Origin of the sequence: Micromonospora sp. NPDC049274 (genome assembly GCF_040678875.1) — a bacterium.
GTDB lineage: Bacteria > Actinomycetota > Actinomycetes > Mycobacteriales > Micromonosporaceae > Micromonospora.
Window position 1 is genome coordinate 172,448 of record NZ_JBFAQS010000007.1, and the last position, 57,551, is coordinate 229,998.

General features: G+C 71.0%; 51 protein-coding genes (2 of these 51 running past the window's edge). 32 read left to right on the top strand and 19 right to left on the bottom strand.

The window, feature by feature from the left end:
- Positions 1-931 carry the 5' portion of a Na+/H+ antiporter NhaA gene (gene nhaA, locus AB0K10_RS15800; protein ID WP_363683933.1) on the bottom strand. Its footprint begins 350 nt before the window's first position, so only the first 931 of its 1,281 coding nucleotides appear in the window; the start codon lies at positions 929-931; the stop codon falls past the left edge of the window.
- Positions 932-1,145: 214 nt separating this feature from the next.
- On the opposite strand from nhaA, the gene AB0K10_RS15805 reads away from it, so the two are divergent.
- Positions 1,146-1,529: a hypothetical protein gene (locus AB0K10_RS15805; RefSeq protein ID WP_363684255.1), complete on the top strand. Its 384-nt coding sequence runs from the start codon at positions 1,146-1,148 to the stop codon at positions 1,527-1,529.
- A gap of 108 nt (positions 1,530-1,637) precedes the next feature.
- Positions 1,638-1,784, top strand: coding sequence for a hypothetical protein (locus tag AB0K10_RS15810; RefSeq protein WP_234581098.1), 147 nt, complete (start codon positions 1,638-1,640; stop codon positions 1,782-1,784).
- Positions 1,785-1,865: 81 nt separating this feature from the next.
- Here AB0K10_RS15810 and AB0K10_RS15815 read toward each other — a convergent pair whose 3' ends face one another.
- From AB0K10_RS15815 to AB0K10_RS15825, 3 genes are all read right to left on the bottom strand, one after another.
- A complete protein-coding gene (locus AB0K10_RS15815; RefSeq protein ID WP_363683935.1) occupies positions 1,866-2,264 on the bottom strand; it encodes a hypothetical protein in 399 nt (132 codons plus the stop codon).
- A gap of 120 nt (positions 2,265-2,384) precedes the next feature.
- Positions 2,385-3,884: an FAD-dependent monooxygenase gene (locus AB0K10_RS15820; protein WP_363683937.1), complete on the bottom strand. Its 1,500-nt coding sequence runs from the start codon at positions 3,882-3,884 to the stop codon at positions 2,385-2,387.
- Between the two features lie 125 nt (positions 3,885-4,009).
- Positions 4,010-4,630 (bottom strand): TetR family transcriptional regulator, encoded by a 621-nt coding sequence (locus AB0K10_RS15825; RefSeq protein WP_363683939.1) that lies wholly within the window; start codon positions 4,628-4,630, stop codon positions 4,010-4,012.
- Positions 4,631-4,816: 186 nt separating this feature from the next.
- On the opposite strand from AB0K10_RS15825, the gene AB0K10_RS15830 reads away from it, so the two are divergent.
- Positions 4,817-5,692 carry an endonuclease/exonuclease/phosphatase family protein gene (locus tag AB0K10_RS15830; protein WP_363683941.1) on the top strand — a complete coding sequence of 292 codons (876 nt, stop codon included), beginning with the start codon at positions 4,817-4,819 and terminating at the stop codon, positions 5,690-5,692.
- A gap of 63 nt (positions 5,693-5,755) precedes the next feature.
- Here the strand turns inward: AB0K10_RS15830 and AB0K10_RS15835 are convergent, their stop codons facing one another.
- The 3 genes from AB0K10_RS15835 to AB0K10_RS15845 all read right to left on the bottom strand — a co-directional run bounded on the left by AB0K10_RS15835 (position 5,756) and on the right by AB0K10_RS15845 (position 11,173).
- A complete protein-coding gene (locus tag AB0K10_RS15835) occupies positions 5,756-8,110 on the bottom strand; it encodes an AbfB domain-containing protein (protein WP_363683943.1) in 2,355 nt (784 codons plus the stop codon).
- Between the two features lie 237 nt (positions 8,111-8,347).
- A complete protein-coding gene (locus tag AB0K10_RS15840) occupies positions 8,348-8,806 on the bottom strand; it encodes a peptidoglycan-binding domain-containing protein (RefSeq protein ID WP_363683945.1) in 459 nt (152 codons plus the stop codon).
- 129 nt (positions 8,807-8,935) lie between these two features.
- Positions 8,936-11,173 (bottom strand): tetratricopeptide repeat protein, encoded by a 2,238-nt coding sequence (locus AB0K10_RS15845; protein WP_363683947.1) that lies wholly within the window; start codon positions 11,171-11,173, stop codon positions 8,936-8,938.
- Between the two features lie 214 nt (positions 11,174-11,387).
- On the opposite strand from AB0K10_RS15845, the gene AB0K10_RS15850 reads away from it, so the two are divergent.
- The 4 genes from AB0K10_RS15850 to AB0K10_RS15865 all read left to right on the top strand — a co-directional run bounded on the left by AB0K10_RS15850 (position 11,388) and on the right by AB0K10_RS15865 (position 15,216).
- Positions 11,388-12,098 carry a ThuA domain-containing protein gene (locus AB0K10_RS15850; protein WP_363683949.1) on the top strand — a complete coding sequence of 237 codons (711 nt, stop codon included), beginning with the start codon at positions 11,388-11,390 and terminating at the stop codon, positions 12,096-12,098.
- Positions 12,068-13,168 (top strand): Gfo/Idh/MocA family oxidoreductase, encoded by a 1,101-nt coding sequence (locus AB0K10_RS15855; RefSeq protein WP_363683951.1) that lies wholly within the window; start codon positions 12,068-12,070, stop codon positions 13,166-13,168. The genes AB0K10_RS15850 and AB0K10_RS15855 overlap by 31 nt, the downstream gene beginning before the upstream one ends.
- 154 nt (positions 13,169-13,322) lie before the next feature.
- Entirely contained in the window at positions 13,323-14,777 is a 1,455-nt protein-coding gene (locus AB0K10_RS15860) for an alkaline phosphatase PhoX (protein ID WP_363683953.1), read from the top strand.
- 82 nt (positions 14,778-14,859) lie between these two features.
- Positions 14,860-15,216, top strand: coding sequence for a DNA polymerase ligase N-terminal domain-containing protein (locus tag AB0K10_RS15865; RefSeq protein WP_363683955.1), 357 nt, complete (start codon positions 14,860-14,862; stop codon positions 15,214-15,216).
- A 70-nt stretch (positions 15,217-15,286) separates the two neighbouring features.
- Here the strand turns inward: AB0K10_RS15865 and AB0K10_RS15870 are convergent, their stop codons facing one another.
- Positions 15,287-17,035, bottom strand: coding sequence for an RICIN domain-containing protein (locus AB0K10_RS15870; RefSeq protein WP_363684257.1), 1,749 nt, complete (start codon positions 17,033-17,035; stop codon positions 15,287-15,289).
- Between the two features lie 434 nt (positions 17,036-17,469).
- Here AB0K10_RS15870 and lanKC point away from each other — a divergent pair, with 434 nt between their 5' ends.
- The 4 genes from lanKC (at position 17,470) to AB0K10_RS15890 (ending at position 23,817) form a co-directional block, all read left to right on the top strand.
- Positions 17,470-20,121 (top strand): class III lanthionine synthetase LanKC, encoded by a 2,652-nt coding sequence (gene lanKC / locus AB0K10_RS15875; RefSeq protein WP_363683957.1) that lies wholly within the window; start codon positions 17,470-17,472, stop codon positions 20,119-20,121.
- A 5-nt stretch (positions 20,122-20,126) separates the two neighbouring features.
- Positions 20,127-20,246 carry a SapB/AmfS family lanthipeptide gene (locus AB0K10_RS15880; protein WP_013734295.1) on the top strand — a complete coding sequence of 40 codons (120 nt, stop codon included), beginning with the start codon at positions 20,127-20,129 and terminating at the stop codon, positions 20,244-20,246.
- 68 nt (positions 20,247-20,314) lie between these two features.
- Positions 20,315-22,042: an ABC transporter ATP-binding protein gene (locus AB0K10_RS15885; protein WP_363683959.1), complete on the top strand. Its 1,728-nt coding sequence runs from the start codon at positions 20,315-20,317 to the stop codon at positions 22,040-22,042.
- Positions 22,039-23,817, top strand: a complete 1,779-nt coding sequence (locus AB0K10_RS15890) for an ABC transporter ATP-binding protein (protein ID WP_363683961.1) — start codon at positions 22,039-22,041, stop codon at positions 23,815-23,817. The genes AB0K10_RS15885 and AB0K10_RS15890 overlap by 4 nt, the downstream gene beginning before the upstream one ends.
- A gap of 27 nt (positions 23,818-23,844) precedes the next feature.
- Here AB0K10_RS15890 and AB0K10_RS15895 read toward each other — a convergent pair whose 3' ends face one another.
- The 3 genes from AB0K10_RS15895 to AB0K10_RS15905 form a co-directional block, all read right to left on the bottom strand.
- Positions 23,845-24,429 (bottom strand): response regulator transcription factor, encoded by a 585-nt coding sequence (locus tag AB0K10_RS15895; RefSeq protein ID WP_363683963.1) that lies wholly within the window; start codon positions 24,427-24,429, stop codon positions 23,845-23,847.
- A 124-nt stretch (positions 24,430-24,553) separates the two neighbouring features.
- Entirely contained in the window at positions 24,554-25,159 is a 606-nt protein-coding gene (locus tag AB0K10_RS15900; RefSeq protein ID WP_363683965.1) for a response regulator transcription factor, read from the bottom strand.
- A 202-nt stretch (positions 25,160-25,361) separates the two neighbouring features.
- Complete coding sequence (locus AB0K10_RS15905) at positions 25,362-25,883, bottom strand: hypothetical protein (RefSeq protein WP_363683967.1); 522 nt, start codon at positions 25,881-25,883, stop codon at positions 25,362-25,364.
- Between the two features lie 360 nt (positions 25,884-26,243).
- On the opposite strand from AB0K10_RS15905, the gene AB0K10_RS15910 reads away from it, so the two are divergent.
- The 4 genes from AB0K10_RS15910 (at position 26,244) to AB0K10_RS15925 (ending at position 29,172) form a co-directional block, all read left to right on the top strand.
- Positions 26,244-26,729, top strand: coding sequence for a hypothetical protein (locus AB0K10_RS15910; RefSeq protein ID WP_363683969.1), 486 nt, complete (start codon positions 26,244-26,246; stop codon positions 26,727-26,729).
- Between the two features lie 10 nt (positions 26,730-26,739).
- A complete protein-coding gene (locus tag AB0K10_RS15915) occupies positions 26,740-27,174 on the top strand; it encodes a glutaredoxin domain-containing protein (protein ID WP_363683971.1) in 435 nt (144 codons plus the stop codon).
- A 135-nt stretch (positions 27,175-27,309) separates the two neighbouring features.
- Positions 27,310-27,696 (top strand): DUF302 domain-containing protein, encoded by a 387-nt coding sequence (locus tag AB0K10_RS15920; RefSeq protein ID WP_363683973.1) that lies wholly within the window; start codon positions 27,310-27,312, stop codon positions 27,694-27,696.
- A 78-nt stretch (positions 27,697-27,774) separates the two neighbouring features.
- On the top strand, positions 27,775-29,172 hold the full coding sequence (locus AB0K10_RS15925; protein WP_363683975.1) for an acyl-CoA synthetase: 1,398 nt from the start codon (positions 27,775-27,777) through the stop codon (positions 29,170-29,172).
- A 61-nt stretch (positions 29,173-29,233) separates the two neighbouring features.
- Here the strand turns inward: AB0K10_RS15925 and AB0K10_RS15930 are convergent, their stop codons facing one another.
- Together AB0K10_RS15930 and AB0K10_RS15935 are read right to left on the bottom strand one after the other, a co-directional pair.
- On the bottom strand, positions 29,234-29,872 hold the full coding sequence (locus AB0K10_RS15930; protein ID WP_363683977.1) for a TetR family transcriptional regulator: 639 nt from the start codon (positions 29,870-29,872) through the stop codon (positions 29,234-29,236).
- Positions 29,873-29,913: 41 nt separating this feature from the next.
- The gene (locus AB0K10_RS15935) at positions 29,914-31,473 is read right to left on the bottom strand and encodes an MFS transporter (protein WP_363683979.1); all 1,560 of its coding nucleotides are present in this window, start codon (positions 31,471-31,473) and stop codon (positions 29,914-29,916) included.
- Between the two features lie 245 nt (positions 31,474-31,718).
- Here AB0K10_RS15935 and AB0K10_RS15940 point away from each other — a divergent pair, with 245 nt between their 5' ends.
- Positions 31,719-33,299 (top strand): hypothetical protein, encoded by a 1,581-nt coding sequence (locus tag AB0K10_RS15940; protein WP_363683981.1) that lies wholly within the window; start codon positions 31,719-31,721, stop codon positions 33,297-33,299.
- Between the two features lie 178 nt (positions 33,300-33,477).
- On the opposite strand, the gene AB0K10_RS15945 is transcribed toward AB0K10_RS15940, so the two are convergent.
- Together AB0K10_RS15945 and AB0K10_RS15950 are read right to left on the bottom strand one after the other, a co-directional pair.
- A complete protein-coding gene (locus AB0K10_RS15945) occupies positions 33,478-34,563 on the bottom strand; it encodes a hypothetical protein (protein WP_363683983.1) in 1,086 nt (361 codons plus the stop codon).
- Positions 34,564-34,731: 168 nt separating this feature from the next.
- Entirely contained in the window at positions 34,732-36,198 is a 1,467-nt protein-coding gene (locus tag AB0K10_RS15950; protein ID WP_363683985.1) for a DUF1996 domain-containing protein, read from the bottom strand.
- Positions 36,199-36,455: 257 nt separating this feature from the next.
- Here AB0K10_RS15950 and AB0K10_RS15955 point away from each other — a divergent pair, with 257 nt between their 5' ends.
- The 9 genes from AB0K10_RS15955 to AB0K10_RS15995 all read left to right on the top strand — a co-directional run bounded on the left by AB0K10_RS15955 (position 36,456) and on the right by AB0K10_RS15995 (position 43,880).
- Positions 36,456-37,106, top strand: a complete 651-nt coding sequence (locus AB0K10_RS15955; protein ID WP_363683987.1) for a TMEM175 family protein — start codon at positions 36,456-36,458, stop codon at positions 37,104-37,106.
- A gap of 153 nt (positions 37,107-37,259) precedes the next feature.
- Positions 37,260-37,670 carry a DUF6069 family protein gene (locus tag AB0K10_RS15960; protein WP_363683989.1) on the top strand — a complete coding sequence of 137 codons (411 nt, stop codon included), beginning with the start codon at positions 37,260-37,262 and terminating at the stop codon, positions 37,668-37,670.
- Between the two features lie 40 nt (positions 37,671-37,710).
- A complete protein-coding gene (locus AB0K10_RS15965) occupies positions 37,711-38,064 on the top strand; it encodes a YciI family protein (protein WP_363683991.1) in 354 nt (117 codons plus the stop codon).
- A 19-nt stretch (positions 38,065-38,083) separates the two neighbouring features.
- Positions 38,084-39,283, top strand: coding sequence for an RNA polymerase sigma factor (locus AB0K10_RS15970; RefSeq protein WP_363683993.1), 1,200 nt, complete (start codon positions 38,084-38,086; stop codon positions 39,281-39,283).
- Positions 39,280-39,858, top strand: coding sequence for a dihydrofolate reductase family protein (locus tag AB0K10_RS15975; protein ID WP_363683995.1), 579 nt, complete (start codon positions 39,280-39,282; stop codon positions 39,856-39,858). Before AB0K10_RS15970 ends, AB0K10_RS15975 begins: the two co-directional genes overlap by 4 nt.
- A 220-nt stretch (positions 39,859-40,078) precedes the next feature.
- The gene (locus tag AB0K10_RS15980) at positions 40,079-40,981 is read left to right on the top strand and encodes an NBR1-Ig-like domain-containing protein (RefSeq protein WP_363683997.1); all 903 of its coding nucleotides are present in this window, start codon (positions 40,079-40,081) and stop codon (positions 40,979-40,981) included.
- A gap of 195 nt (positions 40,982-41,176) precedes the next feature.
- Entirely contained in the window at positions 41,177-42,031 is an 855-nt protein-coding gene (locus AB0K10_RS15985; RefSeq protein WP_363683999.1) for a peptidoglycan-binding protein, read from the top strand.
- 34 nt (positions 42,032-42,065) lie between these two features.
- Entirely contained in the window at positions 42,066-42,950 is an 885-nt protein-coding gene (locus AB0K10_RS15990; protein WP_363684001.1) for a peptidase inhibitor family I36 protein, read from the top strand.
- 6 nt (positions 42,951-42,956) lie between these two features.
- Positions 42,957-43,880, top strand: a complete 924-nt coding sequence (locus AB0K10_RS15995) for a SpoIID/LytB domain-containing protein (RefSeq protein WP_363684003.1) — start codon at positions 42,957-42,959, stop codon at positions 43,878-43,880.
- Positions 43,881-43,979: 99 nt separating this feature from the next.
- Here the strand turns inward: AB0K10_RS15995 and AB0K10_RS16000 are convergent, their stop codons facing one another.
- Both AB0K10_RS16000 and AB0K10_RS16005 read right to left on the bottom strand, forming a co-directional pair.
- Positions 43,980-44,261, bottom strand: a complete 282-nt coding sequence (locus AB0K10_RS16000; protein ID WP_363684005.1) for a hypothetical protein — start codon at positions 44,259-44,261, stop codon at positions 43,980-43,982.
- Between the two features lie 13 nt (positions 44,262-44,274).
- Entirely contained in the window at positions 44,275-45,081 is an 807-nt protein-coding gene (locus AB0K10_RS16005) for a hypothetical protein (protein WP_363684007.1), read from the bottom strand.
- A gap of 608 nt (positions 45,082-45,689) precedes the next feature.
- On the opposite strand from AB0K10_RS16005, the gene AB0K10_RS16010 reads away from it, so the two are divergent.
- From AB0K10_RS16010 to AB0K10_RS16020, 3 genes are all read left to right on the top strand, one after another.
- Positions 45,690-47,156, top strand: a complete 1,467-nt coding sequence (locus tag AB0K10_RS16010; protein ID WP_363684009.1) for an endo-1,4-beta-xylanase — start codon at positions 45,690-45,692, stop codon at positions 47,154-47,156.
- A 171-nt stretch (positions 47,157-47,327) separates the two neighbouring features.
- On the top strand, positions 47,328-49,112 hold the full coding sequence (locus AB0K10_RS16015) for a hypothetical protein (RefSeq protein ID WP_363684011.1): 1,785 nt from the start codon (positions 47,328-47,330) through the stop codon (positions 49,110-49,112).
- Positions 49,113-49,169: 57 nt separating this feature from the next.
- A complete protein-coding gene (locus tag AB0K10_RS16020) occupies positions 49,170-50,252 on the top strand; it encodes a glycosyltransferase family 2 protein (RefSeq protein ID WP_363684013.1) in 1,083 nt (360 codons plus the stop codon).
- A gap of 44 nt (positions 50,253-50,296) precedes the next feature.
- Here the strand turns inward: AB0K10_RS16020 and AB0K10_RS16025 are convergent, their stop codons facing one another.
- Positions 50,297-51,226, bottom strand: coding sequence for a hypothetical protein (locus AB0K10_RS16025; RefSeq protein ID WP_363684015.1), 930 nt, complete (start codon positions 51,224-51,226; stop codon positions 50,297-50,299).
- Between the two features lie 168 nt (positions 51,227-51,394).
- Here AB0K10_RS16025 and AB0K10_RS16030 point away from each other — a divergent pair, with 168 nt between their 5' ends.
- On the top strand, positions 51,395-52,351 hold the full coding sequence (locus AB0K10_RS16030; protein ID WP_363684017.1) for a DUF1731 domain-containing protein: 957 nt from the start codon (positions 51,395-51,397) through the stop codon (positions 52,349-52,351).
- A 58-nt stretch (positions 52,352-52,409) separates the two neighbouring features.
- Here AB0K10_RS16030 and AB0K10_RS16035 read toward each other — a convergent pair whose 3' ends face one another.
- Complete coding sequence (locus AB0K10_RS16035; protein ID WP_363684019.1) at positions 52,410-54,158, bottom strand: cellulose binding domain-containing protein; 1,749 nt, start codon at positions 54,156-54,158, stop codon at positions 52,410-52,412.
- 778 nt (positions 54,159-54,936) lie between these two features.
- Here AB0K10_RS16035 and AB0K10_RS16040 point away from each other — a divergent pair.
- The 3 genes from AB0K10_RS16040 to AB0K10_RS16050 all read left to right on the top strand — a co-directional run.
- Positions 54,937-56,475 carry a polysaccharide lyase family 1 protein gene (locus tag AB0K10_RS16040; protein WP_363684020.1) on the top strand — a complete coding sequence of 513 codons (1,539 nt, stop codon included), beginning with the start codon at positions 54,937-54,939 and terminating at the stop codon, positions 56,473-56,475.
- Positions 56,476-56,597: 122 nt separating this feature from the next.
- Positions 56,598-57,287 carry a TMEM175 family protein gene (locus AB0K10_RS16045; RefSeq protein ID WP_363684022.1) on the top strand — a complete coding sequence of 230 codons (690 nt, stop codon included), beginning with the start codon at positions 56,598-56,600 and terminating at the stop codon, positions 57,285-57,287.
- Positions 57,288-57,379: 92 nt separating this feature from the next.
- On the top strand, positions 57,380-57,551 hold the 5' portion of the coding sequence (locus AB0K10_RS16050; protein WP_363684024.1) for a GNAT family N-acetyltransferase. The gene runs 587 nt beyond the window's last position; 172 of the gene's 759 nt are visible here — the first part of the coding sequence; it begins with the start codon at positions 57,380-57,382; its stop codon lies beyond the right edge, outside the window.

The following is a 57,551-nucleotide window of genomic DNA, read 5'->3' on the forward strand; positions in this document are numbered from 1 at the left end:
TGATGCCCACGGCGATCGGGTCCCTGGCGGCCTGCGCCAGGCCGTCGAGGCCGCCGACGGCCACCCCGGCGGCCATCAGCGCGAACACCGGCACCGCGACACCTGCGGAGATCGGCCGGAACCGGTGCTCGAAGTGCTCGGCCAGGCCGGGCCCCGGGCCGGCCCCCGCCGAGCGCAGCACCGGAACGGCGAAGGCGAGCAGCACCCCGGCGACTGTGGCGTGCACGCCGGAGGCGTGCACAAGCGCCCAGGTGGCGAACGCCAACGGCAGAAGCAGCCACCATGAGCGCACCCGGCGCTGCACCAGCAGGGTGAACAAGCCCAGCGGCACCACCGCGGCCAGCAGCGGCAGCACCGACAGGTGGGCGGTGTAGAAGACCGCGATGATGACGATCGCCAGCAGGTCGTCCACCACCGCCAGCGTCAGCAGGAACGTGCGCAGCGCGCTCGGCAGATGTCGGCCGATCACTGCCAGCACGGCGAGGGCGAACGCGATGTCGGTGGCGGTCGGAACCGCCCAGCCCTTCACCGCGCCACCCCAGTTCACCACCGTGTACAGCAGGGCCGGCACGAGGACGCCGCCGACGGCGGCGGCGACCGGGACCGCGGCCCGGCGGGGATCACGCAGATCGCCGGCGACGAACTCGCGCTTGAGCTCGAGACCGGCGACGAAGAAGAAGATCGCCAGCAATCCGTCGGAGGCCCACATCGCCAGCGACAGGTCGAGGTGCAGCGCGTGGGGCCCGACGGTGAGCGTCGTCAGCGCCTGATAGCGGTGCGCCCACGGCGAATTGGCCCAGATCAGCGCCACGACGGCAGCGAGCAGCAGGAGCGCGCCGCCGATCGTCTCCTTGCGCAGCACGTCGGCGACGCGACGTGCCTCAGCCCAGGAGCCACGGCCGAGGACACGAGGAGGGGAATTCGACGTCACAGGCGGGCCAGCTTTCAGAAGACGGGTCGGAGCCAATTGCCGACCAGACTTCCCGGCGCACCGGAACCCATCCTACCGGGCCTTTCGCCACAAAGCCCCGCGGACACCTCCTGCCGGCGGTGCATCGCCGGCCACCAGAACTCGTTTCAACCGCCCGCGTCCGTGGGTACGCTCCCACCGGCTGATCATCCGATCGACGGAGACCCTCGTGATCATGGCTCTGCTGCTCGACCTCGCCAACATCGTTGGTGGTTTTCTGCTCGCTGTCGCCGTGCTGCGGCTGTTGCCGCGTGTCGGTGACGACCTGGGCCGCCTCGCCGGTCGTGCGGCCCCGATCGCGTGGGTGGTCGGCCTCGTGGCGCTCGTGACCGGCGGCTACTACCTCATCGTCCACCTGGTGTCCGGCCCCCGGGTGTTCCACTTCGAGGTGGTGGGGATCGGTGTGGGGCTCGCCCTGTTGTGGGGCCGGCTCACCGGGCGGGCGACGCCACGCGCCGAGCAGTCGGACGGCGCGACCGGACTCCGCCTGTTGCTCGCGATCTTCGGTCTCATCGCGATCGTCGTCGGCATCCAGGGGCTCTTCACCCCAGACGGCTGATCGATTTCACGCGCCCGTCCCGCCCGTGTGGCGTTCGCCCACAGGCGGGGTGTCACCCCCCGGCTCTCATCGCCGGTCGCCAGCAATTCCCTTATTGAGGAGAGCGTCATGTCGGCTCAGGCATTTCTCTACATCATCGCGGTCATCCTGATCGTGCTCGCCGCCCTGCCCCTGCCCACCCGGGGTGTCTCGTTCGCGCTGCTGGGTGCCGCCTGCGCCCTGCTCGCCTACGCCTGGCCGGTGATCACCGGCTGAGCCGCGGTCGGTGGCCGGCAGCACGCGCACGAGATGCTGCCGGCCGGCCGACGCCAGCGACGCCCACCAGACGTTGACAGCTCAGGCGGTGGTGGAGGGTCGCGGTGCCCCGGTGCTCACGGCGCTGGCGAGAAGGAGCACCACTGCCGGCAGGAACGCGCCGCCGATGCCCAGCCCGAGCAGCAGCCCCCACCCGGCGACGACCAGCGCGGCAGTCAGGTCGGCGACCACGGCCAGCCGGCCGATCCGCTGTGCGAGAACCGGCAGCAACGCGGCGACGACGGGCACCCCGAGCAGATAGGCGGCCGCGGCCCCCGAGTCGTCCACGGTGTAGGGGGTCAGCACGGCGGCGACCAGCACGGTGATTCCCAGGGCCGACCAGCGCAGGACCGACCGAGCGTCGGCCGGTTTGCGGACCAGGACCACGACACCGACGAGCAGGACGGCCACGACCGCACCGATGGTCGCCACACCGATCATGATGGTCTCCTCGGCCGCCGCAGGTGGTGTCTCATCGAAGATGGCTGATCGCGGTCTCCGCCTGCCACGATACGGCTGGTCGTGCTCGCCGCACGAGATCCGACGGACGATGTTCTCCGGTCAGCTCGGCTGACCGAAGTGGCGGGTGAGCGCGGCACGCAGGGTGTCCGCGTCCCCGGCGGACCACGCGACGAAGCAGTCGGGGCGTACGAGCAACGCGGTCGCGGTCGTGCCCCGCAGCGCTCCGGTGACGACGTCGACCCGGTCGCGCCAGGGCGCGGCCACCTCGACGTAGACGCCCGTGGAGTCCAACAGCAGCGGCCGGGCCGCGCGGGTCAGCTCGGCGAGGCGTACGGCACCGTGGTCGCCGTGCACGACCACGTCGGGGGCGGAACGGCCGGCCAACGGATCGCCGGGGTCGGCGGGGTAGCGGATGTCCGCACCGGACATCAGTGCCGCGATGTGCCCGGTCACCTCCGGCGTGCGCAGCAGTTCGGCGAAGAGTTCCCGCAGGCCGGTGATCTCGTCGCCGGGGCCGATGAGCGCCGACTGCGCCCGGGTGGACATGACCACCCGCTCGGCGACGGGGCGGCGTTCGGCCTCGTACGTGTCGAGCAGGCCCGGTGGCGCCCAGCCGCGCACGGTGGCGGCGAGCTTCCACCCCAGGTTGGCGGCGTCCTGCAGGCCCAGGTTGAGGCCGGGGCCGCCGATCGCCGGGTGTACGTGCGCGGCGTCGCCGACCAACAGCACTCTCTCGGCGCGGTAGCGGGCGGCGATGCGGGTGTTCTGTCCGGTCAGCCGCCGCAGCAGGCCGGGCTCGTCCGGCTCGCCGAGGGCGACGTCGGCGCCGAGCACCCGGGTGACGCTGGCGCGTAGTTCCGCCAGGCTCATCGGGGTTTCGTCGTTGGTCGGCGCGTCGGGCCATTCCGTCGTGCTCAGGATCGCCGGACGGCCGGGAAACGGGGCCCAGGCGATCATGCCGCGCTCGGTGCGGGTGTGCTGGAACGGTGGGACGACGCCGAAGCCGGGGACGCGCAGGCCGCCGGTCTCGGGGTCGAGGGAGGACGTCGGGACGGTCACGGTGGCGGTGCGGGAGACCGACCGGTCGAACGTGGCGCCGGGGAAGTCGATGCCGGCGAGGCGGCGCACCGCGCTGCGGCCACCGTCGGCGCCGACGAGGAAGCGGGCGGTGAGCCGCGTACCGTCGGCGAGGCGAACCTCGACCGCGTCGGGGCGTTGGCGAAGGTCGACGACCTCGTGGCCGCGGCGCAGGTCAACTCCGAGCTCGGCCGCTCGGGCGGCGAGGGTGGCCTCAAGCTGGGCCTGCGGCACGCCGAGCACGTAGTGCGGGTTCTCCGCGAGCATCGTGAGGTCCAGCGGGAACGCGCCGAAGACGAAGGCCGGTTGGGGGGTCGGTGGGGTGTTCTCGCCACTGAGCCGCGTGTAGAGGCCGCGCCTGTCGAGCAGGCGGACGACCTGGCCGACGACGCCGTTGGCGCGGGGCTCGCGGGTGGGTGTGGCGTGGCGTTCGAGGACGACCGGGTGGACGCCGGCGAGGGCCAGTTCACAGGCGAGCATGAGGCCGTTGGGGCCGGCTCCGACGATGAGGACATCGATCATGGTGGTGATCCCTTCGGGGCGTGCGTCATCGCCCCGCCAGGCGCGGCACGTGGCCGGCCCACGGTGGGGTGTGACGCTGCGGGAGACGTGGGGGAGCGGCTCTGCCCCGAGTGAGGGGCAGGGCGTCAGCGGGGCGGTGCCGGGAGGCCGGCGGCGACCTGGGCGAAGGCGTCGGTGATGAGGCGCTCGATCGGGGTGGGCGGATCGGGGCTGTCGAGATAGTGCTGCATGGCGACGGCGACGGCGGCACTGGCGGCGGCCGCGACGAGCCGGGGATACATGTCGGTGGCGAGGTCGGTGCCGGTGCGCTCGGCGACCGCGGCGGCCAACTCGGCCTCGGCGATCGCGACGGCGCGCAGTCGCTCGCCCTGCAGGGCGGGTTCGGCGAGCATGGTGCGGACGCCGGCCACCCACTGGGCGTGTGCGGGGGACGGCATCGCGTCGACCTCGGGGCCGCGCGTGAACTGCTCCAGCGCGGCCTGGGTGAGCGCCGCCCAGAGCGGCTCGTCGGCAGGGCGCTCGCGCAGCGCGGCGGCGGTGCGCAGGCTGCGGTCGAGGTGGCGGGAGGCGATCGCCTCGGCCTTGCTGGAGAAGTAGTTGTTGAAGGTACGCGGGGAGACCCCGGCCGCCTCGGCGATGTCCTCGACGCGGACGTTGTCGTAGCCGCGCTCGGCGGTCAGGTGGATCGCGGCCCAGCCGAGCGCCGCCCGCGTCTCGGCCTTCTTGCGCTCCCGTAGCCCCGTCATGCCACCACGGTAGCACTCCTTGCGTGGCCCGCAAAAATGCGTGTCCCGCAAGTAAGCGTCACCGGCCTGAGCCCGAGCGACGCGGGCCCGTCGACCCCTGGTTCCCCGCCGTTCGGTGGCACGTCGACCCGGATCGATAGGGTGCGCTGGCCGCCACCGACGGCGGTTTCGTGCGAAGGGGAGTCGATGTCCAGGACAACACACTGGTCGGCACGTGGCTTGGGCGCCCTCGCGGGCGCTGTCGCGCTGGTCGTGGCCCTGCTGCCGGTTACCCCGGCGGTCGCCGCGAACGTGGCGTTCAAGGCGGCGACGCTGAACATCTACAACGGGCTGAGCCAGGCCGACTTCGTGCACGACCTGAACCTGATCGCGTCCAACGCCGACCTCGTCGGTCTCAACGAGGTCGGTAACCGCAAGGCGTTCCTGGAGAGCTGGGCCACCGACAACGGCTGGTGGTTGTACGCGCCGGGCGGGACCAACCAGGCCGGCGAGGCGCTGATCGCCAGGAAGGGCATGTTCGACGTCCTCGGTAAGGGCTCGATCTTCGTCTGTGACACCAACGGGCCGGGCGAGGTGCCGCCCGCGCGGTACAACAACTGGGTCACCTACCGGCACCGGGCCAGTGGCCGTACCGTGACGCACATCAATGCGCACGCGGTGGCCGGCATCGAAACCGCCGGTCGGCCGGAGGACCTGCCGCGCACCCGGTGCGCCGAGGCGCAGTTCCAGGGCCTCAAGGATCTGGCGATCGACAAGCAGGGTCAGGGGCAGGTCATCGTGAGCGGCGACCTCAACGTCGACTTCAGCGCCGACCGCAGCTTCGGGTACGCGAAGTTCCCGTGGCAGGTCTTCGAGGCCAACGAACTGCCGAACCTGCGCTCCAACTACAACCTCTACGGCGAGAAGGACACCGGAACACACGGGAGCCGGCACATCGACTACGTCTACTTCTGGAAGCGGCTACCGGAGTACCAGCTCATGTGGATGACCGGCTACGACATCGTCGGCGGCACCCGGTCCGACCACAACGGCGTCGTCGCGACGTTCTCGATCCAGAGCTGACGCGGTGCGGGCCGGCCGCTCTCGGCCGGCCCGCACCGTTGCTCAGAACACGATCCGCCGCTGTCAGGGTGCCCAGGGGGAGGCGATGTTCCAGGTGCTGTCGGCCGCCCAGAGGGTGGGCCTGTTGTAGGCGTCGCCACCTGTGCCGTTGCTGAGCCAGACCTCCGAGTTGTAGTGCCGAAGGTACCTGCCGCGAAAGTTGTACGACTCCAGCGAGACGCCGCTTCCGGTCAGCCCCACGCGAGCGCACCAGGTGGCGTCGGCCCGCAGGAGCGCCGACCCGTCGTTCGGCGAGTTGCGGACCCGGGAATCCTGGTGCCGCAGGTACTGACCGGGATAGTTGACCGACTCGAAGGAGTAGCAGGCGCCGTCGGCCAGGCCCGGCCGGATGGTGTACGTCGCGTCGTTCTTGAGCAGCGCCGAGCTGCCCGCGTCGACCACCTCGGTGTACGCCAGACTGTTCTGGTGGCGCAGGTACCGGTTGGTGTAGCCGGGGGTGGTCACCTGCAACGACCGCCGTGTGTTGACCGGCAGGGCGACGGGAGCGGAGCTACCGATCGTCCTGGACGCGTTGACAAGGGCCGTGTTGGCCGCGCGGACGCGGGCCTGGTCCATCTTGACCACCTGCCGGTCGTAGGTGAGGAAGCCGTTCAACTCCCCCTCCTGGTCGGCGATCTCGGTGTAGATCGAGGCGCTCAGACCCTTGCCGAGCATCAGGTTCTGCGCACCCTCCACCAGCCCCACGTACCGGTCGGTGAGCGCAGCGGAGGTGGGTTGCCACTCGTAGGCGAAGAACTGCCCGTTCGGGCTGTACTCGTGGCCCGGTGTGCGCAGACCCAGGCCGCCGAACTCGCCGAGCACCGCGATCCGGCTGCTCGACGGCGAGGGTGAGTCCGGACCCAGGTAGGCGTGCCAGTCGTCGATGTCGCCGTTGCCGGGGTCACCGAGGGACTGGCAGCAGTTGTGTCCGCTGTGCGGGTTGACCAGCCGGGTGGGGTCCTGGTTCTTGATGGTCTGCGCGACGCGGCGGGTGTCGGCCAGGGCGCGCTCGCCCCAGCCCTCGTTGTAGGGCGTGTAGGCGACGACAGCGGGGGAGCTGCGGTGCTCGTCGACGATCTCGCGTGCCTCGGCCTCGAACTGCGCCTGCTGGGCATCGGTGGGGTCGATGTTCTGCGCGGTCAGCGACGGGATGTCCTGCCAGACAAGTAGGCCGAGCCGGTCCGCGTGGTAGAACCAGCGCTGCGGTTCGACCTTGATGTGCTTGCGCACCATGTTGAAGCCCAGGTCCTTGTGCTTCCGCAGGTCGAAGGCGAGAGCGGCGTCGGTCGGCGCCGTGTAGAGCCCGTCGGGCCAGAGGCCCTGGTCGAGGGTGCCGACCTGGAAGACGAACTGGCCGTTGAGCTTCGGTCGCAGCACCCCGTTGACCAGGCCGGTGGTGATCTCCCGCATGCCGAAGTAGTGGCCGGTCTGGTCGACGGTCGCGCCGCTTGCGTTGCGCAGACGGACCCGCAGGTTGTAGAGGAACGGGTCGTCGGGGGACCAGCGGCGGGCGTTGGGCACCGGCACGCTGAAGTCGGTGAAGCCGCCGGTGGCCGATCCGACGACTGTGCTTCCGTTCAACGCCTCGGCGAACACGCTGTGGCCGCTCACGTCTCCCCGGGTGAAGACCCGGACCCGCAGGGTGTTGGCGGCGAGGTTCGGATAGACGTCCACGCTGCTGATGGAGGCGGTGGGCACCGGCTCCATCCACACGGTCTGCCAGATGCCCGAGCTGGGGGTGTAGAAGATCCCGCCGGGCTGCTTGGTCTGCTTGCCGATCGGGGGCAGGCTGCCGTTCTGCCGGGTGTCGGTGGGGTCCCAGACCTTGACGACGATCTCGTTGGCGCCGGCGCTGAGCTGGGGGGTCACGTCGAAGGTGAAGGCGTCGTAGCCGCCGGTGTGGGCACCGACCCGGACGCCGTTGACCCAGACCGTGCTCTGCCAGTCGACCGCGCCGAAGTGCAGCAGCGTCCGCCGGCCCGACCAGCTCGGCGGAACGGTGATGGTACGCCTGTAGAACAGGTAGTTGCGGTTGTCGGTGGCGGCCCGCTGGATGCCGGAGAGCGCGCTCTCGACCGGGAAGGGCACGTTGACCCGCTCGGGCAGGTCGGTGCCGAACTGCGGGGCGTCGTCGGTGGCGGCCTGGCGTAGCTGCCACTCGCCGTTGAGGTTCAGCCAGTCCGGCCGGGTCATCTGCGGTCGCGGGTACTCCGGCAGGGGCGTCCCGGCCAGCGCCTGGCTGGTCCACGGGGTGGTCAGTGGCGGCGTCTTGGCCGGGGCGGCCCGCACCGGTCGGGCGGGTGCTGCGAACACGCCGACGACGAGGGTGAGGATGAGCAGCAGGGGCAGGGCGGGGCGGGCGGGGATCTGACGTGTCATGCCGTCTCCCAGGGGCGGGTCGCCGCGGGCCGTGCGGCCGAGCCCGAGGCGCGCGGGCGGTGGGCGTCGGGTGGCACCCGTACCACGTTATAGAGGCACAACGGACGCTCAGTCAATCGCTTCCTGTCGATGCGCTTGGTTTCGTCCTCGATCGTCGTACGGGCAGAGACGACCGCCCCGGCCGGAGCCGAGGCGGTCGCGTGCGGGGTGCCCCCCGTCCGTGCGCCCCGCGCGTCCTCAGTGGTTGTTGTTGAGCCAGATGCACGAGTTGTCGCTGCCCGTCCACCGCCAGCACAGGTTGTCGCGGGTCTGCGGCCCGTACTCGCCGTCGGCCGAGATGCCGATGTCGGCCTGGACGCTGCGCAGCGCGCTCTGGGTGTAGCCGCCGAAGTCGTTGTCGACCCCGTTGGGGCCGAGGTACCTCCCGTAGATCCCCGTCAGCGTCCGCTGCAGCTCACCGACGCCGGAACTGTGGTCGCCGCGGATCAGCAGGCAGTTGAAGTTGATGGTGCTGCTGACGTACGCCGGGATCCAGGCCGTGGCGCCCCGGGCGCCGGACCAGGTGGAGGTGTAGACGCCGGCGCCGTTGCAGTGCGGCAGGGCGGCTTGGGCCGGCGAGGAGATCGCCACCGCGCCGCCCACGGTGGTGACGGCGAGCACGGCGCTGAGGCCGAGGCGCAGGAGATGTCGGAGCATGGGAACCCCCTGGTCGAGGTGTGGGTCGCACGCGCAACGCTGGGCGCGCGGCTTGCCCCACAATCGTTTCGTCCACCACGCAGCGCGGACAGGAGCCGGACCGGAGATTGACCGGCACTTCGGGGCTTCTCAGCCCAGCGCGGCGAGCTTGGCGTCGAGCACGCCGGTGTCGGCCTCGCCCAGCGACAGGAGGATGTCCAGCGCCCGCTGCCAGGCCGAGCGGGCCAAGGTGGCGTCACCGGCGGCCAGGTGGGCGTCGCCGAGGCTCATCAACGCGTCCGCCTCCAGCCGTCGGTGACCGATGTCGCGGCGTAGGCGGACGGCGTGCTCGAAGCAGGTGACCGCTTCCGTGGACGCGTCGAGCTGAAGGTGGGCGTGCCCGAGGCTGGCCCAGGTGATCGCCTGGCCGAGTACGTTGTCGACCGACCTGAACAGGGCGAGAGCCTGTTCGCAGCTCTCGATCGCGGCGTGGTGGTCACCCAGTTGGCTGTGCGACCAGCCGACCGCGTTGAGCGCGAAGGCCTGGCCGGTGACGTGTCCGGCCTGCCGGTGCAGGCGCAGCGCCTCCCGGGCGTGGCCGAGCGCCTCCGCGGGCTGGCCGGCCCGGTCGCGGATCCACCCGAGGTTGAGCTCGACCCGGGCCTGCCCGGCGAGGTCGCCCAGGCGCCGGTACCTGTCGTACGCCAGCTCCAGGTGGCGCCGCGCGTCGTCGTACTGGTGCAGTGAGATGTCGGCGAAGCCGAGCACCCCATGGGCGTACGCCTCGGCCCGGTCGTCGGCCAGCCGGACCGCCGCTGACAACGCCCCCTGCAGGCTGCTGGTCCAGTCCTCCCAGTAGCCGCCCTGGTTGAGGTAGGTGGTGATCGCCCAGGCGAGGTGACTCGTGTGGCGGTCGAAGCCGTGGTCGCCCGCCAGCCGCAGGGCCGAGAGCAGCACCTGGTGTTCGTCGGCGAACCACCACATGGCCTGGTCACGATCGTCGAGCGGCACCGGCGCGACCCCGGGGCCCGGCGGGTCGACAGGCAGCCGGTCCCGCTGCGGATAGAGCAGCTCGTCGGCGGCGTACGCGACGGACAGGTAGTGGTCGAGCAGGCGGGAACGGGCGGCGTGACGATTCGCCTCGCTGTCCTCGGCAGCCGTCAACTCGGCGGCGTACGCGCGGAGCAGATCGTGGTACGTGAATCGCCCGGGACGGTGCTCGCTGAGCAGGTGAGCCCGGGTCAGCTCGGTCAGGTGCCGGTGGGCCTGGGCGGGCGTGCTCCCCGCGATGCTGGCCGCCGCCGCGACGGCGAAGTCGGGGCCCGGGTGAACGCTGAGCAGCCGGAACAGCTGGGCGGTGTGCGCGTCGAGGGTCCGGTACGACCAGGACATGACCAGCCGCAGGTTGGTGACGGGCTCGCCGCCGTCGAAGGCGTCCAGGCGCCCGGACACCGGGCGCAGATTCGCCGCGAGCTCCAGCAGGCGGAAACCGGTGTTGATGGCGGCCCGGGCGGCCACCACGGACAGCGCCAGGGGCAGACCGGAGGAGGCGTTGACGATCGCGTCCACGGCATCCGGCTCGGCGGTCACGCGCTCCGCGCCGAGGCGTCGGGTCAGCAGTTCACGGGACTCCCCACCGGACAGGACGTCCAGGGTGAGCGGATGGGCGCCGTTCACGCTGACCAGACCCAGGAACTGATCGCGACTGGTGACGAGGACGAAGCAGCCCGGCGCGCCCGGCAGCAGCGGGCGTACCTGGTCGGCGTCACCGCCGTTGTCCAGGACGACAAGCACCCGGCGGCCGCCGAGCAGGCTGCGATAACGCGCCACCTGCTCGTCCAGGGTGGTCGCCGGACGGTCACCCGGGCCTGCGAGGGCGTTGACGAATCCGGCGAGCGCCGTGCTCGGGCTGACCGGGACGCCGCCCGGGTCGAAGCCGCGGAGGTTGACGTAGAGCTGACCGTCGGGAAACTGCGCGGCGACGCGGTGCGCCCAGTGCACCGCGAGCGCGGTCTTACCCACTCCGGCCGTGCCGGAGACCATCGCGAGTCCCATGGCGGTCGGCTGATCCACCGCCCGGGCCAGGATCTCGTCGAGCCGAGCCAGCGCGCCCGCTCGGCCGACGAAACCGAAGCCGTCCGCGGGCAACTGCGCCGGAACACCGCTGGTGAGGGCCGGCGTCGGCGTACCGGCGAGGAACCGGTCCCGTCGCACGCCCCGTAGGCCGAAGGCGTCTGCCAACAGCAGCATCGTCGCGGGTCGCGGCCGCGCGATCCGTCCCGCCTCCAGGTCCCGGAGATGCCGGACCGACAGCCCCGTCTTCGCGGCCAGATCCTCCTGCGTCAGCGCGCTGTGCCGCCGCAGCTCCTGTACGGCCTCCCCGAACACGTGGCTCACCGTATCGACGGCGTTCAGTGTGGACAATCGGCCATACGACGCAAGACCACGAGCCGCGGTGTCCGCTCGTTGTCAGCCTCCCGCCGCCGTGGACACAATGGTCGTGATCGTCGCCGGTGGGTGCTCGACGAGCACCGGTGTCGGCGGCACGTCGCCGGGCGGCAGTGGCCGGCCCGGCGGCGACGGACCGGGGGAGGGAGCGCGAGTGGCACAGCCGAGAGCACTTGTGGTTCGGGGCGGCTGGGAGGGGCACCAACCGGTCGCGGCGACGGACCTGTTCATCCCCTTCCTCCGCGACAGCGGCTATGCCGTACGGGTCGAGGAGTCGACGGAGATCTACGCCGATGCCGCCGAGCTGGCCGCCACCGACCTCGTCGTGCAGTGCGTGACGATGGGAGAGATCACCGCGGCCCAGTCGGCGGGCCTGAGCGCGGCGGTCAGCGCCGGCACGGGCCTCACCGGCTGGCACGGCGGCATCGTGGACGCGTTCCGGGCGTCCTCGGAGTACCTGCACCTGGTGGGCGGCCAGTTCGCTACCCATCCGGGTAAGGAGCCCTGCGAGCGGCACGGTGGCGCGGAGGACAATTTCCTGCCGCACACGGTGTGCGTGACCGACCTCGGCCGGGAGCACCCGATCACCACGGGAATCGAGGACTTCGACCTGGTCACCGAGCAGTACTGGGTGCTGCACGACGACCTGATCGACGTCCTGGCCGTCACCACCCACCCGACGCAGGCGTGGCAACCGTGGCACCGACCGGTCACCTCACCGGCGATCTGGACCCGACGCTGGGGCGCCGGGCGTGTTGTCGTGGCCACTCCGGGCCACAGCCTGGACGTGCTGGAGCACCCGGCCGTCCGTACCGTCATCGAGAGGGGAATGGTGTGGGCGACCCGCACGGCGTCGGCATCGTAGGTATCGGGGTCATCTCCCGCGCCTACCTGGACACGCTCGCGAGCCACCCGGCGGTGCACATCGCGGCGGTGGCCGACCTCGACGCCTCCCGGTCGGCCGCGGCCGCCGCCACGATCGCGGGCAGCGAGGCGTTGAGCGTCGAGCGTCTGCTCGCCCACCCGGACGTGCAGACGGTGCTCAACCTCACGATCCCCGCGGCGCACGCCGACATCTCGCTCGGCGCGATCGACGCGGGCAAGAACGTGTACGTCGAGAAGCCGCTTGCCGTGGCCTTCCCGGACGGTCAAGCGATCATCGAACGGGCCACGGCGGCGGGCGTCCGTGTGGGCTGCGCGCCGGACACCGTCCTGGGCACGGGTACGCAGACGGCGCGGGCGGCGATCGACGGCGGGCTCATCGGACGCCCGATGTCCGCGACGGCCGTCATGGTCACGCCGGGGCACGAGCGCTGGCATCCCCACCCCGACTTCTACTACGCCCCGGGCGGCGGTCCGTTGCTGGACATGGGGCCGTACTACCTCTCGGCGCTCATCCACCTGCTCGGGCCGGTTCGCGCGGTGGTCGGCGCCGCCAGCCGTCTGCGCGCCGAGCGCGTCATCGGCTCGGGCCCACGCATCGGCGAGCCGATCGCGGTGCAGGTGGACACCCACGTCACAGGCGTGCTCGAACACGCCGACGGCGCTCTCTCCACCATCACCACGAGCTTCGACGGCGTCGCGACGACGGCCGCGCCCATCGAGGTGCACGGGGAGACCGGCACGATCGCCGTGCCCGACCCGAACACCTTCGACGGTACGGTCCGCCTTCGCGCGCTCGGCGGCACCGAGTGGGAGGCCCTCGAACCCCGAGCCGGTTACGCCGGGGCCGCCCGTGGCATCGGTCTGCTTGACCTGATCCGGGCCGACCGCCAGCGTCCACCGCGGGCCGGCGGCGATGTCGCGCTGCACGTGCTCGACACGATGACCGCCCTGCTCCGGTCGGCGGCCGAAGGCCGGCGGATCGAGCTGACGACTGCGGTGCGGCGGCCCGCGCCGGTCCCGTTCACGTCAACCGAGGACTGGACGACGTAGCGCGCACACGGGTGAGGCGGGAGCGGGCACCGGTGGCGCGACCCTGATTCTTCACTTCGATGTCACCGTGCGACCCCCGAGGTGATGTGTCGGTGTCCGTCGGCGGGAGTTGGCTGTCGGCCGTCGCACTTGCCTTGACCAGGAGCTGATCCGCGTGCCTTCCTCCCGTCGTACCTTCCTCGCCGGCGGTGCCGCCGCCGGTGTGGGCCTCGCCGTCGCCGGTGGCCTGCCGTCCCTGGCGCAGGCCAGCCCCGCTCGGCCGCATCCGCCGGTGCAGGGTGGTCACGTGCCCTTCCCGCCGCTCGTGGACGACCCCAAGGGGATCCTGGCCCTGCCCGAGGGTTTCAGCTACACCGTGGTCACGCGCACCGGTGTCACCCGACTCGACCGCGATCAGGGGACCACGCCGTCGGACCACGACGGCATGGCGGTCTACGACGCCGGCCACGGCCGCTACACCCTCATCCAGAACCACGAGATCGACCCGGGCGCCGAGTTCGGCGTACCGCACGTCAAGGGCACGGTCTACGACGCGGGCGCCGTCGACGCCGGCGGTTGCACCGTGATCAGGACGGACCGCGCGGGTCGCAACCTGGGCGAGTTCGTCGCGCTCTCCGGCACCATCTCCAACTGCGCCGGCGGGCCGACCCCCTGGAGGACCTGGCTGAGCTGCGAAGAGGCCGAGGAGCGGGCCGGCGACGCGTGGGAGGAGGGCGGCCGCACCGGCGTCTTCCAGAAGGACCACGGGTACGTCTTCGAGGTCTGGGCCGACGGCAGCGCCGACCCTCGGCCGATCAAGTGCCTGGGCCGCTACTCCCACGAGGCCGTGGCGGTCGACAAGGACCGGACCCACGTCTACCTCTCCGAGGACGCGGACGAGCCCAACGGTCTCTTCTACCGCTGGACCGCCCCGTCCGGGGTCAAGCTGGGCCCCGGCGTGCTGACGCGCCTCGCGCCGAACGCCGGTGTCCTCGCCGCGATGCAGATCATCATGGACGACGGCTCGGTGCTGCCGGACGTCGCCTACCTGACCTCCGCCCAGCTGGGCCGCCCCTTCCCGGTGCGGTGGATCGAGGTGCCGGACCGCGACGCGCGGACCACGTCCGTCCGCGAGCAGTTCACCGCCGGCCAGGTCACCCGGGGCCGCAAGTTCGAGGGCGTGTGGGCCACCGACGAGGGCGTGTACGTGGTCAACTCGTACGCCTGGGACGACGGTGACCTGCCGGCCGACGCCGCGCCGCACGACGGCATGGTCTGGTTCTACAACTTCCGGACGCAGACCATCCAGCTGGTGACGTACTTCCCGCACCAGAAGGCCTCCGAGGAGGGCGCGCCGGTCAGGTACACCGACCTCACCTTCGACGGCCCCGACAACGTGACAGTCACCCCGTGGGGCAGCCTGGTGCTCGCCGAGGACGGCACCGGCGCCTCCCACGTGCTCAGCACGATCCCGGGCGGGCCAACGTACCCGATCGCCCGCAACCAGCTCAACGACTCGGAGTTCTGCGGGCCGACCTTCACGGCCGACGGCAAGGTGCTCTTCGTCAACATGCAGGACCCCGGCCTCACCCTGGCCATCACCGGCCCGTGGGAGAAGTACCTGGGCTGAGGGCGCGCCACACCGACCGGTGGGGATCGGGAGACGGGCCTGATTCCCACCGGACCGGCGGCCGGGCCGGAGATCGCCGACAATGGCAAGGGTGGACCCGGCCTTCGTCCTGCACCACCACCGCAAACCACGACCGCACTTCGACCTGCGGCTCGAGGAGAACGGGGTGCTGCGCTCGTGGGCCGTTCCCCGTGGCCTGCCGGACAGCCCTCGCGACAACCGGCTCGCGATCGAGGTGCCGGATCACCACCTCGATCACCTCACCTACACCGACGCCGACAAGTCGATAGCCGACATCGGCACCTGGGAGGAGCACGACCGCACCGAGCGGCGCATGCTGTTCACGCTGCACGGGCGTACCGGTCACCGGCGTTACGCGCTCATCCGCACCGGCGAGGGGTGGCTGCTGCACCTGACGAAGGAGCAGCCGTCGGGCTGAGGCCCGCCCGCTGTGGCGTGGCGACGGCTCCGGGCCGGCCGGGTGGGGTCGGCCCGGAGCCGTGCAATGGTCAGCCGACCTGCACCAGGCGCCAGTTGTTGCGGGTGCTGCCGTTGTCGGTGTACTGGACGGCCTGCGTGCCCCAGGTGCTGGAGCCGTTGAGGATGGCGAGCACCTTGCCGCTGTTGACGTTGCGGATGCGGTAGGAGCCGTCGCTGTTGGCCACCAGGGTCCAGCGGTGGTCGGCGGTGCCGTTGTCGCTCCACTGCAGGACACGGGCGTTGTCGGCTGTCGACATGTTCTCGACGCCGAGAACCTTGCCACTGTTGGCGTTGCGGAACCGGAACGCGCTGCCGTCGGTGACCCGGACCCAGTTGTGGTCGGCGGTGCCGGTGTCGCCCCACACCACGGCCAGCCCGCCATCGGCGGTGGACATGTTCTGTACGCCGAGGACCACGCCGGTGTCGACGTTCACCAGCTTGTAGGTGTCCCCGGTGGGGGTGCTGCCGCCGCCGCTCACGTTGGCCACGAAGGTCATCACGCTCCGCGCGGGAAGTGTGACGGTGAGGGAGCCGTTCGACATGGTGAGCGCACCCTGGGGCGCGACGGTCCTGCTCCCGTCGGTCAGCCAGTTCGAGACGCTGCCGGACGCGGTGGAGTTCGACAGGGTGAACTGCTGGCTCACCGACGAGGTGTTCTTGTTGACGGCGACGACCACGACGGTGTCCCCGCCCCGGTAGGCCGAGACGTAGACGTTCGACGCCGGGTTCGCCGTCGCGTCGATCCGTACGTACCCGGGGCGGACGAACCGGGAGAAGTGCGCCATCATGGCCCCGCGCTTGCTGATCTGTCCGTCCTCCCGCATGGGCCCGTAGCTGCGCCGGAGGTACCACCAGACGTACGCCTGGAACTCGGCGTCCACCATGGCGTGGTGGATGTGCTCGCCCACGTCGAGGGCCTCCGGCCAGGCGTCGCCGGAGTTGGTGTTGCTGTTCGGGTAGTAGACCTCCGTCATCCAGAGTTCCTTGCCCGCGCCCTTCTGCTTGAACAGGGGGTAGGGGAAGTTCGAGTACGACGTGCCGTAGAGGTGCGCCCCGATGATGTCCACGTTGGCGAGGGCCGTGGAGTCGTTGAGGATCGGGTCCGACATGGACTTCACGTACTGGAAGGACTCGGGAGCGATGACCCTGGTGCTGATCGAGCCGGCGTTCTCCCGCAGGAACCGGACCATCTCCGTGGACGTCCACCACGTCCACTCCGACGCGTAGTCGGGTTCGTTCTGCACCGAGATGGCGTACAGGTTCACCCCGTTGTTGCGCAGGTGGGTGGTGAAGCTGTTCAGGTGCTGGGCGTAGGCGCCGTACGAGCTGTACCGGAGGCGTTTCGCGTTCGTCTGACCGCCGCGGGTGAAGGTCTCGATCATGCTGGCCGGGGGGTTCCACGGCGACGCGAAGACGGTCACCCCGAGCTCGGCCGCGCGCTGCGCCGTCGCCAGGTCGGCGCTCCAGTCCGCCTGGTTCTCGTTGACGGGGATCCGCAGCAGGCTGAACCCCAGTCGGCCCTCGCCGGTGCCGAACGCCGTCTCGCGCTGGGCGGCGGTGAGGTCGCCGATCCAGGCGGCGTGGGCCATCGCACCGAAGCCGCGGATCGTCTGCCGCTGCGCCGACAGGTTGATGCTCGCCGCCGCGGCCGAGGCTTCCGTGGCCCCCGCGACAGTCGCGACAGTCGCGAGAGGCACGGCACCCATCGTCGTCAGGATGGTTCTCCGGCTCACCAGTCGTCGCTCGCCGCGTACCGGCTCGTTCTGCTCGTTCGTCATGGTCTCGTCCTCCTGGGTGGTGGTGGTACGCGCCGTCGCGGTCCCATTGGCCCGGTCGGCACTGGCGTGTCGCGTCGCCACTGAGAGTGACGGTGGCTCCGGTGGTGCTTAGCCGTTTGGTTTCGATCGAGTGACGCGACTGTTAACGCTAACAATGACGGGAGTCTAAGTTCCGCCCGTCGCGGGGGTCAAGGACAAGCAGTTCGGTGAGCGGGTGAACGCTGTGCGTAACTGGACGGGGTGGAGAAGTCCAAGGTCAGGCGGCTTGTCGAGTCGTCACCGCGGCAGAGCGGTCGGCGGTCTCCTCGGAGTGCCGGGCCGCTCGGCGGCACCCCACACCTGGTCGAGGTGACCCTGACTTATGTCATGGGCCGCCGATGCGCCCCGCATTGCAGTCGGTGACTTAGCGCACTGGAGCCCACCCCACTCCGTCGATGAGACTCGATTCAACGCCGGAACAACGGCCGGCCGAGTTCGAGAGGGGCAGGACGGTGGACGAACGCTACGACAGCTACTGCGCCGCGGACCGGCTGTTCTACGACTCGCTCGGCAGCGCCGTCGCACAGCCCGTCTTTCCGGCCGCCGACCGGCCGATCCCGACCGGCTGGCGGCGTGAGCCGCTCGACGACTGGCTGATCTACGCGCCGGACGGCGGTTCGCTTCCGCAGCAGGGCTGGAAGATCCACGTTTCGGCGGGCCTGGCGAACGCCGAGCGGGTGCTGGACGCCGTCTGGAACTACTGCGTCCCCCGCGGCCTGTCCTTCAAGTTCCTCCGTGGGCCCCGCACGCTGCTGCTGCGCAACTCCAAGTACGCCGCGCGGGCCGCCAGCGGCAAGTTCATCACGGTCTACCCCAGTGACGACGCGGAGCTGGAGCTGGTCTGCAAGGAGCTCGACGAACTGCTCACCGGCGAAACCGGCCCGTACATCCTCAGTGACCTCCGCTACGGCGACGGCCCGGTCCACGTGCGCTACGGGGGCTTCGCCGCTCGCTACTGCCACTCGCCCGACGGCCAGGTGGTGCCGGCGATCGAGGACGACTCCGGCACGCTGGTGCCGGACCGCCGCGAGCCCGTCTTCCACGTACCAGCCTGGGTCACCCTGCCCGACTTCCTCGGCCCGCACGTGGCCGCCCGCAGCGGAACCAGCACCGATCAGGTGCCGTACCGGATCGAGCGGGTGATCCACTTCTCCAACGGCGGTGGGCTCTACGTAGGCCGGGATCTGCGGACCGACACCGAGGTGGTGCTGAAGGAGGCTCGGCCGCACGCCGGCCTGGACGCCGACGGCACCGACGCCGTCGCCCGGCTGGCCCGCGAGGCCGACGCCCTGCGGCAACTCGCCGACCTGCCGCAGGTGCCGCGAGTGCACGACGAGTTCACCCTCGGCGAGCACCGTTTCCTCGCGCTCGAGTTCATCGAGGGCCGGCCCCTGAACAAGGTGCTCGTCGACAGGTATCCGCTCATCGACGCCGACGCGACGGACGACGACCGGGAGGCGTACGCCCGCTGGGCCCGGCAGACCTACGAGCAGGTCGAGTCCGTCGTCGCGGCGATCCACGAGCGCGGTCTGGTCTACGGGGACCTGCACCTGTTCAACATCATGATCCGGCCGGACGACCGCGTCGCCCTTGTCGACTTCGAGGTGGCCGCGCCGATCACCGGGCACCGCCGACCCGGGCTGCGGAACCAGGGCTTCGCGGCACCGAGGGACCGGAGCGGCCCGGCCGTCGACAGGTACGCCCTGGCGTGCCTGCGGTTGGCGCTGTTCCTGCCCCTGACCCAGCTGGTCCGGCTCGCCCCGGCGAAGGTGGCCCACCTGGCCGACATCATCGCCGCGAACTTCCCGGTGCCGAGGTCCTTCCTCGACCCGGCGGTCGAGGAGATCACCGGTGCCGTCCCGATCGCGGACCCGGCAGGGGCCTACGCCACCGATGACTGGCCGACCACGCGGGACCGACTGACCACGGCGATCCTGGCGAGCGCCACCCCCGATCGCGACGACAGGCTCTTCCCCGGTGACATCGAGCAGTTCCGCAGCGGCGGTCTCAACCTCGCCCACGGGGCGGCGGGTGTGCTGTACGCGCTCGACAGGAGCGGCGGCGGGCGGTGGCCCGACCACGAGGACTGGCTGGTGCGGCGGGCGACAGCGCCTGCGTCCGGCACCCGTTGCGGCTTCTATGACGGGCTGCACGGCGTCGCGTACGCCCTGGATCATCTCGGACGCCGGCAGGACGCGCTGGACGTGCTGGACATCTGCCTGCGGGAACCACTGGACGGGCTCGACCACAGCCTGGCGAGCGGCCTGTCCGGGATCGCGCTCAACCTGGCCGAGCTGGCCGCGCGGACCGGGGAGACGTCGTTGCGCGACGCCGCGTGGCGGACCGCCGAACGGGTGATCGGTCAACTCGCCGACGACCCGGGTCCGGATGTCAGCGGCGGACGTAACCCGTACGCCGGACTGCTGCGCGGCCGGACCGGCCCGGCGTTGATGTTGCTGCGGCTCTACGAGCTCAGCGGTGACGACGAACTGCTGGGACACGCCGCCACGGCGCTGCGCCAGGATCTGCGCCGGTGCGTGCTGCGCCCGGACGGCGCCCTGGAGGTCAACGAGGGCTGGCGGACCATGCCGTACCTGGCGCACGGCAGCGTGGGTATCGGGCTGGTGCTCGACCAGTACCTGCGCCACCGCGCCGACGACCGCTTCGCCGAGGCGAGCGCGGGGATCCGACGCGCGGCACGGTCACCGTTCTACGCGCAGTCCGGGCTCTTCGCCGGCCGGGCCGGCATCATCGCCTACCTCGCCGCCTCGACCGACGAGGCCGACCGCCGGGAACTCCGCGCGCAGCGGGACCGGCTGGCCTGGCACGCGCTGCCGTACCGCGACGGAACCGCCTTCCCCGGCGAGCAGTTGCTGCGGCTCTCCATGGACTTCGGCACCGGCACCGCCGGCGTGCTCTACGCGCTGGCCTGCGCGCAGCACGACCAGCCGCCGGTGCTGCCCTTCCTCGCGCCCCTACCGGGCGCGCAGAGACTCCCTCGCGACAGCGGGGGCGAAGTGATCGGCGAACGGATGGAAGGGAGGTGAACGACATGGCGCTTCTGGACCTCCAGGGCCTGGAGATGGCTCCGGCCGACCGCACGGGCGGTGGTAGCCGGGCGAGCCTGCTGCTCTGCGGCGACAGCTCGCTCTCCGTCACGACCTGCAACTGATCCGCCGTACACGCCCTGGGTGGGTAGACGTGCCCACCCAGGGCAGCGGCGTACCCAGGGGAGGACCCATGCCGACGTTCGCCACGGGGGACCGGCTGCTGCGGCGGACGGCCCGGGCCGGCGGCGGCTGGACCGGTGGACTCGCCGCCGTCGCGCTGCTCGGCGCGGCCGCCGAACTGGTGCTACCCGCGACCCTCGGCCGCGCCGTGGACGCCGCCCTCACCGGCGGCGCCGCCTGGTGGGCGGTGTTCGCCGGTGGCCTGGTGGTCGTCCTCATCGGCGTCGACACCCTCACGGACCTGACCAGCGGGTACGGGGCGGCACGCGCCACCGCCGGACTGCGCCGGCACCTGCTGCGTCACCTGTTCGCGCTCGACGTTCGCGTCACCCGCCGGTACCCGGTCGGTGACCTCGTCGGCCGTTTGGTCGGCCAGGCCGCCGACGCCGGCCAGGCCGGCAACGCCGTGGTCCTGGCCGTCGTGGCGGTGCTCCCGCCACTCGGCAGCGTCATCGCGCTGGCCATCATGGAGCCGGTCCTGGGGATCACCCTGCTCGCCGGCCTCTGCCTGCTCGCCGTCCTCATGCGCGCCTTCGTTGTCGACGCCTCAGCCGTGACCGCCGGATACCAACGGGTGCTCGGCGCCATCGCCGGTCGACTGCTGGAGTCGCTGGGCGGTGCCCGGACCATCGCGGCCGCCGCCACCACCCGCAGCGAGGAGGACCGGGTGCTGGCGGACCTGCCGGAGCTGGGTCGGCACGGCGCGCGCGGTTGGGACCTGCTGGCCCGGGCGAGCGCGCGCACCTCCGCCGTGGCGCCGCTACTGCACCTGAGCGTCGTCGCGGTCGGCGGGTACGCCCTGACCGCGGGCTGGCTCACGCCGGGCCAACTGGTCGCCGCGGTCCGGTACGCGGCCATGGGCGCCGGGCTCGGCGCGGTGCTCGCCACCCTGAACCACCTGGTACGCAGCCGTGCGGGAGCGGCCCGCGTCGCCGAGCTGCTGCACCAACCCGTCGCGCCGGCGGGCGACCGGCCCCTTCCACCCGGCGGCGGTGCCCTGCGCCTGCGTGACGTACGCGTGTACGCCGACGACGGCCGACCCATCCTGGACGGCATCGACCTGGACGTGCCGGCCGGCGCGACAGTGGCGGTCGTCGGCGCGTCCGGTGCCGGCAAGTCGACCCTGGCCGCCGTGGCGGGACGGCTGCACGACCCCGACGGCGGTGAGGTGCGACTCGACGGTGTGCCGCTGCGCGACCTCGACGGCTCGGCGCTGCGCCGAGCCGTCGGCTACGCCTTCGACCAGCCGGTGCTGATCGGCGCCACCGTGCACGACGCGATCGGCTTGGCGCTGCCGGTCGACTCGGCGACGCCGCCGGCCGGTCCGGACCCGGCCACGCCTGCCGTCCGACGCGCAGCCCACCTGGCGGCGGTCGCCGACGTGATCGACCGCCTGCCCGACGGCTACCGCACCCCGCTGGTGGACACACCGCTCTCCGGCGGCGAGACGCAGCGCCTCGGCCTGGCTCGGGCGTTCGCCGCCGAGCGGCTGCTGATCCTGGACGACGCCACATCCAGTCTGGACACCGCTACCGAGCACCGGATCACCGAGGCGGTCCTCGGACGCGGCGGCGAGCGTACCCGACTGGTGGTCACCCATCGGAGCGCGGCGGCCGCGGCGGCCGACCTCGTCGCCTGGCTGGACGGTGGTCGGCTGCGCGGCCTGGCGCCGCACCGGCGACTCTGGGCCGACCCGGAGTACCGTGCCGTCTTCCAGCCGGCCGGCGGCGGGTCGTGAGCCGTCTAAGCGTACGGCGGGTCACCTGGCGGGCGCTGCGGGCCCGCCGGCGCGACCTCGCCCGGCTCTGCGGCTGGTCGCTCGTCGAGTCGTTGCCCGCACTGCTCGCCGGCCTCCTGGTCGCCCGCGCCGTCGACGAGGGATTTCTGGCCGGACGTCTCCTCACCGGCCTGGCGTGGTTGGCGGTCCTCGCCGTCGCCGTAATGGTCGGCGCGGCGGCGACCGGCCGGACGTACCGGAGCCTGGGTGCCGTGGTCGAGCCGTTCCGCGACGAGGTGGCCGCCCAGGTGGTCCGGGGTGCGCTGCGCGACGCCACCCGAGCGGGCGGTCGCCCGGACGGCGCAGCGGTGACCCGGCTGACCCACCAGATGGAGATCGTCCGCGACACCTTCGCCGGCCTGCTGATGGTGACCCGCGGTTTTCTCTTCTCCGCCGGCGCGGCCCTGCTCGGCCTTCTCGCCCTGGCGCCGGTGGTGGCGGCGCTGGCCGCCGCGCCGCTGCTCGCCGGCCTGGTCGTGTTCCTCGCCGCGCTGCCGTCGATGGTCGGGCACCAACGCGCGTACGTCCGGGCCGGTGAGCAGCTCGGCCAGTCGGCGTCGACCGCGCTGGCCGGTCACCGCGACGTGGTCGCCTGCGGCGCGCAGGCACGGGTCACGTCCGAGGTGGAGCGGCGAGTGTCGGCGCAGGCCGTCGCCGAACGTACCCTCGCGCGGATGGCGGTGATCCGCAGCCTCAGCCTCGGCATCGGCGGCTGGTTGCCGCTGGTCGTGCTGCTCTCGGCAGCTCCGTGGCTTGTCGAACGCGGATTGACGGCGGGCGCGGTGCTGGGTGCGCTGATCTACGTCTCCACCGGCCTGCAACCGGCCCTGCACACGCTGGTGCAGGGCCTCGGCGGCGGTGGGCTGCGGTACGTGGTCACCCTGGAGAACATCCTGCGGGCCGGTTCGGCGCCCGACGGACCCCACCTGCCCACTCCCGCCAGCCGGCCAGCGCCCGTCCGCCCGCCGACCGGTCCGGCCGGCCGCGCACCGGCCGTCGAGGTTCGCCGACTGACCTTCGGGTACGGCCCGCGCGCCCGGCCCGTGCTGGAGGACTTCTCGCTGACGCTTGCCGACGGGGAGCACCTCGCCCTGGTGGGCCCGAGCGGCGTGGGCAAGTCCACGCTCGCCGCCCTGCTGGCCGGTCTGGTGCCGCCGCAGGTCGGCACGGTCCACCTGGTCGGCGTCACGGTGGCCGACGTCGCGCCGGCAGACCTGGCCCGGATGCGGGTGCTGGTGCCGCAGGAGGCGTACGTCTTCACCGGCAGCCTCGCCGACAATCTCCGCTACCTGCGGCCGGACGCCGACGCCGACCGGCTGGAGGCTGCCCTCGACGCGCTCGGCGCGCGTTCCCTGGCGACCCGCCTGGGCGGTCTGGACGCGCCTGTCGCGCCGGCTCTGCTGTCCGCCGGGGAACGGCAGCTCGTCGCGGCGGTCCGGGCCTGGCTGGCACCCGCACCGCTGGTGCTCCTCGACGAGGCGACCGGTCACCTGGACCCGGCGCTGGAAGCGACGGTCGAGAGTGCCTTCGCCCGGCGACCCGGCAGCCTCGTGGTAATCGCGCACCGGATCAGTTCCGCGCTGCGGGCCGATCGGGTGCTGGTCCTGGGCGGCGACGAGCCCATGGTGGGAACGCACGAGCAGCTGATGGCCCGCTCGGCCACCTACCGGGAGCTCGTCGGCTGCTGGGACGATCCGGTGGCGCGGCCCCGGACGGCGGCGGCACGGCGGGGCTGAACTCCCCCGCCCGAGCCGACGCCGCCATCAGATCCAGCCCGCCTCGCCTGCCATCCGCACCGCCTCCACCCGGGTGCGCGCACCCACCTTGCGAGTGATTCGACCGAGATGGTTGCGGACGGTGCCCCGGCTGAGCCCGAGCGACGCGGCCACCTCCGCGACCGGCGCCCCCGCCGCGGTCAGCGTCAACACCTCCGTCTCGCGACTGGTCAGCGGCCCGTCCGAGCGCAGCGCCGCCACGATGAGATCCGCGTCGAGCACCGGCTCGCGGCGGGCGAGCCGGCGAATCCCCTCGATGACCCGCTGGGGGGCCGCGTCGCGGCGCAGGATGCCGACCGTCCGGGTCGGGCAGAGCATGCCCCGCAGGCGCCGTGCCCGGTGGGGGTGGGCCAGCACCAGGACGGGGCACCGGCCGAGGCGGCTCGGGTCGACTCCCTCGACGACGTCGAGGTCGGCCACCACCACATCGGGGCGTTGGGCGCGGACGGCCGCGGAGACCGCGTCGCCGCGATCCACCTCCGCCACGACATGGATGTCGTCCTCGGCCGCGAGGACGAGCGACAGCGCGCCCAGTACCAGGGCACCGTCCAGGGCGAGCAGGGTACGGATCACGATGAACCTTCCCGCACTCCGATGAATGGCGATCACACAACGTCAATATTCAAACACGCATCCACGGGGTCCGCACGGTGACGGGGGCGGGCCCGGACACCTCTGCAGGCCCCGCCCCCGCCGGCTACAACCAGCCGTTACTTCGCGCGCGCCACACCGCTTCCAGACGGTTGCGAGCTCCCGTCTTGCGCAGGATCACCGACAGGTGGTTGCGCACCGTCCCGTGTGCCAGAAAGAGGCGGGCCGCGATCTCCTTCAGGGGCAGACCCTCGGCAGCCATCCGCAGCACGTCTATCTCCCGCGCTGTCAACGGGACCTCCGGAGGGCTCAGCACCGCCACCGCGGCGGCCGGGTCGATCGCCCGTTCGCCGGCGGCGAGCGCGCGGATCGCCCGCACCAGCTCCACCAGGGAGCTGTCCTTTCCGACCAGCCCGCGTGCACCGGCCGCCAGCGCGGCCTCCACCAGGGCAGGACTCCACCGAGGGCTCATGGCCAGCACGGCCGCGTGCGGCGCCTCGTCGCTGATCCGGGCGACCACCTCCACCGGGTCGGGCGACTCCGGTGTCAGCGCCAGCACCACCACCTGGGGTCTGCACCTGCGGACCACCGTCAACAACTCGCCGACACCCTCGACGTCGGCGACCACCTTCATGTCCTCCTCACCTGACAGCGCGGCGCAGAGCGCACCGCGAAGTAAACCCATGTCCTCGGCGACGACAACGTGGATCACCACGTTTCTCCGATCTCAGGTACGCGTCACACCGGCCACCGAACCCGGAACGTCCACGGGCTGCTCAGGCGATCGTGCGCGACGGACGGACAGGCATGGGCCCGCGGCACACCGTCATGGCAGACGGGCACGGGCACTGATCGACCAGGCCAGCGGACGGAGCCGATTGTGTCGGCCGACCACCCGGGGCGGTCGATCCGCCTCAGCCCGGGCGGGCGATCGCGGACGGAGCGCGGCTCTCGACGAGGAGTGGCACGAGTGCGCAGGGGACCCCGGTGCCGAGGGGGGACTGCCGGTCGACCGGCCGGATCAGACCGGGGACTGGCGTCGATCCGTTGTCGACGCTGGCGGCATCCTCGTCGACAGGCGCGACGGGTCGGACGGGATGGTCGGCGGCCACCGCCAACGGGGCGGAGCGCACGGCCGCGTGTCCCGTCGAGGCCGCGGAACGCGCGGGGCCGGCGACGAACATCGGCAGCGGCGCGGCCGCAGACGGGGCCGCCGTGGGGCGTACCGCCCCGCACGCGGCGCGGACGGGTGGCGGCGCCGATGATGTCGGCACGGCCGCCGCCGGTGGCGAGCCGGTCACCGGAACGTCGACCGTTCCGGGCGCTCGGGGAGCAGCCAGCGGAGGTGCGGCCGGCGGGATCACCGCCCGGAGAGCGGGCGGGAGAAGAGCGTCGGTGACACGGACGAGCGCGATGATGGTCGACTGGATCGGCACCGCGCGCACGATGTCGACGACGTGCGCCAGTGGGGCGGTGATCAGGCCCGCCGCGAGAGAACCGGCCGGTACGGGCAGCGCGGGTGTGTCGGCCGTGGAGGGGACCGGCCGCGGTTCCGGGCCGGCGGCCGGCCGCGACGGGCGCCCACGGCGAGCGGGACGATGAGTCACGGGTACCGGTGAGGCGGGCCGGAGCTGTGTGCGTTCGGCGGTGCCGGACGGAACGGTGGCGCCGACCCGAGGCAGCGGCACGGACCCGCGCGATGCGTTCGTCGACCGACGAGGCACCGCCGGGGGCGTCAGGTCACGGGGCGCGACGACGCTGCCGATGGCCCCTGCCAGCGGGGCACGAAGCCGGTCATGGCGGGTTCTGTCGGCCCGTACGACACGCGGGCGCGCACCCTCGGAACGCTCGGCGACCGTGAGCCGCGCGATCGGCTCGACCAGAGCGCGGAGCTGCCGATGAGGCTCGTCGCCGGGGTGGCTGTGTATCCCGTCGGCGGCGGCCGGCTCCTGAAAGAGGGCGGCCAGCAGGAAACCGGCACCGACGGCAGCCGCGATCAGCACCACTCGCCGGGCGAGCCTGCGCAGTCGGCCGGCCACGAGCGGAGCCGATCGGTCTGGCGCAGACATCGTCGCGGTTCCGTTGACGGGACTTCGCACGCCGACACGACCCCCCTTCCCTCTGGATTGCTGACCCATAGTAGCCATGCACTCACGCATTCGCATCTGGTGATACGTGTGAGTCGTCAACCGGACTCGGCACCGCGTCCGCGCGATCTCGGCGGCGCGATCCGGGGTTCCGGGCGGGTAGGGGAGAACGCGTCTCCGCTCGTCCGGCGGTAGTGTCCCCGACGTGGCGCGGCGATGGACCCTGGCGATCGTGACGGCGACCTGCGGCGTGGTGGTCCTGGTGGCCCAGCTGCGGGCCGGGTTACCCGTGGTCGGCGGCGTCGAGTTCCTGATTTTCCTGGTGCTGGCGCTGTTGCTGTCGCCGTGGGCCTTTCCCCGCTCGGTGGGCGCGGCCATGGCGCAACGGGCCAGCGCGGCGGACGGGCAGCCGATCGTGTACTGGCGCCCCGGCTGTCGCTACTGCCTTCACCTCCGGTTCTCGCTTGGCCGGCTCGCCCGGCGGGCGCACTGGGTGGACATCTGGCACGATCCGGCGGGTGCCGCCGCCGTGCGGGCGATAACCGGCGGCAACGAGACCGTGCCCACCGTCGTGCTCGGCGGTCAGGCCGTGGTGAACCCCGATCGGGCCTGGCTCCGCGAGCGACTCCGCCCGTCCTGACACGCGCGCGCATCGGGGGTCGGGCGCCACGCCTGTCGCGAACCAGGGGCTGTTTGCCGCAATCCTCCCCGGGCCGCCTCGGTTGCCGGCACGATGAGATGGATTCGCTGATGCCACGGTGAGCGGGGGTCGGGCGTGAACGACGGGTTGGTCACCAGGCGGAGCGCCCGCGATGTCGGCGAGACGGTCGCGGCGCTGCGGGCCGAGGCGGAACGCGCGGGCGCGGCGGTGGCGGCGGTGGTCGACCACGCGGCGGCCGCTCGCAAGGTCGGGCTGAGCATGCCGGACACGCAGGTCGTCATCTTCGGGAACCCGCAGGCGGGCACCCCGCTCATGCAGGCCCATCCGGAGATCGCCATCGACCTGCCGATGCGAATAATGGTGCGCGACGATGGCCAGCCCGGCTCGCTGGTCACCTGGCAGGACCCGGCGTACCTCGCCGAGCGGTACGGACTGGGCGAGGACCAGCTCGCACCCCTGAAGGCCCCGGCCACCATCGCCTCCGCGCTGGACGGCGGCTGAGCGACGTACGCCCGCAGGAGGTCGCTCGGGCACGCACGCACAGTTCTGTACGTGTCACATCCGGCGTAGCCTCGGCCCATGCGCCTGCTCGCCGGTCTCGCCAGTTCCACCCCTACCGTCGGCGACCTGGTCCGGGTCGGTCCGGTGGCGATGTCCGCCGAGCGTCTGCTGGGATGCGCCGCCGCAGTGGCGGACGACCTGCACGGCGAACCGGTCGTCGCCGTGCACGCCGCCGCCACCGCCGAGACCGTGGTGGGGGTGGTCGGCGCGCTGCTGAGCGGGGCTGCCGTCGTCCCCGTGCCGCCCGACTCGGGGCCTCGGGAGAGGGAGCACATCCTGCGCGATTCCGGGGCGACGCTGCTGCTCGGCGGCACGGGAGACGAGCCGGCGCAGGTCGCGGTCCGTCGGGTCGACCTGGGGCGCGTCTCGGACACCCGACACCCGGAGCCGACTCCCGAACGAACCGCCCTGATCATGTACACGAGCGGCACCACGGGGGCGCCCAAGGGTGCGGTCCTGTCGCACCGTGCCGTGGAGGCCGGCATCGACGCGCTCGCCGACGCCTGGGCCTGGACCCCCGACGACCTTTTGGTGCACGGTCTTCCCCTGTTCCACGTCCACGGTCTCGTGCTCGGCGTGCTCGGCGCACTGCGGGTGGGTTGCCGACTGCACCACACCGGACGACCAACCCCGCAGGCGTACGCCGAGGCCGGCGGCACCCTCTACTTCGGGGTGCCGACCGTCTGGTCGCGGATCTGCGCCCAGCCCGCGGCCGCCGCGCGCCTCAGTTCGGCGCGGCTGCTGGTCTCCGGCAGCGCCGCGTTGCCCGCGCCGTCGTTCGAGCGGATGCGTCAGCTCACCGGTCACCGGCCGGTCGAGCGCTACGGCATGACCGAGACCCTGATCACGCTGAGCAACCGGGCCGACGACCCGTCCCGCCGGCCCGGCATGGTCGGCACTCCGGTGCCGGGGGCGGAGACGCGGGTCGTCGACGACGACGGACACCCGGTACCCGCCGACGGTACGGCCATCGGGGAGCTGTGGGTTCGAGGGCCGATGCTGTTCGACGGCTACCTGGGCAAACCCGACGTCACCGCCCGACTGCTCGACGGGGACGGGTGGTTCCGTACCGGTGATATCGCGAGCGTGTCAGCCGACGGCGCGCACCGACTTGTCGGTCGCCGGTCGACCGACCTGATCAAGAGCGGTGGTTACCGGATCGGCGCGGGTGAGGTCGAGGACGCGCTGCTGGCCCACCCGGGCGTTCGTGAGGCTGCGGTCGTCGGTACGCCCGACGACGACCTCGGCCAGGAAGTGACCGCCTTCGTCGTCGCTGACCAGGTCACCGCGGCCGAGCTCGTCGACTTCGTGGCGCGGACGCTGTCCGTCCACAAACGGCCTCGGCAGATCAGGTTCCTCGACACGCTGCCCCGCAACGCGATGGGCAAGGTGCAGAAGCACCTGCTCGCCGGCTGACCACTGTGGCGCGCGGCTCGGCCCCGGCGCCTGTCGTCCTCGTGAAGCCGGTCGGCGCCGGTCAGTCGGAGGGCCTGTCGGCCGGCTCGTCGTACGTCAACTCGGCGCGCAGCGCGTCGAAGGCCTCGTCGATGAGGTGGCGCAGGTCGTCGGCGCCGTTGCTCTCCGCCCAGTACCGGATGGCCTCCGTGACGGCCGCCAGGGCCGCCGCGACCACGACCCGCAGGTGCAGCTCGCCGCGGGATCCGCCGGCGGTGGGCGCCAGGGCCGCGATGAGCAGCCGCTGGTCGGCGTCGCGCCGCTGCCCGGTGCCGGCTCGCAGCGCGGGCGTCCGGTAGACCAGCCGCATCCGGGCCAGCAGCACGTCGCGTTCGCTGTCGTAGAGCTGGTTGAGCCCGTGCGTGAGGGCGTGCCTAATCTTGTCGATGGCGGGCTCTTCGGCCGGACGCTCGGCGATCAGGTCGGCGATCATCGGGTCGTAGTCGTCCTCGAGCGCCGCGTCCTCCTTGGTGGGGAAGTAGCGGAAGAACGTCATGTGGGAGACGCCGGAGGCGGCGGCGATCTCCTCGACCGTGGTGGCGTCGAAACCCTTCTCCAGAAAGAGCCGCATGGCGTTCTGCTGAAGCAGCCGTCGGGTGCGCTCGCGTTTCGCGCGCCGCCAGTCGGTTCCCGCGGCCCGGGACGTGTCAGTACCGCTCACAGGGGGCTCATTCTGCGGATTCATCGGGATACCGTGGCAGCCTAACGTCTGCTCCGCGCGGTGGTACGCGCCGGGGATTCGTCGTCATCGTGCGGTGTCACGGCCGTGAGCGGTTCGCGTGTCGGCAGGAAGGCCAGGCAGAGCGCGGCGCCGACCACGGCGAGGCCGAAGCAGCACCACATGACCATCGACATCCCATCGACGTACGCCAGGTGGGCGGAGCGCAACAGCGCGGAACCGGACGGTCCGAGCCTGTCCGCGACGGCGGCCGCGCCGAACACCGACTCCTTCGCCGCGCCGGCCGCGTCGGACGGGAGACCGCCGAGCGCCGGAGCGAGGTCCTTCCGGTAGACGCCGGACAGCACGCTGCCCAGCGCGGCCACCGCCACCGCGCTACCGACCTGGCGCAGCGTGTTCACCACCGCCGAGCCGCTGCCCGCGTCGTCGTCGCCGACCGAGCCGACAGCCGCCTCCAGGGAGGTGGCCATCACGGCGCCGACGCCGAACCCGCAGCCGGCCAGGCCGACCGCCAGCCACACGTACTCGCTGGCTTCGTCGACCCGTGTCAGCAGGAGCAGCCCGGCGCCCAGCACCACCAGGCCGGTGATCACGATGACCTTCCCGCCGAACCTACGGTCCAGGCTGGTGGCCAGGGCGCCGGACACCAGGAGGCCAGCCATCATCGGGATGATCCGCAGGCCGGTGCCGAGCGGGTCGAAGCCCCGCACCGCCTGCAGGTAGAGCGGGACCACGAAGATGACACCGGCGAGCGCGAAGGCGACGATCATGATCGCGACGGTGTTCCAGGTGAACTGCGGCATGCGGAACAGTCGGAACGTCATCAACGGGTGGGTGACGTGCCGTTCCCAGGCCACGAACAGCGCGATCGCTGTCACCGCGCCGATCAGCAGGGCGATGGTCAGGCAATCCGTCCAGCCCGATTCGGGGCCGCGGATGACGCCGTACACCAGAGCGACAGTGGCGACGACGGCCAGGATGCTGCCGACGACGTCCAGCGGGCGCGGCGTCTCGCTGCGCGACTCGTCGATCAGCAGCAGCCCGGCCACGAACGCGATCGCGAGGATCGGAACGTTGATCCAGAAGACCGAACTCCACGAGTAGCGCTCGAGCAGGACGCCGCCGAGGATCGGCCCGAACGGCATCCCGGCGCCGACCGCGGCCGTGAACACGGCCATGGCCCGGGTGCGTTCCCGGCCGGAGAAGGTCGTGATGACAAGCGCCGGGGTCAACGGCAGGATGATCGCCGACCCGACACCCAGCACGGCGCGGGCCGCGATCAACTGGCCCGCCGTCTCCGACAGCGCGGCGGCGAACGAGGCGACGAAGAACAGTCCGAGCCCTGCCAGCATGACCTTCTTGCGGCCGATACGGTCGGCGATCGCGCCGGAGGGCAGCATCGCGCCGGCGATCGCCAGCGAGTACGCGTCGACGATCCACTGCAGGTCGGAGGTGCTGGCGCCCAGCGAGCTCGAGATGCTGGGCAGGGCCACGTTCAGGACGGTGAAGTCGAGACTCAGCACCAGTACGGCAAGGCAGACGGCGACAAGCATCCACCAGCGGCGATCAACGCGCGTGCCCATCGTCGGGATCCCTTCGAGTTAGCCACTAACATGTTAGACGCTAACGCAGGGGCGTGTCCGAGGCAACAGTGCTGACGACGCTGGGCGATGTGCGGCAGCTCTGCACCGAATGTAGGACTTCTTCGCATAAGACCGGTTAATGCGAGTTCTGTTCGACTACGTTCCCCGTGGGAGCGACAACCGATTTGTCGCCGTCTGCACCGACTGTGACGTGCAGAGACATGGTGTACGGAGAAGGGGCAGGTATGTCCAACCATCGACACCCGAACGACAACGACACAGCGGCAGATCAACCTCGTCCGCCGAGGAAGCGTCGGGCCCGCTGGCTCGTCGCCGGGGTGGCCGGCCTGACCGGGGTCGCCGGCCTGGCCGCCGTCGCGGCGCCGGCAGGGGTGACCGCAGCATTCGCCACGGGCGGCGGCAGCCTGCTGAACGTCGGAGAGCAGGTCCTCACCGGGAGCAGCCGGGCGGCGGACGACGACAAGGCGGGGCACGGCTCCGGCGGTCGCGACGACAAGGACCACAGGGGCGACGACAAGTGGAGCGGTGCGGGTGGCGACGCCTGGGACGTACCCTGCGGCGCCAACGAGTTGATCGCGGCGCTCGTCCGCGCGAACGCCGGCCACGGGGCGAAGCTCAAGCTCGCCGAGCGGTGCACCTACACGCTCAACGCGTCGGCGCCGCAGCCACCGGTGCCCCACGGTCCCATCGGCCTGCCGATCATCACTCAGCCCGTCACGATCGACGGGAGGGGATCCACGATCGTCCGCGGGGCCACCGCCACGCCGTTCCGGATCCTTGAGGTGGGCGCCGGCGGAGACCTGAAGCTGCGCGACGTCACCATCAAGGGCGGCGAGGACACGAGTGGGATCGGCGGCGGTGGAGGCGGCATCCGGATCGACATCGGCGGCCGGGCCACCCTCGAGAACATCGACGTGATCTTCAACCACACCAACGGCTTGGGCGGCGGGATCGCCAACTTCGGGAACACCAGCATCCTCGGCCGGAGCGACCACGGCGCGGACAAGGGCCGGGACGGCAAGGGCCGGGACGGCAAGGACGGCGACAAGCACGGGGACGACGAGAGCAGGATCAGCGACAACGGTTCCCAGATTGACGGCGGGGGCGTCTACAACAACGGCAACCTCACCGTGCGGAACACCAGGCTCAGCGACAACAGCACGGTCGGGATCTTCAACGTCCTGCCCATCGGTGGCACGGGCGGTGGCCTGTCGAACTCCAGCGTCGCGGTGCTCGAGGACGTCCGCGTCCACCACAACACCGCCGGCTTCCGGGGTGGTGGCATCCGCAGCGGCATCAACGCCACCACCACGGCCCGGAACATCGAGGTCACCGAGAACGCGACAGGCAGCGAGGGCGGCGGAATCTTCAGCGACGGCGTCTTCCACCTGGAGCACAGCAAGATCAGCCGCAACAACGCCGGCCAACGCGGCGGCGGGATCTTCAACCAGATCGGTCAATTCGTGGCCGAGGACGTCCAGATCAGTGAGAACGCCGCCAGCACGAACAGCAGCATAGAGAACGGCGGCGGCGTCTACGTCGGCAGCGGCGTCGTCGTCCTGCGGCACACCCAGGTCAACCGCAACAAGGCGTTCGGCACGAACTCGCATGCCGGCGGCATCTACAACCGGGGCACCGTCACCCTGACCGAATCCAGGGTCACGGAGAACATCTCCGTGCTGGCGCCGGGCGGGATCTTCAACGACGGCGGCCAGGCCACCGTGGACGAGAAGTCGGTCGTCAGCGGCAACCGGCCCACCAACTGCACGCCCAGCGCACCACCCGTCACCAACTGCTTCGGCTGACCGGCTCCTCGGCCAGCTTGCCGAGCGGACCAGCGCGACCGACAGCGGTACGGGGACATCCGGTCCCGCTCCGGCTCGATCACCAGATCGGACCGTTGCGGGACCGGATGCGCGGTTCAGAGCGGCTTCTTCCTGCCGGCGGCGACCGGGAGCGGCCACCGCCGGCACGGTCGTCGCGTCAGAGCCGCGAGGTGAAGGTGGCCAGGAAGCGGTGCGGGGTGACCACCCCGGCGTTGTCGAAGCAGATCACGTCGACGTCGGCGTTCGTGGCGTACGTCCACGGTTGGGTGAGGTGGCAGTAGTTGCTGCCGACGCCCTGCGCCACCACCTGGACGTGGGTCTCCTTGAGCCCGATCTGCGGGAAGGTCGCCAGGTAGCGGCCGGCCGGCGCCAGCGGTGCCACGGTGTTGGCACCGACGCCGAGCACCGAGTTGTCGTTTGTCGGCCCGCCGACGGCGGTGCCCAGGTAGCCGAAGCGCGACGGCGGCGCGAGGGAGCCGATCACCGGCCGGCGGCGGTGGTACGACAGGGCGAAGTCGGTGTTGACGAACGCGCCGGCCTGGTCGTAGCAGAAGACGTAGACCTGCACATCGCTGCCCACCGCGGTCCAGGAGTAGACCTTGCACCGGCGGGGACCGGCGTTCGGCTGTACGGCGGTGACCTGCACGTCGCCGGCGAGCACCCCACCGAGCCCCACGCCGGGCAGCCGCACCAGGTACTGCCCGACCCCCAGTGGCCCGGCCGTGTTCACCACGCCCGTCGAGTTGTACGACTGCACCACCGCGCCGCCGCCCCACTGGACATACGCGTGGGAGGTGCCTGCCGGCAGTACGCCGGAGCTGGTCGTCCAGAGCACCGTGAACGGGGTGTCGTCGCGCGTGCCGCCGGGCTTGTGACACTGCACGTCGACGATCTCGTCGGCGCCGGACTGGAACCAGCGGACCACCTCACAGTAGTGACCGGTCCGGTTCACCGGCGTCACGTGTGGCACGCCCCGTGAGGCGGCGCCCACCTGTGGAAAGCGGACCTGGAACCGGCCGGGCGCGAGCTTGACGCCGGTGGCCCAGGCGGCCGGGAACGCTGTCTTCCAACTGCCCCACTGTCGGCTGGTGTCCAGCACGGTCCAGACCGGCACCGTGGGGTCCTGCACGTACGCGAACCCCCAGCGGTCGGCGGTGGCCGCGGCGGCCGGCGTCGGCGGTGCGAGTGCGCCGGCGGCCAGGACGGCGGCCAGCGCGGCGGTGACGAACGATCGGAGACGCATCTGTTCCTCCAGTCGACAGGGACGTGTCGGCAAGGAGTGTGCGCCTGGTGACCGGTTGGTCACAGTCGGCTGCGCCGCGTGCGGGTGTCGGGTGTCGGCCACCCGCAGGTGACAACGGACGGCCCCCTCGCCGAGCGAGAGGGCCGTCCAGGAGTGCGGATGCGGGGATCAGCCGCCGGCGAACGTCGGTTCCACCCCGCACTTGGCGTCCTGGTTGAGACAGGACTTCACCAGGGCGCCCAAGTGGTCGGGCTCCCAGGCGTTCATGAAGTCGCCGTGCATGGAGGACGGCTTGCCGGAGGCGAGGCTGAGACCGTCCCCGCCCAGCGACTGGTAGTTGACCATGAAGGAGAGGTCGGGCACCGCCACCGGGTACTTGCCGGTGCAGACGCCGTTGACGGGGTCGCCCATGTGCGACTTGTGGTCGGGCGAGTCGATGTTCTTGCCGTCCCAGCAGTCCTTGAACACCAGCTGGAAGATGAGGTTGCCGCCGGGGGCGCAGACCGGCCAGTTGCCGTCGGCGCTGCGGCCGATCTCGGCGCTGCCCGCGCACCAGAACTGGTTGCTACCGGCGTTCTTCGGGGTGTCGACCTGCCGCTTGGCGTCGCCCTCGACAACCCGCAGGCCCGGCGGGAAGGGCTTGACGGCCGACGGGTCCTTGACCCGCGAGCCGTAGTAGACCCGGAAGCTCTTCATCGGAACGGGCTTGCCGTCCTTGCGCAGCTCCGGGACCCAGTAGGCGCTCAGGTCACCGGGGGCGTTGCAGGTGGTCGTCGAGGAGAGCAGCTTGTCGGTAGTGGTGAAGGCGTCGACCTTGGGGCCGAAGAACGTGTGCATGTGCGAGGCGCCCGACAGGCCGGGCAGGACGATCGGGTCGTCCGGCGCGGAGTTGGCGACCTCGCAGTCGGTGTGGAACTCGGGGACGCGGGTGGTGCCCGGCGGCACCGCCTTCGGCTCGATCGCGTTGAAGGCGGCCAGTTCCTTGCTCCACCTGGCCTGGTCGACAGGCACCCAGCCGCCGCCGGCCGGAGCGCTGGACGGGGACGCCGACGGGCTGGAGCTCGGTGCGGCCGTAGCGCTCGGCGTCGTGGCCGTCGCCGGACCGAACGTGAACCAGTTCAGATTCACGAAGTCCGACGTGCCGATGCTCTTCAGGACGGCGAAGACGGTCTGCGCGCCAGCCGGCACACGTGACGCCTTCGCGGTGACGGTCGTCCACTTCTGCCAGCCGCCGGTGGAGGCGATCGGGAAACTGGCCAGCAGTTGACCGTCCTGCGCGCCGAGGTGCAACTCGACAGAGCCGCCGGTGGTGTTGAGTGCGGCGACCCGGGCCGTGAGGTCGGCGCCGGTAATCGACACGTTGTCGTACCGCAGCCAGTCGCCGTCGGCCAGCCAGCCGACGTTCCTGCCGCCGTCGGTGTCGCCAGTGCTCTCGGTCTGCGCACCGGACTGCGCGGCGAATGCCTCCGCCTGGACCCGGCCGGGCACGGCTACCTCTTCGGCCTGGGCACCGGCGATGTAGATGCCGCTGCCGCCCAGCGCGGCGACGACCGCGGCGGCGAGCGTGGTGCGAGCGAGGCGACGGCGCTTGCGCGCCCGGTCCGGTGGTGCGACATGCGCGGGGGGAGTCCGCATTGCCAGTGGTTTCCTTCGAGTTGGCGATAACGCTCCGGTCGGAATGAAGTATGTGCACGTCCAGAGCCCGCAGCAACGTGCGGAAAAAGATTTAAGGAGGGCCGTGAGCAGGGCTCCTGGTGGCCGGCCTCCCCGCTCCGGATAACAGTTTTTCGCCCGCGCAGCCTTAATTTTGTTTTAACTCCTCGCAGGCGGCGCGACTCCGCTGATGACGAATTTTGCGGTAACGAATCGTGTTCCGAACGGATACTGAGGGCATGTCGTCCCGACCTGGCACCCCTCGGCTGACGCGCCAGCCGGGGCGGCTGGTCGCCTTCAGCGACGGTGTCTTCGCCATCGCCGTGACGCTTCTCGTGCTGGAGATCCAACCGCCGAAGGACTTCGGGCGTCTCCTGCCGGGCCTCGGGGCGTTGTGGCCGTCGTACCTGGGCTACGCGCTGAGCTTCCTGCTCATCGGGCAGGTGTGGGTCAATCACCACGTCATGTTCGACCGGGTGCGGCACGTCGACCGTCCGGTCCTGTTCCTCAACACGCTGCTCCTGATGGTCATCGCGTTCCTGCCGTTCTCCACGTCGCTGCTCGCCGACGCGCTCCGCGCGGAGCAGGGGCTACGCATTGCGGTAGTCGTCTACGGCAGCACACTGTGGGTGGCAGCGGCCCTGTTCAACGTCATCTGGGCACACCTTCGCCGGGCGAAACTCCTGGATCCCAGCCTCGGGCCCTTCGGCGTCCGGGCCATCGGCCGCCGCTACGCGTTCGCGCTGGCCTGGATCGGCACCGGCATCCTCGTCGGCGCGTTCGTGCCGATCGCGGGCGTGGCCATCATCGCGGCCTTCCTGCCCGCCTACTACCTGCCCATCCGCGGCGAGTACGGCGAGGGCGGCGAGACCACCGACAGTCGGAGCTGAACCGGCCCGTTGGCCCGGAGACCGGCTCGGCGTACACAGCGGTCGAGATTCGTCAAAATATTGTGGGCGTGGCTGTCGATCGGGGCCGGCTCTCTTCGTAGCCCTAGTGAGAGCCCGGCATCGAGACGGGCCACGCACCCGCTGGAGGGCACGATGACCACCACCGCGCAGACCACCCGCACCACCACGGCCTTCGGCGCGCTGATCGGGGCCGGTGTGCTCGCCACGGTCGCCGCGAGCGCCACCACCATGGCTGTCGCCGCCGTCGGCCGTGCGGCGGGCGTCAGCCTCGACGTGAGCGGTGCCCCGATTCCGGTGACGGGGTTCGGCGTGCTGACCGCCGTCTTCGCGTCGATCGGCGTGCTCCTCGCCGTACTGCTGTCCCGCTTCGCGCGGCGGCCGCGGCGCGCGTTCGTCCGTACGACAGTGGTGTTGACGGTCCTGTCCCTGGTGCCGGACGTGCTCGCCGACGCCGGGACGCCCACCAAGGCGCTGCTGATGCTCACCCACCTGGCCGCGGCCTCGATCGTGATCCCGGCTGTCGCGCGTCGCCTGGCCGCCTGACCCTTTCCCATCCCACCATCGACCTATCGAAGGGACCACCATGAAGCAGTACCTGCTGTCCGTGCACTTCGTCGAGGGCGCGCCGACGCCGTCCGACGAGGAAACCCAGATCATGTTCCGGGAGACCGGTCGGATCAACGACGACATGCAGGCCGCGGGCGCCTGGGTCTTCGCCGGGGGCCTCACGTCGCCCGACAGCGCCACAGTCGTACGGGTCGAGAACGGCGCCACCTCGATGAGCGACGGGCCGTTCGCCGAGACGAAGGAACACATCGCCGGATTCTGGGTCATCAAGTGCGACGACCTGGACGCGGCGCTGGCCTGGGCCGAGAGGTGCGCGGCCGCCTGCGGGCCGGTCGAGGTGCGCCCCTTCGACGACCTCTCCCAGGCCTGAGCGGAAGCCATCACCCGACATGGACCTGGCGAGCATCTACCGCGCGGAGTACGGCCGCTGCGTCGCCACCCTGGCCCGCCTCCTCGGTGACATCAACCTCGCCGAGGAGGCCGTCCAGGACGCCTTCGCCACAGCGCTGCAGAAGTGGCAGGCCCTGCCGCCCAACCCCGGGGCCTGGATCGTGACGACCGCGCGCAACCGGGCCATCGATCGGCTCCGCCGGGAGTCGACACGCGAGGCCCGGCACGCCCAGGCCCTGCTGCTTCACCAACAGGACGAACCCCAGGAGGTGGGACCGGTGCAGGACGACCAACTGCGACTCATCTTCACCTGCTGTCACCCGGCACTGGCCCCGGACGCGCGGACGGCCCTCACGCTTCGTCTGCTCGGCGGTCTGGAGGTACCGGAGATCGCCCGGGCGTACCTGGTCCAGGAAACGACAATCGCGCAGCGGATCGTGCGCGCGAAGAAGAAGATCCGGGACGCCGGAATTCCGTACCGGGTGCCCGCCGAACACGAGCTGCCGGACCGGCTGCCGCCCGTGCTGACCGTGCTCTACCTGATGTTCAACGAGGGCTACGCGTCCACCGCCGGGCCGCTGATCAGGACGGACCTGTGCGGCGAGGCGATCCGGCTCGCCCGCGAGCTGGCCGCGTTGATGCCCGACGAACCTGAGGTCCTGGGCCTGCTCGCCCTGCTGCTGCTGACCGAGGCACGGCGTCCGGCCCGGCTCGGCCCGACCGGCGAACTCGTGCTCCTACCCGACCAGGACCGGTCGCTGTGGAACCGGGCGCTCATCGCCGAGGGCCACGACCTGGTCCGGCGCTGCCTGCGGCGCAACCGGCCCGGCCCGTACCAGATCCAGGCCGCGATAGGCGCGGTGCACACCGACGGCGCGGCCACCGACTGGCCGCAGGTCCTGGCGCTGTACGACCAGCTCCTCGCGCTCGCGCCGACCTCTGTCGTCGCGCTCAACCGGGCGGTCGCGGTCGCCGAGGTGCACGGGCCGGCGGTGGCCCTCAGCGCGCTGGAGGCCGTCGACCTCCCGGGCTACCACCGGCTGCCCGCCACCCGGGCCGAGCTGCTGGCCCGGCTCGGCCGCGACGGAGAGGCCCGAGCCGCCTACGACCAGGCCATCGCACTGACCAGCAACGAGACCGAGCGTGCCTTCCTGCGGACGCGTCGTACCGCACTCACCCATCCAAGGAGATCATCGTGACCACCACCTACACCTTCGACATCTTCACCAGCCTCGACGGCTTCGGCAGCACCACGGGCAACTGGGGCGGCTACTGGGGTAAGCAGGGCCCGGAGCTGCTGGAGCGGCGCCTCGCCACGTACGGCGAGGACCTGCGCATGGTCTTCGGCGCCAGCACGTACCGGATGTTCGCGGGGATGCTGGCCGCCAGCACCGAGGAGTCCGAGGTCCGGGACGCCTGGGTCACCCGCATGATCAACCTTCCGGCGACTGTCGTGTCGAACACGGTGGAGGGGCCCCTCGACTGGCCGGACGGGACCGTCGTGCGCGGCGACGCCGTCGATGTCGTCGCCCGGCTCAAGGAGGAGTCCGACGTGCCGTTGCGCTCGCACGGCAGCCTCTCGATGAACCGGGCGCTGCTGGCCGCCGGCCTGGTCGACTTCGTCCAGGTGACGCTCTTCCCGGTGGTCACCGGCGCGACCGGAACCGAGCCGATCTTTCACGGGACGGCCGACTACGACCTGGAGCTGATCGAGAGCCGGACGCTCGACGGCCGCACCCAGGAGTTCATCTACCGACCCAGCCTGCACGCCTGAGTCCGTTAGTGGTCCGGCGGTGGCGCGGTGGCGCGCCACCGCCCGGCCGGTCACCGGCACACTTCGGTCTCCTGCGCCACGTACCGAGAATCCACCCCGGAACACGCCGCACACCGTCCGCGTGTTGGCCCCCCGACAGATTGATGGCCGCCGTCGCCCGTTCGGTAACCTCTGACACACTCTCACAATGCCTGACGACGTCGTCTGACTTGGGGGACCGATGAAGGACCAGCGTGCCGCCGCGCAGTCGATTCAGGACGGACGGGCCGCCGAGGGGTTCGCCGAGCAGTTGCGGACGCTGCGCAGGGCGGTCGGAGACCCGTCGTTCCGGAAGATGGCGGCGCGATCGGGCCGGATCTCACACACGACGTTGCACGAGGCCGCAGCGGGGACCAGGTTTCCCTCGTGGGAGACCACCCGGGAGTTCGTTCGGGCCTGCGAGGCCGACGAGGCCCAGTGGCGGCGCCGATGGGAGGCCGCGCAGGGCCCGGTGACGGACCAGGCCGGCGGGCAGGCCGATCCCGCGTCGGATGACGCCGCGTCGGTGCCGGAGGAGCAGGTCGAGGATCCACCGGCCGAGGACGGCGTCGCGGGTACGCGGCGCCGCCGGCTTCCGTGGCTCAACGCCGCCGCGGTGGTGCTGGTGGTGGCGGTGGCCGCCGTCCTGGGCGTGACCGTTCGCGGTCACTCGGCCGCCGACGACTCCGGCACCCCGTCCGCGGCACCGTCGTCGGCGGCGTCGCCGTCGGCGTTCTCGGACTCACTGATTCCCGGGGACGCGAGCAAGTTCGTCGCCGACGTCACCATCCCCGACGGTACGCAGGTGAAGGTGAACGCCCAGTTCGACAAGGTGTGGGCTCTCGCGAACGTGGGGAAGGTCGACTGGCACAACCGGTTCCTGGTGCGCATGGACCCCGCCGCCGACGGTGCCGGTTGCCGGACGCCGGATCGGGTGCCGATCGGTGACACACCGCCCGGCGAGCAGGTGATGATCCGCGTTCGGGTGACCGCGCCGAGCCGCCCCGGCAAGTGCTGGGTCAGTTGGAAGATGGTCGACGAGACCGGGCGGGAGTACTTCCCCACCCGCAGGCCGGTGTACTTCATGGTCACCGTGACCGCCTGAGGCCTCGAGCGGCCGTCCGGACGCGAACGCACGGTGTCAGGTGCCGGCCCGACCCAAACTGACAACACCACGTTCGCCGAGGCCAATGACGGCCTGACGGATCTGACAGGACACCGGGGGTACCGAACAGCGGGGGACTTCTCGCAGGGTGATGTCGAACCGAGAACGACTCACCAACAAGGAGGAGGACCCATCTTGCGCCGTCCCTGGTTGACCGTCGGGCTCGCCGCGCTCTGCGTGGCCGTCGGCGTCCCGACCCACGCGGCATCCGGCGCCACCGCGCAGCGGACCGTCGCGACAGCCGCGCGGCCCGTCGTGGACATGGAGGCCACCGTCCTGGCCGCCCAGATCGACCCCCGCCGCGCGGACAACACACTGACCCCGGGTGCGAAGAGTTCCGTACTCGCCGTCGAGCAGGCGCTTCAGGCCCGGAATCTGCTGGACGCGCAGTGGGTCGACGGCTACTTCGGCACCGTGACCGTCTCGGCGTACGCGGCCTACCAGCGCTCGCTCGGCTACACCGGCCTGGCCGCGAACGGGCTGCCGGGCACGACGTCACTGACGAAGCTCGGGCTGAATCGCTACACCGTCGGCAACACGATCGGACCGGGCGCGAAGGTCCCGCGTGACGGGTACGTCGTCAATGCCCGTACCCAGGCGATGCTGGCCGAGGCGCAGCGTCTGCTCGGCCGCACCCTGCTGCTCGAACAGGGGTCGTACAACCCTGGGGGTGACCCGACCTCGGCCGGCACGCACGACGGCGGGGGTGTGGTGGACATCGCGGTCGCCGGCATGACCGCGGCCCGGCGCACCGCCGTCGTCCGGGCGCTCCGACGGGTCGGCTTCGCCGCCTGGGTCCGTGACCCGAGTCAGGGTGACTGGCCGTGGCACATCCACGCCACGGCGATCAACGACACGGACCTGTCCAGCCAGGCGCAGCACCAGGTCGGCGACTACTACCTCGGCATGAACGGCCTGGCCAACCGTGGCCCGGACGACGGCCCCCGGATCCCGATCCAGACCTGGGAGCAGTACCAGCGCGGGCAGTGACCCGCACCCCCCTCACCGTTTCGGAAAGGACACCATGAACATCCGTAAGAGTCTCGCCGCCGCCGGCGTCGCGCTGGCCGCGAGCACCTCGATCCTCAGCCTCGCATCGCCCGCGTCGGCGGCGGCCCGCGACGGGGTCTGCGACAGCGGCGAGTTCTGCTACTACTACAACAGCGACAACGCGGGATCGATCTCGGACTTCACCGGGTCGCTCGACGACTACGGCACCGAGCAGCCCTCGTGCTACGACTTCAAGGGCGCTGGCGCCGGCAAGGGCCTGTGCATCAAGAACGAGGCCGCCTCGGTCTGGAACCGCAGCACCAAGACCGTACGCGTCTACTACAACAGCGGCTACGCGGGTTCTTACCAGGACTTCGCGGCCGGCGCGAAGGCCAACCTCAACGCCACGCTGAAGAACAACAACGCCTCGCACCAGTTCTCGCCGTCGGCGCGCACGAACCTGTCGTACGCCCTGTACCAGGCCAGCGGCGGCTCGGTCACCTGCGGCTTCGACGGTTACACCACCACGCCCGGGCGGCACGAGGGCATCGACATCGCCCGCAGCGTCGGCTCGGACGTGCACGCGGTGGTCTCCGGAACGGTCATCTACGTCGCGCGGGGCAGCACCGGCAGCGGCGGCCTGTCGACGATCTCCGTCTACAACTCCTCGCTGAACAAGACGGTGATCTACCTGCACACCGCGCCGAGGTCCGGGGTGAGCGTGGGCGACGCCATCAGCAAGGGCGAGATCATCGCCGACGAGTCGTGGCACGGGGTGTCCTCCAGCTCGTCCGCGCACACCCACGTCGAGGTCCGGGCCGGCCGGCAGACCCACGCGGCCGTCAGCGTCGGTGACCCCACCCTGGACAACGCCGACCCGACCGCGTTCTGGAACTCCCAGGGCTACAACGAGAAGTAGGACGCCGTGAATATTCGCAAGGGCCTCGCGATCGTCGGCGCCGTCCTCGCCATGTCCACCTCCATCCTGAGTGTCGCCTCGCCGGCAGCGGCTGCCGCACGGGACGGAGCCTGCGACAGCGGCGAGTTCTGCTACTACTACAACAGCAACCAGGCCGGCTCGGTCTCGGACTTCACCGACTCCCTGGACGACTACGGCACCACCCAACCGAGCTGCTACGACTTCAAGGGCGCGGGCGCCGGCAAGGGCCTGTGCGTGAAGAACAACGCGGCGTCGGTGTGGAACCGGACCGGCAAGACCGTGCGTGTCTACTTCAACAGCAACTTCGCCGGTTCTTACCAGGACTTCGCGGCCGGTGCGACTGGCAACCTCAACGCCACGCTGAAGAACAACAACGCCTCGCACGAGCTGCTGAGCGGGTCGACGGGCTGCAGCACCGACGGCACCAACACCAAGCTGCCGAGCACCATCCTCGTCTACCGGGTCGGTCTCGGTCGCGTCGACCGGGTCGACTTCAAGACGTACGTCAAGAACGTCCTCCCCAACGAGTGGATCACGAGCTGGCCGCGAGCCTCGCTGGAGGCCGGCGCCGTGGCCGTCAAGAGCTACGGCTGGTACTGGGCGCTGCACTCGACCCGGAAGACCTCCGGCGGCCAGTGCTACGACGTCCGGGACGACACCGGCGACCAGGTCTACCGGCCGTCGTCGGCGCAGGCGTCGACGTCCGCCGCGGTGGACAGCACCTGGTCGACCCGGATGACCCGCAGCGGCAACATCCTGCAAGCCCACTACTGCGCGACCACGACGGCGTGCGGTGGCTGGGTGGACGGGGACTGGCTGTCGCAGTACGGCTCGCGTGACCAGGCGAACGCGGGCAAGAGCTACCAGACGATCCTGCGCTACTACTACCGCGACGTGGTCGTCTCCTGACGTTCCGCGTCAACCGAACCATCCTCGGGCTCTGCCTGAGCGGGCCCGCCGGGCTCGACGAAGCGCCCCGTCCACATCTGGACGGGGCGCTTCATCGTGTCAGCCGAGGTCCGTGCCGGACACCGGGCGGAACTTGTCGGCGCTCGACTCCGGTGCGGCCACCTCGATTCGGGGCGACCGGTCCGGTGGAAGGTGGGCGAGGTCGGCGATCACGACCACGTCCACCTCACCGTCGACCATCTTCTGCTCGACCCTCTCCCACGCTGCCCGCATGATCCCGTTCAAGCGGTAGTCATGTCGGCGGAGGTGGTGAAGGCACATCGCGATGGCGTGCTCGGACGGCTCGATGTCGGCGGGTACCCAGATAACGGCCAGTTCCATGATTCTCTCCTGATCAACGCAGTGGACGCGGATGGAAGATCAGGAGCTGCCGCGGCGGCGGGGGACCCCGCTCCACGGGCCGACTGGCGGCGTGGCTGTCGAAGGGGACGACGGCGCGCCCCCGGTGCAGCGGTGCGACGCGTGGTGGCCCGTCGGTCGCCAACGACGTCTGGTCGAGCCCCCCGACGCCGGTGCCGACGGATGCGGACACGTTCGCCGGCGCCAACGCCGGTTGACCGGGGAAGGGCCCGGCGGGAGGGGGCGGTGCCGGAAGCGGAGTGGTCATCGTGACAAGCATTCGAGCCGGCGCGCGACCGGTGGCGGGGAGGCCGGCGCGGGACGCCCTCGCTGTCAGCTGTGTCTGCGGTGCTGATCGGGTGGGACGTGCGGCCGGCGAGTCCGCGGACGGGACGGGCGCGGTGGGAGGCGGAGCGGGGTGTCGCGCACGGGGTGGTCGAGGTGGCGCGGCCGTCGAAGGTTCGGCCGATGGCTTCGGTGCGGCGGTGGCCGTCGGCAGGGGCAGGGGAACGGCCGTCGGCACCGGCAGCGGGAGGACCGTCGGCACCGGCAGGGGGATCGCGGTCGGCAGGGGCAGGTCGACGCCCAGTGGCCTCTCGACCACGTCGTGCAGCAGCGCCCCGACGATCCCCGGTGCGGTGGCGTCGGCCGCCGCTGAGCCGGTCGACGGCGACGGCGACGGGCCGGCGTACGCGGGCTCCGCGCCCAGGGCGGCACCGAGCGCTGCCGCCCCCAGCGCGGCCGCCCCGAACGCCGCAGCGCCGAGCGCGGCCGGCGGCGCACGCCGCTCCGGCCGCCTCACGCGCTCCCACCCATGCCCGGACTGTTGCCCCCCGACACCTCGCGCTACACCTGTAGCGGACCGGCGCGCCGACACCGCGTCGGTCCGCCTGCGCCGCGCGCGGCCGGCACGTGGACCCCGCTCCACGCCCCCTGCCGTTCGCGGGGCAGGTGACCCGGACTGTGAGCGATAACAAGACCGACGCCCGGCGCTCTCACCGCACGGAGGCGGCACGGATCATCGACCCGTTTTGGCGCGGACGTCGACAGGTAGCGATGAATCGGGCAGCGCGAACCGATTCGGCCGGGTGACTATGTGGCCGGCTCGTTACGTCTTGACGAACAGCATGTTATCGCTCACTCTCGATGCAGAGGTCGTCGGCGTCGGTGGCTCACCGGGCGAGTCCCGCGGTCGCGCCTCGAAGAAGCACGGCGTCCCCGGGCAGCGGACGTCGTTCAGGACTCGCGTGGTTACCGGCGAGCGCCGGCCAGGCCGCGTGTGCCGGTGCGAGGTGCCCAGGATGACCGTCCCGGATTCCTTGGCTCACACCGGCACCAGCCGTCGGGGCCAGTTCGTCCTGAGTGACGTGGCACATCACCCCACCGATGCAACCACTGAGAAGGAACGACATGAGACCCAAGAAAGCTCTGCTGGCGACGGCGACCCTCGCTGTCGCACTGACCGCGGGTATGACTGTGGCGCTGGCGCCCATGGCCAGCGCCGGAACGACGTTGAGGGCGTCGGCGGCCGAGAAGGGCCGCTACTTCGGTGCCGCCGTCGCGACGGGCAAGCTCTCCAACAGCCAGTACACCGGCATCCTCAACAGCGAGTTCAACAGCGTCACCCCCGAGAACGAGATGAAGTGGGACGCCACCGAGCGGTCCCAGGGTCAGTTCAGCTACACCGGTGGTGACCGCCTCGTCAGTCACGCGCAGGCCAACGGCATGAGCGTGCGGGGGCACGCGCTGTTGTGGCATGCCCAGCAGCCGCCGTGGGCGCAGGGCATGTCCGGCACCGCGCTGCGCAACGCCGCGATCAACCACGTCACCCAGGTCGCCACCCACTTCCGGGGCAAGATCTACGCCTGGGACGTGGTGAACGAGGCGTTCGCCGACGGTGGCAGCGGCGGACGGCGCGACTCGAACCTGCAGCGCACCGGCAACGACTGGATCGAGGCGGCGTTCCGCGCCGCCCGCGCCGCCGACCCGGGTGCGAAGCTCTGCTACAACGACTACAACACCGACGGAATCAACGCGAAGTCCACGGGCATCTACAACATGGTGCGCGACTTCAAGTCCCGCGGCGTCCCGATCGACTGCGTCGGCTTCCAGTCCCACCTGGGCACGACATTGGCCAGCGACTACCAGGCCAACCTGCAGCGCTTCGCCGACCTCGGCGTCGACGTGCAGATCACCGAGCTCGACGTGATGACCGGCTCCAACCAGGCCAACATCTACGGCGCGGTCACCCGTGCCTGCATGGCCGTCGCACGCTGCGCCGGCATCACCACCTGGGGCGTCCGGGACAGCGACTCGTGGCGCGGCAGCGACAATGCGCTGCTGTTCGACGGGTCGGGCAACAAGAAGGCGGCGTACACCTCAGTCCTCAACGCCCTCAACGGGGGCAGCACCAACCCCACCACGCCCCCGCCGGGCACGGGGGTGGACACCACCGCCTGGTACGTCCTGGTGAACCGCAACAGCGGCAAGGCGCTCGACGTGTACGAGCGGTCGACCACCGACGGCGCTCGGATCGACCAGTGGGCCCGTAACGACGGAGCGTGGCAGCAGTGGCAGTTCGTGGACTCCGGCAGTGGCTACTACCGGCTGAAGTCCCGCAACTCCGGCAAGGTGCTGGACGTCTCCAACCGCTCCACCGCCGACTCCGCGCCGGTCGTGCAGTGGAGCGACGCCAACGGCACCAACCAGCAGTTCCGGCTGGCCGAGTCCTCTGGCGGCTACCAGCGTCTGATCAACCGCAACAGCGGCAAGGCCGTCGAGGTACAGGGCGCGTCCACCGCCGACGGCGGCAACATCGTGCAGTACGCCGACTGGGGCGGCACCAACCAGCAGTGGCAACTGGTCCGAGTCGGGTAATCTCCTGACCCGCTGAACCGGCAGCGCGGTGGCGCGGACGCACCTCGTCCGCGCCACCGTCGCCGCTGACCGTGACGCGCGTCGGTACGCGGCCGTTGAACCCGGTGCCTGCGCATCCACGTTTCGGACAGCGGATGGACAAGGCCAGAACTATTGGAGAGCATCTATTTCATGATTATCCGGTCCGCCACCCCGCCACCGACCACGGAGAACGTGCCGCCCGAGCCGACCTCCGACGACCGGCCGCCGGCCGATTGGGGTCGATGGCGCTGGGCCCGATCCGAATGGACTGTGGCGGTACTGGCGAGCCTGCTGGTGGCGGCGGTGCTGACCTGGCCGACACTGCGGCATCCCGCGAGCACGATCCCCGGCGACCTGGGTGACCCGCTGTTGCAGGCGTGGCAGGTCGCCTGGTCGGGGCACGCCCTGCTCAGCAGCCCGGCCGACCTCTGGAACTCCAACACGTTCTACCCCGAGAAATACACGTACGCCTACAGCGACACCCTGCTCGGCTACGCGCCGATCGGGCTGCTCGGCTCCGGCTTCGAGGCCGCCGTGATCCGGTACAACGTGCTGTACGTGCTGCTGCACGCGTTGGCGTCCCTCGGGGCGTACGCCCTGGCGCGGCAGCTCGGTGCGAACCGGTGGGGCAGCGCGGTTTCCGCGATCGCGTGGGCGTACGCGCCCTGGCGGTTGGCGCACTCCGGGCACCTGAACATCCTGTCGAGCGCCGGAATCGCGCTGTCCCTGGCCATGCTGGCCCGTGGTCACGGCTGGTCGCTGCGTCACGGGTACCGGCCGGAGCTGCGACGGCCCGGCTGGGCGTTGGCCGGTTGGCTGGTCGCCGCCTGGCAGGTCAGCCTCGGCTTCGGCATCGGCCTGCCGCTGGTGTACTTCCTGCTGGCCACGGTCCTGGTGGCGGCGGGTTGCTACGGCTGGTCCTGGTGGAGGCGGCGGGAGCGCCCGCCGTTCGGCCGGCGGCTGCTGCTCGCCGACCTGCTCGGTGGGGGTGCGTTCGGCGTGGTGACGCTGCTGCTGGGCATGGTCTACCTGCGCGTCGTCGACCTCAACCCGCAGGCCGAGCGGACGCTGGACTGGACGAAGATGTTCTCGCCTCCGTTGATCGGCTTCGTCACCGCGCCGGCCGATTCGTGGTTGTGGGGCGAGCGCCACGCCGCCGCACGTGAACAGCTGTCCTGGCCGCCGGAGATGGCGCTGCTGCCGGGCATGATGCTGATCGGGCTGGCCGCCGCGGGGCTGTTCCTCTCGGCGTATCCCATCCGGCACCGCGTCGCGCTGGGGCTCGGCGTGCTCGGCACGGTGCTGCTGGGCCTGGGTGCCACGCTCGGCGGCGACGGCGATCCGGGGTACCTGACCCTGTCCACGCTCCTGCCGGGTTGGGACGCGTTGCGTACCCCCGGGCGGATGATGCACTGGACGAGCCTGCTGCTGGCGGTGTTGGCCGCCGGAGCGGTGACGGCGTTGGCCGAATCGCTGCGCGAGTCCTCACCCCGCCAGTGGACGCGGATCCTCACGCCGCTGGTCCTGCTCGTGCCGTTGACAGTGGTCACCCTGGAGGGCGTCAACCGGACACCCCACCCGACCGTGCCGCAGCCGCCGGCCGCGATGAGCACGGTGCAGGACCCGATCCTGGTGCTGCCGGCTGGCGGGCTGGGCGATCTGACGTACATGTTGTGGACGACCGACGGGTTCCCCCGCGTGACGAACGGTCTGGCCGGGTTCGAGCCGGTGAGCCAGGCGCAGACCCGGACGGCTGTGGCGTCGTTCCCCGATGCGGGCAGCGTGGCGTACCTGCGGGGGATAGGCGTGCGGTCGGTGGTGGTCGTGCCGAGCCGCGCCGCGGGCACGCCGTGGGACGGCATCGCGGCCCGGCCCTTCGACGGGCTGGGCATCACTCGGGAGGATCTCGATGGCACGCTGGTCTACCACCTCTGACCGCGCCGGCGCCGGGTCGGCCGGCGTCGGTGGCTGCCCGCGTACGGGCCGGATGGGGTGACGACTGTGCGATTGTCCGTCGTGGTGCCCTGCTTCAACGAGGAAGAGTCGGTGGAGCGGTTGCACGAGACCGTGTGTGCCGCCCTCGCCGAGCTGCCCGACGTGGACGTCGAGGTGGTGTACGTCGACGACGGCAGCGAGGACGGCACCCTCGCGGCGCTGCGCCGGCTCGCCGCCGCCGACCCCACCGTCTGCTACACGTCGCTGAGCCGCAACTTCGGCAAGGAGGCGGCGATGCTCGCCGGGTTGCAGCGGGCCACCGGCGACGCGGTCGTCATCATGGACGCCGACCTGCAGCATCCGCCGCGTCTGCTGCCCGAGATGGTGCTGCTGTACCAGCAGGGCTTCGACCAGGTGATCGCGCGCCGGGACCGGCGCGGTGACCGGTTCGTGCGGATGGTCGCCTCGCGGTCCTTCTACCGCATGATCAACTGGTGGATCGACGTGCGCCTGCAGGACGGGGCGGGCGACTTTCGTCTGCTGTCCCGCCTCGCCGTGGACGCGATCCTGGCGATGCCGGAATACAACAGGTTCTCCAAGGGATTGTTCTCCTGGATCGGCTTCCGGACGGCGGTGGTGGCCCACCCCAACGAGACCCGGCAGTCGGGGCGGAGCAGGTGGACGTTCGGCAAGCTCTTCAACTACGCGTTCGACGGCCTGCTGTCGTTCAACAACAGGCCACTGCGCCTGGCGATCTACGGTGGAATGTTCCTCACCCTCATCGCACTGGTCTACATGGCCTGGGTGGTCGCGGACGCCGTCGAGAAGGGCATCGACGTCCCCGGCTACACCACGATCATCGTCAGCGTGATCGGGCTCGGCGGCATCCAGATGACGATCCTGGGTGTGATCGGGGAGTACATCGGCCGGATCTACTACGAGACCAAGCGGCGACCGCACTATCTGGTGCAGGAGACCGAGCACCTGCTCGCGGAGACCGGCGAGGCGTCGCGGCTGTCGGTCCCACCCGCGCCACGCGCGACCGTACGGGGCCAGCGGACGGTACCGGCCCGCGAGGAACCCTTCCGGCGGCCCTCAGCGCCCCGCCGGCGGGGGGTCAACGACCGCGACACGAGCTGACACCGGGCCGGCGGGTGTCGGCCGTCCCGCCGGGATGGCCTCGGTCAGCGACCGCAGGAGCGGCACGCGCCGCGGGTGCGCAGGTGGTAGTCGGCGGACGCGGCGAGCAGGCCGAGCCCCAGGAGGAGATACGCCGACATGGCCACCCAGAGGAACGCGTCGGAGAACTCACTCTCGGATCCCGATGCCACCTGCGTCAGCCCCATGCCGAAGTAGGCCACGATGCCCGCCCCGAGCCCGAAGCCGGGCACCAGCAACAACCGCCGGGGAATCGCGCGGCCCGCGAGCAGCGGCACCCACCCCGGCCAGACCTCACCCCAGTGCCGCACCAGCGCCAGCGGCAACAGCGCCCCGGCCAGCACGAGACCGATCTCCAACCCGATCATCGAGGCGTCCCGCGTGAGGCCGTCGAGGTCCACCACGACCTGGGCCGCGAACCGGGTCACGAGGCCGGCCACCGCCACGTACGCGGCCCAGCGTGCCCACGGCGCCGGTACCGAGCGCCGTCGACCGGGTGGGATGGTGCGGCAGCAGTCCGGACAGTCGCCCCGGGTGCGCCGCTGATAGCGGGCGGTGGCCAGGCCGAGCAGGGCCGCTCCGGTGACGCACCCGAGCCGACTCGCGAACGCCACCGGGTCGAACGACGGGCCGGGAGCGAACAGCAGGAGACTCACCAGTTCCGGCAGCAGGATCGCGGCCGCCGCGACCAGCGCCCCGCCGAGGGTCCACGCGAATCCCGCCAGTACCGGCCGCCAGGTCGTCGCCCGGGCCAGCGCCACCGCCGCCGCGCCGGTGCCCAGGCACAGGCCCACCGACCACCAACCGGTGAAACCGAGCAGGTCGGACCCGAACGGCGGGAACTCCGGCGCCTCGCCGACCGTCCACGCCAGACGTAGTCCGCCGTAGGCCACGGCCCAGGCGAGGACTGCGTAGGCCAGGTCGCTGCCCCTGCCGCGCGCTGCCGATGTCGTCATGCGTCCGATCCTCGCGGGGCGCCGGCAGGAGCGATCCCCTCCGGTCGGGGAGGTCGCTCCCCGCCGGGAGGGAGTCGCATTGTTCGATCTTGATCCGCCCGCCATCCCGTCGTACGCTCGACTCATGGTTGAACGTGTTCAAAAACGAGTGCCGGTCGCGGACCGAGCATGAAAATCGTCATTCCAGGCGGCACGGGGCAGGTGGGCGCGATCCTGGATCGGGAGTTGACGGCCCAGGGCCACGATGTGGTGGTGTTGACCCGCTCGCCGAGCGGCGCGCGTCAGGTTCGCTGGGACGGCGCCACGCTCGGCGACTGGGCCAGCCAGATCGACGGCAGCGACGTGGTCATCAACCTGGCCGGGCGGAGTGTGAGTTGTCGGTACACCCCGGAGAACCTCGACGCCATGATGCGCTCACGGGTGGAGTCGGCGCGGGTCGTCGGCGAGGCCATCGCCGAGGCCGTCCGGCCACCCAGGGTGTGGCTCCAGATGAGCACCGCCACCATCTACGCGCACCGCTTCGACGCGGCCAACGACGAGGGCGGTGGTGTGCTCGGCGGCGGCGAGGAGGGCGTTCCCGGGTACTGGTCGTACAGCGTCAGGATCGCCCAGAACTGGGAGGCCGCGCAGGAGCGGACGGCGACTCCCCACACGCGCAGGGTCGCGCTGCGCTCGGCCATGGTGATGAGCCCCGACCGCGGTGGCGTGTTCGACGTGCTGAGCTGGCTCGCGCGGCTCGGACTCGGCGGCCCGGTCGCGGGCGGTGGGCAGTACGTCTCGTGGATCCACGACCGGGACTTCGTTCGCGCGGTGCGCTTTCTGATCGACCGTGACGACCTCGCCGGGCCGGTGAACCTGGCCGCACCCGGCGCGTTGCCCCAGCGCGAGTTCATGCGGGCGCTGCGGTCGGCCTGGCGGATGCCTGTCGGTCTGCCGGCCACCAGGTCGATGGCGGAGCTCGGCGCATTCGTGCTCCGCTCGGACACCGAGCTGCTGCTGAAGAGCCGGCGGGTCGCCCCTGGCCGGCTCTCGGCTGCCGGCTTCACCTTCGACCATCCGCAGTGGCGCGACGCGGTCGGGGACCTCGTACTCCGACGTCGGCGCGGTGGTGGTCCCACGCGCTGACGCGGTGGTGCGTGGGGGTGGGCACGATCCCGCACACCCCCACGCCACGTCGACACGGTCAGAGAGTGAACACGAGGGTGGAGATGCTGCGGGCGCCGACGTTGATGGTGGCCTGTCCTCCGTTCACGCTTGTCGGCTGGCTGGCCGCGTTGGCGTTCTGCGAGGTGAGGTAGTACTCGGCCTTGCTGACGTTCTGCGGCGCCTGGATCACGGCGTTGTTGACCGCGCTGTTCGACCGGTTGAGGATCACCAGCGTGATCTTCCCGTCACCCTGGTAGGCGGTCACCTCCAGCGGCGAGGCCTTGGAACTCTTGGTCAGCGCGACGCGTTGGTAGCCGGGCCGCACGTACTTCGCGTACTGCGAGAACGCGTACCCGCGCTTGAGCGGAGCGCCCGCCGTGGTGCCGTAGGCCGCCTCGCCGTCGCCGATGAAGGAGTAGTAGCGCTTGCCGTACCACCAGATGTAGGCGCTCCAGTTGGCCTCCATCGACTTGTGCACCGTACGCATGATGTCGTCGAGCGTCTCGTCCCAGACGGCCTGGTTGGCGGGGTTGCCCCAGATGTTGGAGCCGCTGCCGTCCGCCTCGTGGTAGTTCCACTCCGTCATCCACACGGGCTTGTTGTACTGCTGGGCCAACGGGTACGGCTTCAGCCGGCCCGAGTCCTCGGTGCCGTACAGGTGACCGCCGATGTAGCCGATGTTGTTCCGGGCGGTCGCGTCGTTCAGGGTCGGATCGGTGTAGCCGTAGTTCAGGTTGACCGCCTCGGCGACCATCAGCTTGCTGTTCTGCACCTTCGTGCCCTGATCCCGGACGAAGGTGCGCAGCTCGGTGCCGCTCCAGTCCATCGAGTCGTAGTCCGGGTGCCAGTCCGGCTCGTTCTGCACCGATGTGACGTCGATGGTGACGCCCTGACCGCGCATGTACTGGACGTAGCTGTTCAGATGGTTCGCGTAGTCGTCGTAGTAGTCGGTCTTCAGCTTGCCGCCGCCGGTTCGGCTGTTGTTGGTCTTCCACGCGGCCGGCGCCGTCCAGGGAGAGGCGAGGATCTTGACGTTCGACCCGTACGACTTCGCCGTCTGCAACGAGCTCACGTGGGTCGCCCATTCGCTGGACACCGGCGAGAGGCCGGTGCGAACGATGGACAGACCGAGCTGGTTGGGGCCCATCCCGACCAGCGTCTGGGTGTCGGTCGTCGACCAGGCACTGCCCCAGATGGACTGTGCGGCCCCGAACCCGTCGACCGTCTGGTACCTGGTGGCGCCGTTCACCGTGATGTCCGCGGGCCCGGTGGGCGGCGGGGTGGTGGGGGGCGGCGTGGTCGGGGGTGGCGTGGTCGGCGGCGGTGTCGTCGGGGGTGGCGTGGTGGGCGGCGGGGTGGTCGGCGTCGTGTCGCCGGTGCAGGTCACACCGTTCAGCGCGAAGCTGGCCGGTTCGGGGTTGCTGCTCGTCCACGAGCCGTTGAACCCGAACGACGCCGTGCCGTTGGTGGGGATGGCCCCGTTGTAGCTGACGTTCTTGGCGGTGACCGCGGCGCCGCTCTGGGTCAGAGTCGTGTTCCACGCCTGCGTGACCGTCTGGCCGGCGCTGTAGGACCAGGTGAGCGTCCAGCTGCCGACCGCGTCGCCGAGATTGGTGATGGTGACGTTCGCGCCGAAGCCACCCTGCCACTGCGACGACACGGCGTAGTTCACCGAACAACCCGCGGCGGCGGCTCCGGCCGGTGCGGCCAGGGCGACCGCCGTCGATGCCAGTAGGACGGCGCCGGCCGACACCAGGGCGGCGTTGGTCACTCTTCGTTTTCTCATTCGGACTTCTCCTGAGGTGGTGGTGGCGGCCGTCGACCGCCAGCCCTCATCAAGGGCGAGGGATCACCGGGGGAGCGCCGGTGTGGCGACCGGGACGTCGGCACCGGACCGAGCCGCGTGTCGCCGGTCGCGGATGCGGGAGCGGCGGCAGGACGGCGATGGTGCGGCGAACGGGCCCGGCGGGACTGCGGCACCCTCCTCTGCCGGCCGGCCATGGATCGGACCGGCCTCGCTGCTCATTCGCAGGCTCGCGGGTGAGTGCCGCACGGCGAGCGCACGAAACAGTTTCTCGTTGCCCGGAATTTATTTCGTCGAGTGGTGTGTGTCAATGCCTCGCGGGTTGCCCGCCCGCTCGGACGATGCGCGGGACGTCGTCGGCGGCACCGGTTCGGCTGGATCTGCGGCCAGGCGAACGTGGTCAGGCGAACGTGGTGAGGCGGGGTGCTGACCCGGGTCGGTGGCCCCCGTCTGACCGACGTCTGCAAAAAACCTGCAAACGCTAGCCCTTGCCGAAGGGAAACCGCTTTCCTACGATTGCGTTACGTCGATGTTTCCTCCCCCGAGCCGGGCGGCGCGTGTCGGGATACGCCTCCGGTGGACGTGCCGCTTGGGCAGCGGTTTCGCCGCGCACGCCAGGGCGACGAAGGTTTCGGCGATTAGCGGGCAATTTGTTGCCGTCAATGCACAGTGATCGACCTGACTCGCGTCCCCGAGGAGGGTCGGCGCGTCGATCGCCGCTGCCGTCGGCACATCGAAACGACGATGAAGGAGACGCGAGATGAGACGACCAGTCGCACTGCGACTTCAGGCGGCGGTGGTTACGGCCGCTGTCGGGGTCGCGGTCGGGGTGACACTGTCCACCCCGCACGCGTCGGCGGCGGCCGGCGCCGCCACCGGCTACGCCACCCAGAACGGCGGGACCACCGGCGGAGCGGGCGGGCAGACGGTACGGGCCAGCACGGGCACCGCGATCCACGCCGCGCTCTGCGGGCGTGCCAGCAGCAGCACCCCGATCACCATCGAGGTCACGGGGACGATCAACCACGGCAACACCAGCAAGGTGTCGGGATCCAGCTGTAACACCGCCGACGGCGTGATCGAGCTCAAGCAGATCAGCAACGTCACCATCATCGGGGTCGGCAGCGGAGCGGTCTTCGACCAGTTGGGCATCCACCTCCGGGACTCCAGCAACATCATCATTCAGAACGTGACGGTCCGGAACGTCAAGAAGTCGGGTTCGCCGACCTCCAACGGTGGAGACGCCATCGGCATGGAGAGCACGGTGCGCAACGTCTGGGTCGATCACGTCACCCTGGAGGCGTCCGGCGGGGAGTCGGAGGGCTACGACGGCCTCTTCGACATGAAGGACAACACCCAGTACGTGACCCTGTCGTACAGCATCCTGCGCAACTCCGGTCGTGGCGGCCTCATCGGGTCCAGCGAGAGCGACCTCTCCAACGGGTTCGTCACCTTCCACCACAACCTCTACGAGAACATCGACTCCCGTGCGCCGTTGCTGCGCGGCGGCATCGCGCACATCTACAACAACCACTACGTCAGCCTGCACGAGTCCGGCATCAACTCCCGGGCCGGCGCCCGAGCCAAGGTGGAGAACAACTACTTCCGTAACTCGAAGGACGTCCTGGGCACCTTCTACACCAACGAGCGCGGCTACTGGCAGGTCAGCGGCAACACCTTCGACAACGTCACCTGGTCCAGCGCCGGCAGCGAGAACTACCCCGCCGGCCCCAACCCGACGTCCACCACCACGGTCAGCATCCCGTACGCGTACCGCCTCGACGCGGCGAGTTGCGTGCCGGACGTCGTCCGTCAGACGGCCGGCCCCAATACCGGCCTGCGGGTCTCCGACGGCAGTTGCTCGCCGCAGACGCCGCCACCGACCACTGCGCCACCGACCACCGCGCCGCCCACCACGCCTCCGCCGACCAGCGGGACCAACCTCAGTCTGGGCGCCGGCGCCGACGGCTCCAGCAAGGCGAGCGGGACCAGTTACGGCAACGTGCGCGACGGCGACAACAGCACCTGGTGGTCGCCGGCCGGGTCGACCGGGTCCATCTCGATCAAGTGGGGATCCGCTACCCGGGTGTCCCGGGTGATCATCCGGGAGCCCTCCGGGACCCAGGGCTCCATCGGTTCCTGGCAACTCGTCAACCACGACACGGGCGCCGTCCTGGCCTCCGGCAGCGGCGCGGGTGCGATTACCTTCTCCGCGACGGCACTGAGCAAGATCACCTTCAAGATCAACAGCTCGAGCGGTACGCCGCGGGTCGGCGAGTTCGAGACGTACGCCTCCTGACGACCGGGACGGGCGGGGGCGGCAAGGGCCGCTCCCGCCCGACGCGTCGGTCTACGAAGGACGCCCGCACGGGTCGCGGCAATCGTGCTCGCGAGCGGTTCGCCGGCTGTTAGCGTACGGCAATGTCCGCAGCTCAAGAGGGTACCCAGGCGGGCGATGGCGGTCCCGCGGTGACCGACGCGGGTCGCCTGGCGGCATTCAGCGACGGTGTGTTCGCCATCGTCATCACCCTGCTGGTGTTGGATCTGCGGGTCCCGGAGTTCCACGAGGGTGGGTTGGCCGAGGGGCTGCTTGGGGAGGGCCCGTCCTATCTGGCCTTCGTCGTGTCGTTCATCTATGTCGGCGTCCTCTGGCTGAACCATCACGCGGTGCTCCAGCTGGTCCGGGGCACCACAGCCGCCTTCAGCTCGATCAATCTCGCCATCCTCTTCGGCGTGGTGATCATCCCGTTTCCGACCGCCGTCCTGGCTTCGGCGCTTGCCGACGGCAACACCGACGACCTGCGCGTGGCTGTCGTCCTGTACGCGTTCGCCGCGTCGCTGATGTCCGCGCCCTGGTGGGTGCTCTTCGCCTACGTGCGCCGCCACCCGGCGTTGCGTGCCGACACCGTCGACCAGGAGCAGGTCCGGGTGCAGGAGGCTCGCCCCATCGTCGGCCTGGTCCTCTACGGCCTGACCGGGGTGCTCGGCTGGTTGGTGACCCCACTGCTCGGCCTGATCGGCGTGGTCGTGATGATCATCTTCCACGGCGCCACCAGCCAGGGCCTCCGCCACCGGCTGTGGTGGCGCGGGCGGAACGCCCACCCGAGCTGATCCAGCCTGCGCTCCGCCGGACCTCGATTCGCGCAGGTCACGCCCCTGCGGCTATCTTTCTGGCTTCGGTGGAGATCGTCCGGGGGAGGGCCATGAACACCATCGCCGAGCGGATGGCGACGGCGTACGACGAAGCCATCGAGGATCTGTGCGGGGCAACTCCGCAGGGCTGGTACGCGAAGCGGGGCACTGCCCGCGGCGCGGTGACCCACGCGGGCGCGGCGACGTTGAACGTCGCCTACGACCTGTCGCCGGAGCCGGATC

Coding starts and splice junctions, on each gene's coding strand:
- AB0K10_RS15805 (WP_363684255.1), top strand. CDS start 1,146: ATGGCTCTGCTGCTCGACCTCGCCAACATCGTTGGTGGTTTTCTGCTC.
- AB0K10_RS15810 (WP_234581098.1), top strand. CDS start 1,638: ATGTCGGCTCAGGCATTTCTCTACATCATCGCGGTCATCCTGATCGTG.
- AB0K10_RS15815 (WP_363683935.1), bottom strand. CDS start 2,264: ATGATCGGTGTGGCGACCATCGGTGCGGTCGTGGCCGTCCTGCTCGTC.
- AB0K10_RS15820 (WP_363683937.1), bottom strand. CDS start 3,884: ATGATCGATGTCCTCATCGTCGGAGCCGGCCCCAACGGCCTCATGCTC.
- AB0K10_RS15825 (WP_363683939.1), bottom strand. CDS start 4,630: ATGACGGGGCTACGGGAGCGCAAGAAGGCCGAGACGCGGGCGGCGCTC.
- AB0K10_RS15830 (WP_363683941.1), top strand. CDS start 4,817: ATGTCCAGGACAACACACTGGTCGGCACGTGGCTTGGGCGCCCTCGCG.
- AB0K10_RS15835 (WP_363683943.1), bottom strand. CDS start 8,110: ATGACACGTCAGATCCCCGCCCGCCCCGCCCTGCCCCTGCTGCTCATC.
- AB0K10_RS15840 (WP_363683945.1), bottom strand. CDS start 8,806: ATGCTCCGACATCTCCTGCGCCTCGGCCTCAGCGCCGTGCTCGCCGTC.
- AB0K10_RS15865 (WP_363683955.1), top strand. CDS start 14,860: ATGGCAAGGGTGGACCCGGCCTTCGTCCTGCACCACCACCGCAAACCA.
- AB0K10_RS15870 (WP_363684257.1), bottom strand. CDS start 17,035: ATGACGAACGAGCAGAACGAGCCGGTACGCGGCGAGCGACGACTGGTG.
- lanKC (WP_363683957.1), top strand. CDS start 17,470: ATGAGACTCGATTCAACGCCGGAACAACGGCCGGCCGAGTTCGAGAGG.
- AB0K10_RS15880 (WP_013734295.1), top strand. CDS start 20,127: ATGGCGCTTCTGGACCTCCAGGGCCTGGAGATGGCTCCGGCCGACCGC.
- AB0K10_RS15885 (WP_363683959.1), top strand. CDS start 20,315: ATGCCGACGTTCGCCACGGGGGACCGGCTGCTGCGGCGGACGGCCCGG.
- AB0K10_RS15910 (WP_363683969.1), top strand. CDS start 26,244: ATGGCGGGTTCTGTCGGCCCGTACGACACGCGGGCGCGCACCCTCGGA.
- AB0K10_RS15925 (WP_363683975.1), top strand. CDS start 27,775: ATGCGCCTGCTCGCCGGTCTCGCCAGTTCCACCCCTACCGTCGGCGAC.
- AB0K10_RS15935 (WP_363683979.1), bottom strand. CDS start 31,473: ATGGGCACGCGCGTTGATCGCCGCTGGTGGATGCTTGTCGCCGTCTGC.
- AB0K10_RS15940 (WP_363683981.1), top strand. CDS start 31,719: ATGTCCAACCATCGACACCCGAACGACAACGACACAGCGGCAGATCAA.
- AB0K10_RS15945 (WP_363683983.1), bottom strand. CDS start 34,563: ATGCGTCTCCGATCGTTCGTCACCGCCGCGCTGGCCGCCGTCCTGGCC.
- AB0K10_RS15950 (WP_363683985.1), bottom strand. CDS start 36,198: ATGCGGACTCCCCCCGCGCATGTCGCACCACCGGACCGGGCGCGCAAG.
- AB0K10_RS15955 (WP_363683987.1), top strand. CDS start 36,456: ATGTCGTCCCGACCTGGCACCCCTCGGCTGACGCGCCAGCCGGGGCGG.
- AB0K10_RS15960 (WP_363683989.1), top strand. CDS start 37,260: ATGACCACCACCGCGCAGACCACCCGCACCACCACGGCCTTCGGCGCG.
- AB0K10_RS15965 (WP_363683991.1), top strand. CDS start 37,711: ATGAAGCAGTACCTGCTGTCCGTGCACTTCGTCGAGGGCGCGCCGACG.
- AB0K10_RS15970 (WP_363683993.1), top strand. CDS start 38,084: ATGGACCTGGCGAGCATCTACCGCGCGGAGTACGGCCGCTGCGTCGCC.
- AB0K10_RS15980 (WP_363683997.1), top strand. CDS start 40,079: ATGAAGGACCAGCGTGCCGCCGCGCAGTCGATTCAGGACGGACGGGCC.
- AB0K10_RS15990 (WP_363684001.1), top strand. CDS start 42,066: ATGAACATCCGTAAGAGTCTCGCCGCCGCCGGCGTCGCGCTGGCCGCG.
- AB0K10_RS16000 (WP_363684005.1), bottom strand. CDS start 44,261: ATGGAACTGGCCGTTATCTGGGTACCCGCCGACATCGAGCCGTCCGAG.
- AB0K10_RS16010 (WP_363684009.1), top strand. CDS start 45,690: ATGAGACCCAAGAAAGCTCTGCTGGCGACGGCGACCCTCGCTGTCGCA.
- AB0K10_RS16015 (WP_363684011.1), top strand. CDS start 47,328: ATGATTATCCGGTCCGCCACCCCGCCACCGACCACGGAGAACGTGCCG.
- AB0K10_RS16025 (WP_363684015.1), bottom strand. CDS start 51,226: ATGACGACATCGGCAGCGCGCGGCAGGGGCAGCGACCTGGCCTACGCA.
- AB0K10_RS16030 (WP_363684017.1), top strand. CDS start 51,395: ATGAAAATCGTCATTCCAGGCGGCACGGGGCAGGTGGGCGCGATCCTG.
- AB0K10_RS16035 (WP_363684019.1), bottom strand. CDS start 54,158: ATGAGAAAACGAAGAGTGACCAACGCCGCCCTGGTGTCGGCCGGCGCC.
- AB0K10_RS16040 (WP_363684020.1), top strand. CDS start 54,937: ATGAGACGACCAGTCGCACTGCGACTTCAGGCGGCGGTGGTTACGGCC.
- AB0K10_RS16045 (WP_363684022.1), top strand. CDS start 56,598: ATGTCCGCAGCTCAAGAGGGTACCCAGGCGGGCGATGGCGGTCCCGCG.